This is a genomic window from Sporosarcina sp. NPDC096371 (genome assembly GCF_044762865.1).
Taxonomy (GTDB): Bacteria; Bacillota; Bacilli; order Bacillales_A; family Planococcaceae; genus Sporosarcina.
In genome coordinates, this window is the sequence record NZ_JBIWFE010000007.1 from 115,343 (window position 1) to 173,013 (window position 57,671).

Annotated in this window: 51 protein-coding genes and 1 pseudogene (1 of these 52 cut by a window edge); 41 read left to right on the top strand and 11 right to left on the bottom strand. The window is 38.6% G+C overall.

Annotation, left to right across the window (positions count from 1 at the left end; all coding sequences use genetic code 11):
* Positions 1-139, top strand: the final stretch of a protein-coding gene (locus ACIQ0H_RS17225; RefSeq protein ID WP_403417381.1) for a DEAD/DEAH box helicase. The gene continues 3,713 nt to the left of window position 1, outside the view; 139 of the gene's 3,852 nt are visible here — the last part of the coding sequence; its start codon lies beyond the left edge, outside the window; the stop codon is at positions 137-139.
* Between the two features lie 75 nt (positions 140-214).
* On the opposite strand, the gene ACIQ0H_RS17230 is transcribed toward ACIQ0H_RS17225, so the two are convergent.
* From ACIQ0H_RS17230 to ACIQ0H_RS17245, 4 genes are all read right to left on the bottom strand, one after another.
* Positions 215-901 (bottom strand): YjjG family noncanonical pyrimidine nucleotidase, encoded by a 687-nt coding sequence (locus tag ACIQ0H_RS17230; protein WP_403417383.1) that lies wholly within the window; start codon positions 899-901, stop codon positions 215-217.
* A 158-nt stretch (positions 902-1,059) separates the two neighbouring features.
* Positions 1,060-1,734, bottom strand: coding sequence for a YesL family protein (locus tag ACIQ0H_RS17235; protein WP_403417386.1), 675 nt, complete (start codon positions 1,732-1,734; stop codon positions 1,060-1,062).
* Positions 1,735-1,765: 31 nt separating this feature from the next.
* Positions 1,766-2,650, bottom strand: a complete 885-nt coding sequence (locus ACIQ0H_RS17240) for an ROK family protein (RefSeq protein ID WP_403417388.1) — start codon at positions 2,648-2,650, stop codon at positions 1,766-1,768.
* A gap of 226 nt (positions 2,651-2,876) precedes the next feature.
* The gene (locus ACIQ0H_RS17245; protein ID WP_403417390.1) at positions 2,877-4,661 is read right to left on the bottom strand and encodes a glycoside hydrolase family 13 protein; all 1,785 of its coding nucleotides are present in this window, start codon (positions 4,659-4,661) and stop codon (positions 2,877-2,879) included.
* Positions 4,662-5,055: 394 nt separating this feature from the next.
* Between ACIQ0H_RS17245 and ACIQ0H_RS17250 the strand changes: the two genes are divergently transcribed.
* The 10 genes from ACIQ0H_RS17250 (at position 5,056) to ACIQ0H_RS17295 (ending at position 14,612) form a co-directional block, all read left to right on the top strand.
* The gene (locus ACIQ0H_RS17250; RefSeq protein ID WP_403417393.1) at positions 5,056-6,387 is read left to right on the top strand and encodes a sugar ABC transporter substrate-binding protein; all 1,332 of its coding nucleotides are present in this window, start codon (positions 5,056-5,058) and stop codon (positions 6,385-6,387) included.
* 69 nt (positions 6,388-6,456) lie between these two features.
* Entirely contained in the window at positions 6,457-7,842 is a 1,386-nt protein-coding gene (locus tag ACIQ0H_RS17255; protein ID WP_403417396.1) for a sugar ABC transporter permease, read from the top strand.
* Positions 7,839-8,675, top strand: coding sequence for a sugar ABC transporter permease (locus tag ACIQ0H_RS17260; RefSeq protein ID WP_403417398.1), 837 nt, complete (start codon positions 7,839-7,841; stop codon positions 8,673-8,675). Before ACIQ0H_RS17255 ends, ACIQ0H_RS17260 begins: the two co-directional genes overlap by 4 nt.
* Positions 8,676-8,894: 219 nt before the next feature.
* Complete coding sequence (locus ACIQ0H_RS17265; protein ID WP_403417400.1) at positions 8,895-9,920, top strand: LacI family DNA-binding transcriptional regulator; 1,026 nt, start codon at positions 8,895-8,897, stop codon at positions 9,918-9,920.
* A gap of 89 nt (positions 9,921-10,009) precedes the next feature.
* Positions 10,010-10,735 carry a ThuA domain-containing protein gene (locus ACIQ0H_RS17270; protein ID WP_403417402.1) on the top strand — a complete coding sequence of 242 codons (726 nt, stop codon included), beginning with the start codon at positions 10,010-10,012 and terminating at the stop codon, positions 10,733-10,735.
* Positions 10,736-10,757: 22 nt separating this feature from the next.
* Positions 10,758-11,783, top strand: a complete 1,026-nt coding sequence (locus ACIQ0H_RS17275) for a Gfo/Idh/MocA family protein (RefSeq protein WP_403417405.1) — start codon at positions 10,758-10,760, stop codon at positions 11,781-11,783.
* Between the two features lie 18 nt (positions 11,784-11,801).
* A complete protein-coding gene (locus ACIQ0H_RS17280) occupies positions 11,802-12,770 on the top strand; it encodes a sugar phosphate isomerase/epimerase family protein (RefSeq protein WP_403417407.1) in 969 nt (322 codons plus the stop codon).
* Positions 12,771-12,903: 133 nt separating this feature from the next.
* Positions 12,904-13,944: a Gfo/Idh/MocA family protein gene (locus ACIQ0H_RS17285; protein WP_403417409.1), complete on the top strand. Its 1,041-nt coding sequence runs from the start codon at positions 12,904-12,906 to the stop codon at positions 13,942-13,944.
* Positions 13,945-13,957: 13 nt separating this feature from the next.
* Entirely contained in the window at positions 13,958-14,191 is a 234-nt protein-coding gene (locus ACIQ0H_RS17290; protein ID WP_403417411.1) for a hypothetical protein, read from the top strand.
* On the top strand, positions 14,142-14,612 hold the full coding sequence (locus ACIQ0H_RS17295) for a sugar phosphate isomerase/epimerase family protein (protein WP_403417413.1): 471 nt from the start codon (positions 14,142-14,144) through the stop codon (positions 14,610-14,612). Before ACIQ0H_RS17290 ends, ACIQ0H_RS17295 begins: the two co-directional genes overlap by 50 nt.
* 98 nt (positions 14,613-14,710) lie before the next feature.
* Here the strand turns inward: ACIQ0H_RS17295 and ACIQ0H_RS17300 are convergent, their stop codons facing one another.
* Genes ACIQ0H_RS17300 through ACIQ0H_RS17325 form a run of 6 tightly spaced genes read right to left on the bottom strand, consistent with a single transcriptional unit; the run spans position 14,711 to position 21,589 of the window.
* Positions 14,711-15,652, bottom strand: a complete 942-nt coding sequence (locus ACIQ0H_RS17300) for a Gfo/Idh/MocA family protein (protein ID WP_403417416.1) — start codon at positions 15,650-15,652, stop codon at positions 14,711-14,713.
* Between the two features lie 38 nt (positions 15,653-15,690).
* Entirely contained in the window at positions 15,691-16,857 is a 1,167-nt protein-coding gene (locus ACIQ0H_RS17305; RefSeq protein WP_403417418.1) for an ROK family transcriptional regulator, read from the bottom strand.
* A 20-nt stretch (positions 16,858-16,877) separates the two neighbouring features.
* Entirely contained in the window at positions 16,878-17,915 is a 1,038-nt protein-coding gene (locus tag ACIQ0H_RS17310; protein ID WP_403417420.1) for an aldose epimerase family protein, read from the bottom strand.
* The gene (gene galT, locus ACIQ0H_RS17315; protein ID WP_403417421.1) at positions 17,916-19,406 is read right to left on the bottom strand and encodes a UDP-glucose--hexose-1-phosphate uridylyltransferase; all 1,491 of its coding nucleotides are present in this window, start codon (positions 19,404-19,406) and stop codon (positions 17,916-17,918) included.
* Entirely contained in the window at positions 19,403-20,407 is a 1,005-nt protein-coding gene (gene galE / locus ACIQ0H_RS17320; RefSeq protein WP_403417423.1) for a UDP-glucose 4-epimerase GalE, read from the bottom strand. Before galE ends, galT begins: the two co-directional genes overlap by 4 nt.
* Positions 20,408-21,589, bottom strand: coding sequence for a galactokinase (locus tag ACIQ0H_RS17325; RefSeq protein ID WP_403417426.1), 1,182 nt, complete (start codon positions 21,587-21,589; stop codon positions 20,408-20,410).
* A 185-nt stretch (positions 21,590-21,774) separates the two neighbouring features.
* On the opposite strand from ACIQ0H_RS17325, the gene ACIQ0H_RS17330 reads away from it, so the two are divergent.
* The 27 genes and pseudogenes from ACIQ0H_RS17330 to nagA all read left to right on the top strand — a co-directional run bounded on the left by ACIQ0H_RS17330 (position 21,775) and on the right by nagA (position 52,885).
* Positions 21,775-22,710 (top strand): sugar-binding protein, encoded by a 936-nt coding sequence (locus ACIQ0H_RS17330; protein WP_403417429.1) that lies wholly within the window; start codon positions 21,775-21,777, stop codon positions 22,708-22,710.
* Complete coding sequence (locus ACIQ0H_RS17335) at positions 22,707-24,152, top strand: sensor histidine kinase (RefSeq protein WP_403417431.1); 1,446 nt, start codon at positions 22,707-22,709, stop codon at positions 24,150-24,152. The genes ACIQ0H_RS17330 and ACIQ0H_RS17335 overlap by 4 nt, the downstream gene beginning before the upstream one ends.
* On the top strand, positions 24,127-25,557 hold the full coding sequence (locus ACIQ0H_RS17340; RefSeq protein WP_403417433.1) for a response regulator: 1,431 nt from the start codon (positions 24,127-24,129) through the stop codon (positions 25,555-25,557). The genes ACIQ0H_RS17335 and ACIQ0H_RS17340 overlap by 26 nt, the downstream gene beginning before the upstream one ends.
* A gap of 99 nt (positions 25,558-25,656) precedes the next feature.
* Positions 25,657-26,931 carry an ABC transporter substrate-binding protein gene (locus ACIQ0H_RS17345; protein ID WP_403417435.1) on the top strand — a complete coding sequence of 425 codons (1,275 nt, stop codon included), beginning with the start codon at positions 25,657-25,659 and terminating at the stop codon, positions 26,929-26,931.
* 91 nt (positions 26,932-27,022) lie between these two features.
* Positions 27,023-27,961, top strand: coding sequence for a carbohydrate ABC transporter permease (locus ACIQ0H_RS17350; protein WP_403417437.1), 939 nt, complete (start codon positions 27,023-27,025; stop codon positions 27,959-27,961).
* Positions 27,961-28,782, top strand: a complete 822-nt coding sequence (locus tag ACIQ0H_RS17355) for a carbohydrate ABC transporter permease (RefSeq protein WP_403417440.1) — start codon at positions 27,961-27,963, stop codon at positions 28,780-28,782. Before ACIQ0H_RS17350 ends, ACIQ0H_RS17355 begins: the two co-directional genes overlap by 1 nt.
* A gap of 193 nt (positions 28,783-28,975) precedes the next feature.
* Positions 28,976-29,146 (top strand): Gfo/Idh/MocA family oxidoreductase, encoded by a 171-nt coding sequence (locus ACIQ0H_RS17360; protein WP_403417607.1) that lies wholly within the window; start codon positions 28,976-28,978, stop codon positions 29,144-29,146.
* Between the two features lie 159 nt (positions 29,147-29,305).
* Positions 29,306-29,536: pseudogene (locus ACIQ0H_RS17365) on the top strand (Gfo/Idh/MocA family protein); the annotation flags it as partial.
* Positions 29,537-30,164: 628 nt separating this feature from the next.
* A complete protein-coding gene (locus ACIQ0H_RS17370; RefSeq protein ID WP_403417442.1) occupies positions 30,165-31,427 on the top strand; it encodes an ABC transporter substrate-binding protein in 1,263 nt (420 codons plus the stop codon).
* Between the two features lie 99 nt (positions 31,428-31,526).
* Positions 31,527-32,402 carry a carbohydrate ABC transporter permease gene (locus ACIQ0H_RS17375; protein ID WP_403417610.1) on the top strand — a complete coding sequence of 292 codons (876 nt, stop codon included), beginning with the start codon at positions 31,527-31,529 and terminating at the stop codon, positions 32,400-32,402.
* 24 nt (positions 32,403-32,426) lie between these two features.
* Positions 32,427-33,248, top strand: coding sequence for a carbohydrate ABC transporter permease (locus ACIQ0H_RS17380; protein WP_403417445.1), 822 nt, complete (start codon positions 32,427-32,429; stop codon positions 33,246-33,248).
* A gap of 20 nt (positions 33,249-33,268) precedes the next feature.
* On the top strand, positions 33,269-34,525 hold the full coding sequence (locus ACIQ0H_RS17385) for a Gfo/Idh/MocA family protein (protein ID WP_403417447.1): 1,257 nt from the start codon (positions 33,269-33,271) through the stop codon (positions 34,523-34,525).
* A gap of 32 nt (positions 34,526-34,557) precedes the next feature.
* Positions 34,558-36,300 carry a glycoside hydrolase family 35 protein gene (locus ACIQ0H_RS17390; RefSeq protein ID WP_403417450.1) on the top strand — a complete coding sequence of 581 codons (1,743 nt, stop codon included), beginning with the start codon at positions 34,558-34,560 and terminating at the stop codon, positions 36,298-36,300.
* A gap of 335 nt (positions 36,301-36,635) precedes the next feature.
* Positions 36,636-37,994: a carbohydrate ABC transporter substrate-binding protein gene (locus tag ACIQ0H_RS17395; RefSeq protein ID WP_403417452.1), complete on the top strand. Its 1,359-nt coding sequence runs from the start codon at positions 36,636-36,638 to the stop codon at positions 37,992-37,994.
* 122 nt (positions 37,995-38,116) lie between these two features.
* On the top strand, positions 38,117-38,998 hold the full coding sequence (locus ACIQ0H_RS17400) for a carbohydrate ABC transporter permease (protein WP_403417453.1): 882 nt from the start codon (positions 38,117-38,119) through the stop codon (positions 38,996-38,998).
* A gap of 15 nt (positions 38,999-39,013) precedes the next feature.
* The gene (locus ACIQ0H_RS17405; RefSeq protein ID WP_403417456.1) at positions 39,014-39,862 is read left to right on the top strand and encodes a carbohydrate ABC transporter permease; all 849 of its coding nucleotides are present in this window, start codon (positions 39,014-39,016) and stop codon (positions 39,860-39,862) included.
* 37 nt (positions 39,863-39,899) lie between these two features.
* Positions 39,900-41,642 carry a glycoside hydrolase family 35 protein gene (locus ACIQ0H_RS17410; RefSeq protein ID WP_403417458.1) on the top strand — a complete coding sequence of 581 codons (1,743 nt, stop codon included), beginning with the start codon at positions 39,900-39,902 and terminating at the stop codon, positions 41,640-41,642.
* 72 nt (positions 41,643-41,714) lie between these two features.
* A complete protein-coding gene (locus ACIQ0H_RS17415) occupies positions 41,715-42,707 on the top strand; it encodes a LacI family DNA-binding transcriptional regulator (RefSeq protein WP_403417461.1) in 993 nt (330 codons plus the stop codon).
* 827 nt (positions 42,708-43,534) lie between these two features.
* Complete coding sequence (locus ACIQ0H_RS17420) at positions 43,535-44,854, top strand: ABC transporter substrate-binding protein (protein ID WP_403417462.1); 1,320 nt, start codon at positions 43,535-43,537, stop codon at positions 44,852-44,854.
* A gap of 148 nt (positions 44,855-45,002) precedes the next feature.
* Positions 45,003-45,884 carry a carbohydrate ABC transporter permease gene (locus ACIQ0H_RS17425; protein ID WP_403417465.1) on the top strand — a complete coding sequence of 294 codons (882 nt, stop codon included), beginning with the start codon at positions 45,003-45,005 and terminating at the stop codon, positions 45,882-45,884.
* A 24-nt stretch (positions 45,885-45,908) separates the two neighbouring features.
* Positions 45,909-46,745, top strand: a complete 837-nt coding sequence (locus ACIQ0H_RS17430; protein WP_403417468.1) for a carbohydrate ABC transporter permease — start codon at positions 45,909-45,911, stop codon at positions 46,743-46,745.
* Positions 46,746-46,766: 21 nt separating this feature from the next.
* Complete coding sequence (locus ACIQ0H_RS17435) at positions 46,767-47,495, top strand: GntR family transcriptional regulator (protein WP_403417470.1); 729 nt, start codon at positions 46,767-46,769, stop codon at positions 47,493-47,495.
* A gap of 133 nt (positions 47,496-47,628) precedes the next feature.
* A complete protein-coding gene (locus ACIQ0H_RS17440; protein WP_403417473.1) occupies positions 47,629-48,345 on the top strand; it encodes a GntR family transcriptional regulator in 717 nt (238 codons plus the stop codon).
* A 100-nt stretch (positions 48,346-48,445) separates the two neighbouring features.
* Positions 48,446-49,621, top strand: a complete 1,176-nt coding sequence (locus ACIQ0H_RS17445; protein WP_403417476.1) for an SIS domain-containing protein — start codon at positions 48,446-48,448, stop codon at positions 49,619-49,621.
* Positions 49,622-49,778: 157 nt separating this feature from the next.
* On the top strand, positions 49,779-50,636 hold the full coding sequence (locus ACIQ0H_RS17450) for a tagatose-bisphosphate aldolase subunit GatY (RefSeq protein ID WP_403417479.1): 858 nt from the start codon (positions 49,779-49,781) through the stop codon (positions 50,634-50,636).
* Between the two features lie 101 nt (positions 50,637-50,737).
* On the top strand, positions 50,738-51,670 hold the full coding sequence (locus ACIQ0H_RS17455; RefSeq protein WP_403417482.1) for a hexose kinase: 933 nt from the start codon (positions 50,738-50,740) through the stop codon (positions 51,668-51,670).
* A 21-nt stretch (positions 51,671-51,691) separates the two neighbouring features.
* Complete coding sequence (gene nagA, locus ACIQ0H_RS17460; RefSeq protein ID WP_403417485.1) at positions 51,692-52,885, top strand: N-acetylglucosamine-6-phosphate deacetylase; 1,194 nt, start codon at positions 51,692-51,694, stop codon at positions 52,883-52,885.
* Between the two features lie 523 nt (positions 52,886-53,408).
* On the opposite strand, the gene ACIQ0H_RS17465 is transcribed toward nagA, so the two are convergent.
* Entirely contained in the window at positions 53,409-54,332 is a 924-nt protein-coding gene (locus tag ACIQ0H_RS17465; protein ID WP_403417488.1) for an AraC family transcriptional regulator, read from the bottom strand.
* 177 nt (positions 54,333-54,509) lie between these two features.
* Between ACIQ0H_RS17465 and melA the strand changes: the two genes are divergently transcribed.
* From melA to ACIQ0H_RS17480, 3 genes are all read left to right on the top strand, one after another.
* Entirely contained in the window at positions 54,510-55,811 is a 1,302-nt protein-coding gene (gene melA / locus ACIQ0H_RS17470) for an alpha-glucosidase/alpha-galactosidase (protein WP_403417490.1), read from the top strand.
* A 467-nt stretch (positions 55,812-56,278) separates the two neighbouring features.
* On the top strand, positions 56,279-56,584 hold the full coding sequence (locus ACIQ0H_RS17475) for a hypothetical protein (protein WP_403417493.1): 306 nt from the start codon (positions 56,279-56,281) through the stop codon (positions 56,582-56,584).
* A gap of 237 nt (positions 56,585-56,821) precedes the next feature.
* Positions 56,822-57,628 (top strand): helix-turn-helix domain-containing protein, encoded by an 807-nt coding sequence (locus tag ACIQ0H_RS17480; RefSeq protein ID WP_403417495.1) that lies wholly within the window; start codon positions 56,822-56,824, stop codon positions 57,626-57,628.
* Positions 57,629-57,671 lie beyond the last annotated feature (43 nt).

Here is a 57,671-nt window from a genome sequence, read left to right on the forward strand (position 1 = left end):
TCGCGAACTACTCATAATTGTAGGGAGCTCAGAAATGTTTACAGTGAGGACAAAACACGCAAACTCAAGGGCGATGTATGGGCGTCTATTAGAGGATGTTAAACAGAACAAAGGCTTTAGGGTTCAAGAAGTATTTTAAAGAAATGTAGAGGGTTACTTGTGAAAAAACACCTACACAGCACTGTGTAGGTGTTTTTATCATACATAAGGGCAATCATTTTAAGACTTCTGACATGAAGTCGGTCCAAGTATGGATTTCATAGGTGGGGTGAATCGTTGTTGAGTTTTCTTTCATTTGCGGATTAAACCAACACGTATCGATTCCAAAGTTATTCCCGCCTTGGATATCTGAAGTGAGGGAATCACCAATCATTAGGATCCGGGATTTCTCTGAGATTTGAAGTCGTTCGAAAGCATATATATAAATGTCAGCATGTGGCTTTTGGCTAGCTGCTTCCTCAGACGTAATAATTACCTCGAACGAATCGGAGAAAATGGAATTGTTCATGCGCGTGTGCTGTACATCTTTAAACCCATTCGTCAGCAACGCTAACCTATAACCGGAAAGACCTTGCATCATGTCTTTTACCCCATCGATTAGATGGACTTCTTTCCCTAGATTCTCAAGATAGGTTTTACCAAAAAGTTCAGCGTTAACATCAAGCTCATGTTGTAGGAATAATCGCTTGAATCTCTCAGTTTTAAGCTCTGCTAACGTGATGTCCCCTTGTTCCAAATTAGTCCATAATACGTGACTGATAGCTTTATAACTCGTTATGTATTGATTAAATCCATCTGGTAAACCAAACGCTTGAAAAGTAGTAGTAAGGGCGTGCTTTTCTGATACGGCAAAATCAAATAACGTGTCGTCCAAATCAAATAATAATACATCATACTTCATAAGTTGCTCATCCTTTGTAACGATTAATGTAGTTTAGAATACCGTTTGATTGTTAGTATGTCAATATCTATTGGGGGAGGTAGGGGAGGGGGAAAGGCGATTTGAAGGTACCAGCGTCTATAGCTACTTCCAATAGTAGTTATAGACGCTGGTGTGTATTATGATTTTACAAGATTCAAGTAGCTTCGATGAAAAGCAGAAAATGATAAAAAGGCAATCAGTGAACCTGCTAACAAAGGTAGTAAAAATTTAACGACAGTAAAGCTAACAAATAGAATAATTCCACTACTAATGGCTACCGAAATAAATAACATAGGGCTGCCTATGGTTAGCAAGAAAGTGTTTTTGAATGCAGGTAGCCACTTCATATGATAATGGACTGTAACCGAAAAAAGATTAATAGTGAAGACGAATAACAAAATGCCCAAAACGATGAAAACAGCGCCCATTATCTTGTTCTTATCGAAGAAATAATAGAGGTCTACCGCCCAAATAAGCCATATGCTTGTTAAAATTAGCCCATTGACGACACTTCTCTTATAATTTTCTTTGTAGTAATGCCAGTAGGACTTACTATCCTCAGTTTGCATAATCCAACCCCGTACCACTGCAAACATGGCCGTGGTGGCAGGAAAGAATAAGATGGGCATCAAAAAGAGCAAAGGAAGTAACAATGAGATTACGGCTTCTATTTGATCGACTAATAATAAATTTAAAAATAAAAAAGCGATTGGTAAATTAAAAAGTATCCAAAGTAAATTAGTGAAAGAAAATCTCACAATCCATTCACTAATAACATAGATGCGACCCATTAAACCTGAACTGTTACTCATAATTTTCTTCCTCCTTGAAGGCGTAGGGATATTATTTAGACAAATGTAACGAAGCCGCCCCAAGCAATCCTGCTTTATTCCCTAAAGTTGCTTTAATGATTTGGACATCAGAAAAACTACTAATCGTTAATTCTTGTACTTTTGCAGCAACGGAAGCGACTAGTTTTTGTTGCTCCATTACGCCACCACCTATAATAATAGCAGGTGGATTAAAGATATGAACGAGTGAAACGAGACCATACGCCACTTCAAGTACCCAATCATTCAATACTTTTTCTAGCCTCGTATCCCCTTGGTCCAGGCCTTCAAAAATTTTACGTCCATTGTCATACTTACTATCCAGTTCCAATGCTTTTCTTACCAAGGCAGTCGTAGAGCCATACATCTCGTAACAACCGACGCATCCACAATTACATTTTTCACCGCCAGGATGTAGCATGATATGCCCGAATTCACCTGCACAGCTATTCATCCCTTTATAAACGGTTGAATCGATGACAATTGCTCCGCCTATACCCGTTCCGTATGTTAGGCATAAAAAATCCTTAAAGTTTCGACCGGCGCCAAAGTACTTTTCCCCTAGAGCTGCCGCATTGACATCATTTTCAACTTTCACGGGTACCCCGAATTTGTCCTCGAATATAGCTTTGACATTCATCCCAGTATAACCGGGGAAATTTTCATTGGCATAAATGATTGTTCCTTCTTCACCATTTACTTGACTAGCAGTACTAATGCCAATAGCTTCAAATCCCGAATACGTCGCCTCGATGGACTTCAAGAGATTGTCGACTAAATGTTGCCCACCTTGCATCGCTTCAGAATCAATCTCTTTAAATACGGAAGATTGTCCCTTACTATCTACCAAGCACATCTTAATAGATGTTCCGCCAATATCCACTGCTAATATGTTCATATGTTTCACCCTCGTATTTTAATATTTCGACAAGTTCTCCAATTAACTGTAGCATAAGTTTTTGAATCTATCCATTTAAATTACGGATACAGGGTGTACGTATTTTCGACTGATTAACTAAGCCGAATAGAAGGATAAAACCCATTAACTCAAATAGAATTAACGGGTTCTATAGAAAGAATACCTGCCAATACGTTTTGACTACCCACAATTTGTATAGTTTGTGTTAATCCATTTTCATTTCAAAAACTTTATAGCCGTACGGGTCTATCTGGATCATTGAATCCGTCTTGAAAACCGGGGTAGTAGCTTTCAAAACGAGTGCGTTTTCAAAACAATACTCTTGAAGCTCTTCGCCTACGAATTCCCGTACAACTGGTATTGTTATTGATTGATCACTATTGTTTATGACAAAAATCATGCGTTTCTCGTCATTGTACTTTTCGTAAATCACACTGCTACTAACATTGTCAGCATAAATAAACCGAAAGCTACCGCCGTTTCCGAAAACAGGATCAGTTTTGCGAAGGCGAATCAACGCCCGAACATAATTTAATAATGCATGGTTTTGCTCGGTGTCATCCCATATCATACATGCACGGCAACCCGGATCTTGTCCACCGACCATACCTATTTCATCACCGTAATAAAGGCAAGGGGTTCCGATAAATGAGAGTTGAAACAGGTATAATAATTTCACTTTGTCAATGTTGCCATCCGCTAATGTTAGCATTCGAGGAGTATCATGACTATCTAGTAAGTTGAATGCTACTTCGTTCACGTTTGCTGGGTACATATGTAATACCTCAGTTATAGAATGGGCAAACGTTTCAGCATCCATCTCATTTTTTGCAAAGTAATCAATCGCTCCATTTGTAAATGGATAGTTCATGACAGCATCAAATTGATCACCTTGTAACCACGGCATCGAGTCATGCCAGATTTCACCTAAAATATAGGCATCGGGCTTCGCACGCTTAACCACTTGTCGAAATTCACGCCAAAAAGCATGATCGACTTCGTTTGCAACGTCAAGCCGCCATCCATCAATATCAAACTCCTCAATCCAATAGCGTGCAACATCTAAAAAATAGGCTTTTACTTCGGCATTTTCAGTATTTAACTTTGGCATAGTTTCAACAAAAGCGAATGCATCATAATTAGGCTTAGGTTCGGTTACGACAGGGAAGTCCCAAATGTGAAACCAATCCTTGTAAATCGACTTTTCTTGGTTTCGTAATACATCCTGAAAGGGTCCAAAGTAAAAACCGCTATGATTAAATACGGCATCCAGCATGACGCGAATCCCTCTGGCGTGACACTCTTCCACAAGAAGACGAAATGTTTCTTTATCACCAAACTGCGGATCGATTTCCATATAATCCATGGTGTCGTATTTATGGTTAGAATGCGCTTTAAATATCGGCGTAAAGTAAATGCCGTTAATGCCAAGGTCAACTAAATAATCAAGATGATCAATGACTCCTTTAAAATCCCCACCAAAAAAGTTAGTGGTTGTGGGTGCAGTGCTTCCCCAAGGTAAAGTTCGCCGAGGATTTATACGCTTATCGCCATTCGCAAATCGGTCAGGGAAAATTTGATACCAAATTGTATCCTTTACCCATGCAGGTGCATCAAATACATCCGCATTATTTAAATAGGGAAAACAAAAATATTGTGATGTATCGCTTGGTTGTGCATCAAAAAATCCGCGCTCCATATAATAGCATATTTCACTGCCGTCCATACATTTGAAGCCATAGCGCATACGACGAAATTCTGGAGAAACCGCTATAAACCAATAGTCAAACAGGTTTGTTGAACCCGTTTTCTGCATTTTCAGTGTCTTGGTTACCCATTTTCCTTCATTCCAGTGATAAGGATCTCCATAGACTAATGTAACAGCAGTTACATCATCTTTTTTGGTTTGCAAGACAATATGAAGTGTTTCTTTGTCATAGGCATATGCAAAGTTATTTTTTGGCCGATGATAAATTGCTTCTTTTAACAAATCAATAACCTCCTTTTTATACAAACGTTTGCACAGATATTGTTTTACAACATCATAACTCTATTAGACTTTGAATAGGTTTTCAAAGCCATTCCAAGTCTACTAGGTACAATATTTGAATAACTACGCTGTTGGATAAGCGTTAATGCCATGATAATAGTAATTGCCTCTTTCGTAAAGTGAAAAAAATAATAATTGAAATTACTTAGAGTATATGTATAATGAGAATTATGAAATCAATGCAAACGGTTTCATAGAATTCAGCAGTTGAAGAAAGGAATTGATTAAGTAACGAGTATCTTAAACGAGTAGGGTGTATGGATGTCGAAGGAATTTATGTGTGTAAAGTTGTTTATTTAATATGTGCTAATTAAAAACGAAGGGGTGGGTTATTTTGAAAAATTCTTTAAAACTACTATTTACTCTCATGTTATTAGTTGTATTAGCAGCTTGTAGCAAACCAGGTAGTCCAGGAGTGAATGGTGAACAAGGGCAAGGTGGGACTGAGGATAATAAGGAAGCAGGGTCTAGTGAAACGGGGGAACTAGAACCAGAAGACGATGCTAAATTAGTAGTTTGGGCTAACAGTGAAGGTGAAGAAGGAGAATGGATCCGATACGTTGCTGAAAAGTTTACTGAAGAATATGGATTCCCAGTTACGATAGAAGAAGTAGCACATACGGATGCTCCTGGTAAACTTCAAACGGATGGACCAGCCGGTTTAGGTGGGGATGTATTTATGGCGCCACATGATCATGTGGGGAATATGAATACTGCTGGTTTAATTTATGAAAATTATTTTGCTGATGAATATAATGAACGCTTCATGGAAAGCGCCATGCAAGGGGTTTCCATCGTTTCTGATGACGAACTGAAAACATATGGTTTCCCTCTGGCCATTGAAACGGTTGCACTTTACTACAACAAAGATTTGCTGGACAGCATGGGATTTGAGCCGGCAGAAACTATGGATGAATTGATAGAGCAGTCTAAGCAATTTATGGCACAAAATCCAGGTTCATATGGATTTATGCTTGAGCCTGGAAACTTCTACTTTACACATGCATTTCTGGGTGGATACGGTGGTTATATATTTGGCAACGATAATACCAATCCGGATGACCTTGGTCTAAATAATGAAGGTGCGGTTAAAGCTGGTGAATTTATAAAAATGATTCACAATGAACTACTTCCAATTAAGAAGGAAGATATTACAGGAGATGTCATTGGTTCCTATTTTAACGAAGGAAAGCTCTTGTATAACATGACAGGACCTTGGGCGTTGAAAGGGCATCTTGAAGCTGGTGTGAATTTAGGGGTAACAACAATGCCAAAGTTGGAAAATGGCGTCGTTCCTACTACATTTTCTGGTGTGAAAGCGTTGTTTGTGAACTCATATAGTAAGTATCCAAAAGCAGCGACAACGTTTGCAAAGTTTGCAACAAGTGATGAAATGCTCTTAAAGCGTTATGAAATAACGAATCAGCTACCACCTTCTATCGCATTGCTTGAAAGTGAGGAAATTAAAGAAAATGAATATAATATTGCTTTCTTAAGACAAGCACAACACGCGATATCTATGCCAAACATTCCTGCGATGGAATTGGTATGGGGGGGAATGGAAGTAGCATTTACAGCCATTTGGAATGGGTCTGAAGAGCCTAAAGCTGCTCTTGATAAAGGCGCCAAACAAATACGAGAAGCAATTGACTCCCAGATGAAATAATTGTAAGTATGAAAAGCAGAGCCGAGACTAATTGGAGTGTTGGCTCTTGCTTTAAATGGAGGGATCTATATGTATGCTGTCGAGAAAAGTGTGACGGATGAACACTCATCTACTCTTAAAAAAGAACCACCGACACCAAAAAAATCCTTCTTTACAAATGCAAAGAAGGCGGCATTATTTTCATTTCTATTTATGGGATTAGGCCAACTATACAATAAGCAATATGTGAAGGGCATTAGTTTTATATTGCTTGAAATCTATTTGCTGTTATTTTGGACAGTGCCATTTCAATGGGCGATGTGGGGGCTAACAACACTTGGGGAAACGCCACAAATACAAAAAGGCTTTGAAGTCGTTCAAGGTGATCATTCAATCTTCTTATTAATAGAAGGAATCTTGTTTTTAATTTCTTTCATCCTTCTTTTATGGTTTTATTATTTTAATATCCGAGATGCTTATAAAGTTGCCGTAAAGCGACAAGAAGGCATTAAACCTAATAATACAAAGGAAATGGTTAAGAATATCTGGGAAAACGGCTTTCCTTATATACTCCTAACGCCATCTGTATTATTTACATCATTCTTAACTGTTTTGCCGTTACTATTTGGTGTTTTAATTGCTTTTACGAACTATTCGGCACCCAATTACTTGCCACCAAAAAGTTTAGTAGATTGGGTAGGACTTGATACATTCATTCGATTATTTCAGATGAAGACATGGAGTACTACATTTTATGGGGTATTCGGCTGGACAGTCATTTGGGCAATACTTGCCACAGTGACAACATTCTTTTTAGGTTTGATTTTTGCGGTGTTGATAAGCCAGAAAGGGATAAGATTTAAAAAGTTTTGGCGAAGTATTTTTATACTTCCTTGGGCAATCCCGCAATTTATCTCCATCCTAATTATGAGAAATATATTTAATGGACAATTTGGTCCGATAAATCGCTATTTGATGGATTTAGGTATTATTGATACAGCAATCCCTTGGTTGTCGGATCCACTGCTTGCAAAGATGACCCTCGTTGTTGTCAATATGTGGTTTGGTTTCCCATTTTGGATGATTTTAATGAGTGGGGTTATTACAAGTATTGATAAGGAGCTATTTGAAGCTGCCCAAGTGGATGGCGCTACATCTGTCCAACGATTTTGGAAGATTACGATGCCATTGGTTATGTTTTCAACAGCACCCCTAGCTATTATGTCGTTTGCAGGAAACTTTAATAACTTCAATATCATTTACTTAATGACTCAGGGTGGTCCGGTAAATATGGACTATAACTATGCTGGCTCCACAGATATTTTGATAAGTTGGATCTATAAACTTACACTTGATAATGGTCAATTTGCGATTGCGTCAGTTGTGTCAATATTAATTTTCATTATTATTGCAATCTTCTCCATCATTAACTTCAGAAATACAAGAGCGTTTAAAGAGGAGGATATGATGTCGTGAATGGACTATTTTTTAAACAGAAAATAAGTAATGCATTGATTTACATCGTTCTAGTCATTACGGCTATCATTGTATTATATCCCGTTGTGTGGATCATTACTGGTTCTTTAAATCCAGGTAGCTCGTTATTTTCAACAAGGTTAATTCCTGAATCATTTTCATTTGATCATTATATCTACTTATTTAAAGAAACGAATTATCTAACTTGGTATAAAAACACCTTGAAAATCGCTTTTTGGAATATGATAATATCCACTTTATTAATAGTTTCAGCTGCCTATGCTTTTTCAAGATTTCGTTTCCCAGGTAGGACGCAGGGATTAATGGCGATGCTTGTACTACAGATGTTCCCTGGTTTTATGGGGATGATTGCTATTTATATTCTTTTGCTACAGATGGGATTACTAGATAATCATTGGGGATTAATTTTAGTGTACGCTGGTGGTTCAATTCCATTCGGTGCCTGGCTTGTAAAAGGCTATTTCGATGGACTTCCTAGAAGTCTTGATGAAGCTGCAAAAATGGATGGTGCGGGTCATATAACGATTTTTTTCAAAGTGATGTTACCTCTATCAAAGCCGATTATTGTTTTTATCGCGATCAATAACTTTATTGGTCCATGGATGGATTTTATTTTTGCAAGATTAATTCTAAGATCTGGGGAAAAGAAAACACTGGCTGTTGGTCTATTTGAAATGGTTACGGGGCAAGGGAATACAGAGTTTACAACATTTGCAGCAGGGGCTGTATTAGTAGCTATTCCAATTACAATTCTATTCTTTATCTTCCAAGATCACCTTGTAGAGGGTTTAAAGGCTGGCGCTAATAAATAATGTGTTTTCTATTACTTTGAAAAATATATTGAAGTGTATGTGTAGCGAAAATGCATTTCTATATTTATGTTGCACTATTCAAAAAGCAATGGTAGTCTGAAATTATATAATTATTGCGACTGTTACACAAATGGTGATTGGACGTAAATGTCTATCCGTGCAATCGATTTCATTGATAAAAGTAAAATTGAAATAAATAAAAAATAAAGGATGAAGGTTATGTCGGTAACGATAAAGGATGTTGCAGCGCGGGCGAATGTAGCCCCATCCACTGTTTCACGTGTGCTTTCAGATAGCCCGCATATTAGTGATAAAACGAAACGAAAAGTTCATAAAGTTATGGATGAAATGGGCTATCATATGAATTATAATGCTCGAAACCTTGCCCAACAGTCGACGAAAACGATTGGCATTGTTATGAAGAATTCCACTGAGGAATCAATGTATAATACCTTTTTCCCCGAGGTAATTAGGGGAATCAGTGGGTTGTGCAGTAAGTATGATTTCAGTATCAGTCTTACGACTGGGGAATCTGAGGAAGAAATTTTTAATGATACGGTAAAAATGGTGCGTGGAAAAAGGGTCGATGGCATGATCGTCTTGTACTCCAAAAAAGATGATCGGGTCGTTCCGTATTTAATCGAATCTGGCATCCCTTTTGTCGTCATTGGGAAACCTTTAATAGAACCCAGTAAGATCATGTTTGTCGACAACGATAATGTGCAAGCATCAAAAGAGGCTACCGATTATTTACTGAATCTTGGACATTCCAAGATTGCGTTTATTGGTGAAGACACGGAGTTTGAAGTTGGAGAAGCCCGCTTAAATGGTTTTAGTCAAGCGATGAAAGAGAGGCAACTTGACATTCCAGAGCAATATCTAAAAAACTTGCAACCGGATGCTAATCATGGGGGAAGAGTAATTACTGAACTCATGGAGTTAGCTAATCCACCTACGGCATTAGTTGTGACAAATGACTTAAATGCGTTAATTATTTTATCTGCTTTAAGCGAGAGAGGCAAGAAGGTGCCAGATGATATAAGTTTAATAAGCTTTAATAATTCAATCATTTCAAGAGTATCCAATCCGCCTTTAACCACTGTTGATACACAGATATTTCAATTAGGCTATGAGTCAGCAAGCTGTTTGATAGAACTGGTAAAAGATCCTTCCATGTTTAAAAAGAGTGTGGTCATACCGACTTCAATTGTGGAAAGAAAATCATGTGTAGCTCCAAAGGGTTAAAAAATTACGTAGGGATTCGTAATTTTGCTTAATAGTGCAACCGATTGCGCGAAGTAGTGCAACATACAACTTTAGGGGAGAGATTATCAATGAATATTGTCGTGTGGAATGAAAATCGTCATGAACAAAAAAATCCAGTTGTCGCAGAGATTTATCCCAAAGGAATCCACGGAGCCATTGCGGACTTTTTACAACAAACTTCTAACCAGGTAACAACAGCAACACTCGATGAACCTGACCACGGTTTAACGGAAGAGGTATTAAACGCGACAGATGTACTCGTTTGGTGGGGCCATCTTGCGCATGATGAAGTACAGGACGATGTAGTGGAAAGAGTTAAGAAGCGGGTACTAGAAGGCATGGGCTTGATCGTCTTGCATTCCGCTCACTTTTCTAAAATCTTTAAGACGTTAATGGGCACAACTTGTGACCTGAAATGGCGCGAAGCGGATGAGAAGGAAAGGCTATGGGTCGTGGATCCGAGCCACCCGATTACAGCGGGTATTGGAGAATATATTGAACTTGAGAAAGAAGAAATGTACGGTGAGCATTTTGATATCCCAGCACCTGATGAGTTAGTGTTTGTCAGCTGGTTTGAAGGTGGAGAAATTTTTAGAAGTGGGGCGACGTTTAAGCGCGGTAAAGGTAAGATCTTTTATTTCCGACCGGGTCATGAAACATATCCTACTTATTACAATGAAGATGTGCAAACGGTGATTCGTAATGCAGTGAAATGGGCTGTAAATTCGAATACACCAACACCGATTTATGGCAATGCGAAGCCATTAGAGAAAATTGCTAGTTTAAACGAATAAAACAACAAGGGGAGTGAGTTCAATGTCAAAATTAAGAGTTGCAGTTATTGGTTGCGGAAGCATTGCTAAATATAGGCATTTAGGGGAATATGAAAACCATTCTGGAGTAGAAATTGTCGCGGTCTGTGACATTGTCGAAGAAAGAGCACAAGAAATGGCACAAAAATATAGTGCGAAGCCTTATACGGACTATAAAGAGTTACTTGAAGTTGAAAAAGTAGATGCAGTGAGTGTGTGTTTACCGAACTATTTACACGCACCCGTGTCGATTGCTGCCCTACAGGCTGATTGTCATGTTCTGTGCGAAAAACCGATGGCGACATCTAGAGAAGAAGCGCAAGCTATGATTGAAGCGGCAAAAAGAAATGATAAAAAACTGATGATTGCTCACAACCAACGATTTGTGTCATCGCATCAGAAGGCGAGAGCATTAATTGCTAGTGGAGAAATCGGTAAAATCTATAGCTTCAGAACTGCATTTGGACATGGAGGTCCTGAAGGATGGAGTGTTGATGGTAAGGAAAGCTGGTTCTTTAAAAAGGAGCAGGCTTTTATCGGAGCGATGGGGGATCTTGGTGTACATAAAGCAGATTTACTCCGTTACTTACTGGGTGAAGAGTTTGTCGAGGTCGCTGGCTTTATCGAAACAAGTGCGAAAAAAAATACAGATGTTGATGACAATGCAGTTTGTATTTTAAAATCCGCAAGTGGCGTCATTGGTACGCTGGCGGCTAGTTGGGCATATACAGCAAAAGAAGATAATTCTACGATTATTTATGGCGAGCATGCTACGCTGCGTTTAGAAGATGACCCGAAATATTCACTCATTGTGAACTATAAAAGTGGAGAAGTCGTCAACTATGAATTAGGCGCAATTCAGTCGAATGCGGAAGGTGGTCAAACAACTACGCATGTCATCAACCATTTTGTTGATTCAATTGTTCAAGATATAGAGCCACTTATTAATGGTGAAGAAGGCATGAAATCATTAGAGGTGATTCTAGCAGCTTTGGAGTCTATGGAGACAAAACAATACAGTAAAATTTAACGATTGAGGGTGCGATTCATGAAACTAGGCGTATTCGCTGTTCTATTTGCGGAAAAATCATTTGAAGACATGCTGGATCATGTGAAAAATGCAGGTGTCGAAGCGGTTGAAATTGGTACGGGAGGCTATCCTGGCGATGCCCATTGTAACGTCGATGAGCTATTGGCCAGTGAAGACAAACGTAAGGATTATTTGGAAAAAGTGCAGTCTCGTGGGCTAACGATTAGTGCGTTCAGCTGTCATGGCAACCCTGTGTCACCTAACAAACTAGTTGCACAACAAGCGCATGATATATTCGTTAAAACCGTGAAACTAGCACAGTTACTAGGGGTTCCTGTCGTTAATACGTTTTCTGGAACGCCAGGAGCGCATGAGGATTCCAAGCAACCAAGTTGGCCAGTTTCGCCATGGCCAACCGAGTATTCGGATATTTATAACTGGCAATGGGAACAAAAACTCATTCCGTATTGGAAAGAACAAGGGAAGTTTGCGGAGGATCATGGTGTCAAAATTGGCATTGAGTTACACGGTGGTTTTTCAGTGCATACACCATATACGCTGTTGAAATTAAGGGAGGCAACTTCACCTGCTATCGGGGCTAACTTGGACCCGAGCCATCTATGGTGGCAGGGAATTGATCCTGTTGGCGCGATTAAGATTTTAGGAAAAGAAAATGCGATTCATCATTTCCATGCCAAAGATACATTCATAGACCAAGATAATGTGAACATGCATGGGTTAACAGATATGCAACCTTATGGAGATGTGCAAACACGCGCTTGGACATTTAGATCTGTTGGTTGCGGTCATAGTATCCAGGAATGGTCGGATATGATGAGTGCTTTGCGGACATTTGGTTATGATTATGTCGTTAGTATTGAGCATGAGGATCCGTTGATGTCGATTGATGAAGGATTTTCACGTGCTGTAACGAATTTGAAAACGGTTTTGATTAAGGATCAGCCTGCTGATATGTGGTGGGTGTAACTTGATTCATTGGACACAATTTCGCTTTGGCGTAATAGATTAATAAGTAGTAAAATTGTGCTGTATGGGGTAGGTATTCATACAGCACAATTTTTTAGGTCGTTTCAATCTAATAAAGAAAAGAGTGTTCTATATGACTGTATTAAGAGTTGGAATTATTGGTGCTGGTGGCATTGCAAGTGGTGTACATATTCCTAGTTATTTGAACAGCGGTAACAAGGTTGAAATCGTCGCGATTGCGGATATTGCAGTCGAACGGGCGCAGGAAGTTGCGGACAAATTTGCGATTCCGCATGTATTTGATTCATATCAAGAAATGTTAGCAACAGTAAAATTAGATGCGGTTAGTGTTTGTGTGCCGAATAAGTTTCATGCAGAAGCGACGATTGCGGCACTGGAGGCGGGCTGTCATGTACTGTGTGAAAAACCGCCGGCGATGACTGTGGAAGAAGCTGAACAAATGGTCAAGGCGGCAAATGAAGCAGGAAAGATTTTAACGTACGGCTTTCATTATCGCTATCGACCAGAAGTGGAAATCGCAAAAGCGTTTATTGATGCGGGGGAAATGGGTGATATTTACTCGGCCCGTGTCCATGCGATTCGCAGAAGAGGGATTCCAGGCTGGGGTGTATTCACAAATAAGGAGTTACAAGGCGGGGGCCCGTTAATTGATATTGGCGTTCATATGCTCGATACTGCGCTTTATTTGATGGGCTATCCAGAGCCAGAGGTTGTACTAGGCAAAATCCATCAACAGATTGGCCATAAAAAAGGGGTTGGCCTGCTTGGTGAGTGGGACCATGAAAATTATACCGTTGAGGACATGGCTATCGGGATGGTGACCTTTAAAAATGGTGCCACTTTAACGTTGGAGGCGGCATTTGCGGCAAATGTTGAAAAGGATGAGACGATGCAAGTTTCTTTGATGGGGAATAAAGGCGGTGCTGATATTTTTCCTTTGAAAATATATCAGGAGAAATATAATACGTTAATCGACAGTACACCTGCTTATCTATCAGAAACAAATGGACATCAACTTGAAATCAATCAATTTGTATCTTGTTGCTTGGAAGGGAAGACACCATTAAGTACTCCAGAACAAGGGCTCATCATTCAAAAAATCGTCAATGCGATTTATGAATCTGCGGAAACGGGGAAGGCGATACAATTTTAAGGGAGGGGAAGTAATGGGACAAATAGGTTTGCAATTGTGGTCCATTCGGGAAGAAGTAGAGAAGGATTTATTAGGAATGTTGGAAAAGGTAGCAGCTATGGGATATTCAGCTGTCCAGTTCGCAGGGTTTTTCAATCATCCAGCTGAAGAGGTCAAAAGGAAATTATTATATCATCGTTCTTTATTTGCCGGAAAATATGCGAACTACTGCCGAGGACTATCAAAGAACTGCGGCCTGGTTAAATGACATTGGGAAACAGCTACATGCCAAAGGGTTTTCATTAGGCTATCATAACCATGATTTTGAGTTTACGAAATTTGACGGTAAAACTGGGTTTGATATCCTCTTTGAAAATACGGATGCAAATCATTTAAAAATAGAGCTAGATTGCTTCTGGGCTGCTTATACGGGCAATAATCCAGTAGATATTATTGAAAACTATGCAGACCGTTGTGTATCATTGCATGTTAAAGATATGAAGGTGGGAGGGGACCAGCATATTTCTACAGAGCTAGGCACCGGGACACTGCCACTAGCAGATTATATTCAACAAGGGAAAAAACATAGCGTCAGGTGGTTTGTTGTTGAACAAGAGCATTTTACAAAAGATCCAGTAGAAAGTGCAGCACAAAATGCCACTGCAATTCGTGCTATTTTTGAAAAGTAAAAAAGTCGTCTTGTCTGAGTTTAACATTCATACAAGACGACTTTTTGAATTGAGTAAACAAAGTAAAGACATTACACCGGGTTCAATAGAATTCTTACCTATTCAGCCAGCAACTTCGCCACACTACGAGAAATCTCATGTGTATTAATCGTGGATTCAATCTGCTTATTGTTCACGCAGGCTATAAACTCCGCTACTTCATAATACATAGAATCATAGTCATGCTGTACGGAAATATCCTCCGTTTGACCATCTCGATATCTGATGACAATCTGACTAGGCTCACTGATTTTATCAATCTCAATAACACCATTTTCTCCTTGAATTTCACTTGGATAATAGGAATCCGAAATTTTGGAGTACATCAAAACCGCTTCAAAATGATCATACTGTAAAATCATACTACCTTGACCAATCGCACCTGTCGATAATAAATAGTCATTTTTCAGTACAGACTTAGGCTCGCCGACTAAATGAATAAGAGGGGCGATTGTATAGACGCCTAAATCCATCATCGCGCCATTGCCAAGCTCAGGTTTGAAGGCATTTTCGATAATGCCATTCTTGTATTTGTCGTAGCGCGAAGAGTATTGATTATAATGAAAAACAAATCGACGCAATGGACCAATTTTATGCAAATGCTTTTTTAAATTAAGAAAAGTAGGTGTAACAGTTGGTTTCATCGCTTCCATATACGTAGTTTGGTAGTCTTTGGATGCTCGAATCACTCGATCCATTTCGTCTACAGAAGTAACAGCAGGTTTTTCACAAAGCACATGAATGCCATTTTGCATTGCTAAAATACTTTGTTCCGCGTGGAAGGCGTTAGGGGAAGCAATATAAACCGCATCAATATCCCCGCTTTGAAACATCTCTTCCATATCTGTATAGACATTTTTGACTTGATAGTTATCCGCGAAATTCCTGCCGGTTTCCTCAGTTCTCGAATAGACTGCCCCAATGCTGAATTCAGGATGTGCTTTGGCGTCTTTAATCAACCGATCTGTAATCCAATTCGTTCCAATAATACCGAACCTCATAACAAACAACTCCTATAAGATAATTATTATTCATCCTATCAGACGGGCGCAAATAAATCGACCAGAAGTAAAGATACCGCACCCATCAACGTGGCATCATCGCCGTGTTTGGTGATGGTGACAGCTGTTTGTTTGGCCCGTGGTGTTAATGCCCGTGCCTCAATTGTTTTACGGATTTCAGGTAAAATAAACTTTGCAGATTTCATAACACCACCGCCAAGTACAATTTTCTCGGGGTTAATAATATGTATGAGATTTGTTAAGCCTATTCCAATTACCTTCCCTGTGTCTTTTAAAAGTGTGATATAGTTTTCATCGCCATCCGTCGCGGATTGATAGATTTCTGCCGCAGTAAGCGGTTGGTTGTTGGTAGCAATTTGTGCTTCTGCCCGTCTGACAATCGCTGGACCTGATATAAAGGTTTGTAAACAGCCTTGATTGCCGCATTCGCAAACTTGGCCATGCATGTCTATGGTCATATGGCCAACTTCACCCGCGATATCTTGTGCACCATGATACAATTTCCCATCTACAACAAGCCCCGCACCCACACCATGACCGATATTCACTGTCAGCATGCTATCGACTAGGTCATGATTTCCAAACCAGGATTCACCCAACGCCATTGCACGTGCATCATTCTCCACTTTCACTTCTAAGTCAAATTCTTTTTCAAGCTGATCTTTTATAGGGATATTTGTCATTTGTAAATTCGGAGCGAAAAGTGATGTTCCTGTTTCCACTTCGACCACACCATGCATCGCAACGCCTATCCCGATCACTTTATCGGAGATTGAAGGGGAGGCGGGCATTACAGCATGAATACAATCTTTTAAAATGGTTAGAAATTGAGCATTTGTTATCGGTGTTGTTAACTTACGGGAAGACCGCTGGATCACTTTTCCAGATAAATCGACAAGTATACATTTTATCATAGCCGTTCCTGCATCTACACCAATGACGTAAAAGGCTTGGTGGTTAATAAGTAGCATAGTCGGCTTTCGTCCACCCTGGGACTCGCCAAGCATGCTTTCTTTGACAATGCCTTGCTCAATCAATTCTTTCACGTTACCGCTCACAGTCGGGGGCGTCAACTTGGTCTCTTTGGCAATTTGCGCCCGCGAAATGGGCGCATCTGTCCGGATTTTATTTAAGATGATGGATTTATTAACGGATTTCATCCACTGGAACGTACCTTGTCGCATAGTTGAACTCTCCTAACGTATTATTCCGCTAGACCAAAAGAAAACACAGTCTGTTTGTCATAGGGGACATGGGCATCTAGGATGACAGTCGGAAAGCCTTCATGATGTAAGGATGCAGGGGAGGCTTGGGTTTCAAAACAAATACCTAGATACTGTCTTGATATTCCTTCTGCTAACTCAAGGCCTTCCTCAAGGCCATTTGCTGTGTACATGACAACGCCAGGCTGGTTGGTCTTGATTTTCATCATGCGTCCACTGATTTCATCTATTACAACTATATTATATTGCTTATCATGATTAAAGAGAAAATAATGATCATAGCCATGACCAACGACTCTATTTTGTTCAAATGTGGCGTGAATGCCGTCAGCAATTTTTCTTCCACTTCGAAAATCAAACGGGGTATTCGTTACAGCAAGTTTTTTTCCAGTCGGTATAAGCCCGGAATCCAGTTCAATGAAGTCATCACTATCCATTGTCACATGATGATCATGGATCGTTGCAGACAAATTACCAGTTAAATTAAAATACGAATGATTGGTTAATGTCAGTGCAGTTGTTTTATCAGATAGGGCTGCATAATCAATGATAAGTTCATTGTTATTCGTTAATGTATAGGTGACGGTTACTTTAATCGTACCGGGATAGCCGCCTTCACCGTCTTCACTTGTATGTGTTAAGGTTACCCCAACAGTATCTGCTGTTTGAAAGGGATTCACTGTCCAAATGACTTGGTGGAATCCACCACTCCCGCCATGTAATTGATGAATTCCTTCATTTTTTTCTACTGCATAGGTTTGATCTTCGATTGTAAAGGAAGCATCTTGGATTCTTCCTGCAACGCGACCAATAATGGCTCCTAGAAAATTAGGGTTATTTTCATAGTCGGCATAATTTTTATAGCCAAGTACGACATTTTCGAATTGGTTATGCCGGTTTGGAACGTTAATTTCAGTAATGATGCCGCCATAGTTTAACAAGCTGATGCTCATATTGTGCTGGTTCGTGAGTGTATATAACATCCAGTTATTCTTTATATCTTGCGTCCCTATTTTCATTTACTGAGCCGCCTTTTTGTTTAACGTATTGATAAATCTTTCGCTAGCAAGGTTGTCTTTAAAAACACCCGCATCGCCAAGTACTTTAGCAAATTTAGCTCCAAGTTCTTTTTCCAAAATGGTTTCAGCTTGTTCGTGGCTTGATAATGGTCCATAGTTTTCTTGCAGCTGGTCAGCCCATTGTTGGTGATAAGAGGGGACATCACTTGGTTGTCCTAGTAAAAATCTCTTAATTTCAGCTAATTCATCTTTCAATCGGGCTGGTAATACAGCGAGCCCCATGACTTCAATCAGCCCAATATTTTCTTTTTTGATGTGATGAACATCTGCGTGAGGATGAAAAATACCAAGTGGATGCTCATCGGTTGTTCGATTATTTCGTAACACAAGATCGAGTTCAAATTGGTGTTCGCGCATTCGAGCAATCGGTGTAATGGTATTATGTGGTGTATCACCGCTAAACGCGCAGATATTGGCTTCCTCATCATCATAACTTTGCCATGTTGTGAGAATATGGTCAGCTGCCTCAACCAATGTTTCTAACTGATGGCACTGCAGGCGAATGGTTGTCAAAGGCCATTCCAAGACTGCCGCAGTAACGTCAGCAAAATTGTTTAGTTCAAATGATAATGCAGTCGCAGCATTTGTCATTGGGAAATCGTATCTTCCTGTCTGATAATGATCATGGCTTAAAATGGACCCACCGACAATCGGCAAATCCGCATTTGAACCGATAAAGTAATGCGGAAATTTGACGACGAAATGGAGGAGTCGTTCAAATGTTGCTTTACTGATTTTCATATCACGATGTTGTTCTGCTAGTAAGATACTGTGCTCATTGTAATAGACATAGGGTGAATATTGCAGATACCAGTTTTCATGGACAAGCGGTACTTTTATAATCCGATGATTCGCTCTGGCTGGATAGCCTACCCGACCTGCATAGCCTTCATTTTCGATGCATAATAGGCACTTAGGATAATTCACTGAATGCTTTATTTCACTTTCCCGCCTGATTTGTTCAGGGTCTTTTTCAGGTTTTGATAGATTGATCGTGATATCCATTTCACCATAAATGGTATCGGCTTTAAAGTGGACATTTTTTTGGATACGGTTCATCTGAATATAGTTGCTATTTTTACTCAGTTCATAAAAATAATCGGTTGCTTGTTGTGGAGATTCTAGATATTTTTGTTGGAAGATGTCGCTGACCACAGAAGGTCTTGCCACAAAACAATTCATAATCGTGGCTGAAAGTATTTCTTTGTCATCAAAAACATTGTCAATGATATTCTGTTCGACAGCATAGGCAACGATTTGTTCAAGTATATTCGGAATGGAGTCAACTGTTGGATTGTCAATGACGGCTGGTATCGATTCTAATTTGAGTAGTGCTAGCACCTGATTCGTCGCATAAATTTGATCGGCATCGTCGATTAGTTTGGCGGCGAGCGCTTGGTTTACTAGCCCTTTAATATGTTGGTAAATCATTTGCTAGTCACGTCCTTTTGATAGCCGTTTGGATGATTGACATGCCAGTTCCAAGCATCTTGTATGATTGTTTCAATGGACGTTCGTGTTGGCTGCCAGCCTAGTCGTGATGTAGCTTTAGCTGAGCTAGCGATTAGGGTACTTGGATCGCCTGCACGACGTTCACCGGTTTTTTCAGGTATTTCTTTCCCAGTTACGTTGCGGGCCGTATCAATCATTTCTTTCACGGAAAATCCTTGACTACTTCCCAAATTGAAAACATCACTTGTCCCATCATTATTTAAATAGTGAAGGGCTAACAGATGCGCTTGGGCCAAATCTTCTACATGTACATAGTCACGGATGCAGGTGCCATCAGGAGTATCATAGTCTTCGCCGAAAACAGTGATATGTGATCGATGACCAAGCGCGACTTGTAGAATGATAGGGACTAGATGAGTTTCTGGAGAATGATCTTCACCGATTTCTCCAGATTGGCGTGCGCCAGCCACATTAAAATAACGTAATGCCACATGGCGAGTGCCATAGGATTGTTCGCACCATTTCATCAATTTCTCCATCGTAAGCTTGGTTTCCCCGTAAGCGTTTGTCGGATTAGTGGGCATGTCTTCCGTAATCGGAACAAATTCCGGCTCCCCATATGTCGCTGCTGTCGATGAAAATACAATTTTTTTGACAGCAAATTCTGTCATGACTTGTAGTAAAACTTGCGTGCCATAGACATTATTATCAAAGTATTCAAGTGGTTTCTCCATGGATTCACCAACAAGTGAATTGGCCGCAAAATGGACAACTGCGTCGATGGATTCTTTATTAAATACATTACGCATAAACTCGATGTCCCGAATATCGCCCTCATAAAACGTTGCACGGGGATGGACCGCTTCTCTGTGTCCCGTTTGAAGATTATCAATTACAACCACATCTGTTTGCTGATCGATTAACTGATAGACCGCATGTGACCCAATATAGCCTGCTCCGCCTAATACCAATACACTCATTTAATACACTCCCTCAGTAAGTTCTCTCGCACCGTCACCTATGGCCGCTGTATAAAATGTTGCCGCGTAACCAATTGTTTCGCTATAGATTTGATTGACATTGGACTTAAAGTTGTCGACAAGATCTTTTTCAACTATGGCAATTGCACAGCCACCAAAGCCAGCGCCAGTCATGCGCGCGCCGATAACACCTGGTTGTTCCCATGCGGCCTTGACGATTGTATCCAATTCAATGCCTGTCACTTCATAGTCTTGTTGAAGAGAAGTATGGGATTCATTCATCAATTGACCAAACGCCTCTAAATTACCTTTGTGCAATTGCTGAAGAGCCGTTAAAGTTCGTTCGTTCTCATAGACAGCGTGCTTTGCTCGTTGTCGGTTGGTTGCATCTTGAATTAGATGCTTATACTGTTCAAACTGATCGTTAGATACATCGCCGAGACTCTGGATAGAAAGTTCTACTTGTAAATCTGTCAAAGCCTGTTCACATTGTGCGCGCCGTTCATTATATTTTGAGCCCGCCAATGTTCGCTGTTTATTGGTGTTAGCAATGATAATTACATGGTTATCTAGTTCGATAGGTGCATAGTTGTAGGCGAGCGTTTGACAATTTAATAGCATCGCTTGACCCTTTTTGCCTTTACCAATTGCAAATTGGTCCATGATGCCGCTGCTGACACCGATATAGTCGTTTTCTACCTTTTGTCCAAGCTGAATCATCTGGAGGCGGTCGATATCTAACTCAAACAATGCTTCTAATAGGACACCCGTGACCATTTCAATTGAAGCTGACGAGGATAGACCTGCGCCATTTGGAATGTTTCCATAGAATAAGATATCCATTCCAGTTGATAGAGGGAATCCACTGTCACGCATGTAGGAAATCATACCCTTGGGGAAGTTCGCCCAGTCATGCGCTTTATTATAGGCTAAATCCATAAGGTCACATTCAATGATGCCGGTATCAGGGAAGTTTAGCGAGAAAAAACGTAACTTTTGATCATCCCGTTTTTGGGCAAGGGCATATGTTCCGAATGTGATAGCGGCAGGGAATACATGACCGCCATTATAATCGGTATGTTCACCAATTAGATTAATTCTTCCCGGTGCAAAAAATGACCGCGGTAGGTTGGGTGTATTAAAGACGGATTGAAACTCTACTAGTAAATCTGGTTTTGTCAAAAGATGTGCCTCCTTCAGTTAATAAATTAAATTAATTAAGTTGAGTGTACTACATCTTGAGGGAATGTTCAAACTTGTTTGTCGTGTGATACAATTGCGGATAATGATTCTATGATAAATGGGGGTTTCGCATGAAGAAGTCTTCGAGAGTTATATTCTATCTACTAGGAGGTACTTTTTTTGTAATGAGTTTTATGGGCATGATTGTTTATGGTTATAAAACATTTTACATTCAAAAGGAAACGGTAGCACCAAATGAATATAGCTATCATTTTGCACTAGTATCTGAAGAAATTGACAACGAATATTGGCGTTTAGTAGAGAAGGGGGCAAGTAGGGCAGCTGCTGAACATGATATTTACTTAGAATATGTTGGCCCGCCAAAGGCAGATAATGATCAGCTCCTAAAGCTATTAGACAGAATGGTTGCGGTTAAGGTCGATGGGATTATTACGCAAGGAGTCGAGGGACAACGTTTTGCGGATATCGTGCTAAAAGGTGTAGAACGTGGGATACCCATTCTAACTGTTGATACGGATGTGAAAAGTAGTGTACGAAAAGCCTATGTTGGGACAGACAACTTTTATGCAGGTCAGCTCGCGGGGAAAACCATGATTAAACATACAACGGGAGAACAATTTGTAGGCATCGTAACAGGGCGTTTTGATGCCATCAATCAGCAAGAAAGACTTGCGGGTTTTAAAGACGCCATTCAAGCTACGGAACGTATTCATATTGTTGGGATTCATGAATCGAATATAACCCAGGTAGGTGCAGCACAGGCTACTTACAACTTATTGAAACAGTATCCATCTATCACTGCATTAGTTGGGTTAAGTGCACTTGATGGCATTGGCATGGTCGAAGGATTACAGGAAATTGCACCCAATAAGGATATGTTTATGACTGCTTTTGATATTTTGCCGGAAACATTGCAATTGATTCAAAACGGCAAGATTGATTCGACGATTGCTCAATATCCGGAAGAAATGGGCTACAAGGCAATTGAAGTGATGATTGACTTGCAGCAGCATGATTTATTGGAGAGCGAGATTTTCACGGGTGCAAAAGTCGTAAATAAGGAAAATCTTGATGCGTTCTTAAAGGGGGAACGTAGATGAAGACAATTCGAGGAAAGTTATTAGTCTATTTTTTTGTTTTTGTTCTACTTTTTCAAGTGACTGCGATTTCAATCTTCATTAGTTCCGCGCAGCTGATCAATAAATATGACGACAGCTTTCAACAATTTTTGTTGTTCAATTCTATTTCGCAAAAGTCCAATGAACTGTACGCATTAACAAAAATATATGTTATTGAACCGGATGAAGATCATGCTACCGCATACTTTACCAAAAAAGCACAACTGTCGGCAGATAAGCACAAGTTAGCAGATACGCTTGAAACGATCAAAGTGAAAAATTACATAAATTTAATTGACACATTTATACATGAAACCGAGCTTACGATCGGCTTTGTCCTAAAAGGTGATATTGAAAAATATACCGATCATTTAGAAGAAGTACGAATTGGGGCGGGGTATATTCAAGAAGCTGCCCTAGAACTGATTGATACTGAATTGACAGCCTATCAATCATTTTATTTGGATTTGCAGGAAAGAAATAGTTATTTCTTTATCTTCATCATTTTTTTGTTTTTAGCAACCATTACGCTAGCTATCTTTTTTGCACTTTGGTCCTCCCATGGTATTACAAGTCCATTGGATAAGTTATCCCGGGCGGCGAAGGAAGTTGCTAGGGGTGACCTTGTGGGAGAACCGATCGAAATTCAATCGAATGACGAGTTAAAGTTACTTGGGAATGCATTCAATCATATGCGTTCAAATATTCATGGCTTGGTGCAGGAAATTAAAGAACAGTCCGAATTAGACCAGCTACTGAAGGAGATGGAATTAAAGCATTTACAAAACCAAATTAATCCACATTTCTTATTTAATACGCTAAATACTATCTCAAAAATGGCGTATCTAGAGGATGCACACTCCACCTCTGGCCTTATTGATTCGGTTGCAGCAATATTACGGCATAGTTTAGGGGAAATCGATCAACATGTAACACTAAAAGATGAAGTGCATATTGTAAAAGATTATTTTCGGATTCAAAAAACACGTTTTTCTGAAAGAATTCAATTTGTGACGGAAATTGATGAATCCTGCCTAGGCATAGAGCTACCCCGCCTAACCTTACAACCGTTAGTTGAAAATGCGTTTATTCATGGTATAGAGGCACGTGAAGATGGAGGGATTATTGCCATACGCATCAAGCAGACCGCACAACATGTCATCATCGAAGTCGGTGACGATGGCGAGGGGATTGAAAAAGAGAAGATTGCAGCATTATTGTCACTAACAGCAAGTGGGGATGATCATGTCGGACATTCAACTGGGATCGGATTAATGAATGTTATTAGACGGTTACAATTATTTTACCAAACATCGAATGTGGTAGAAATTGAATCTGAAAAAGGGCAGTGGACTACTGTACGTCTACTTTTACCCAAAAAAATATGGGGGAGAAATGATGAGGATATTAATCGCGGAGGATGAACAACTAGAACGGCAAGCGATGAAGAAGTTTATCAATGAAAATTTCAAGGAGATGGATGTTGTTGGGGAGGCAGTTAACGGTCGGATGGCGATTGAGCTAGCAAGACAGATGCGACCAGAATTGATCATTATGGATATAAAAATGCCTGGAATCAACGGCTTGGAGGCAATTGAACAGATATATGCTGTTCAACCAACTATTAAATTTATAGTTGTATCCGCTTATAACACTTTTGAATACGCCAAGCAGGCAATGCAGTTTGGCATTAAGGATTACATTCTAAAGCCCGGAAAAAAAGAGGAAATCAGTCTTGCGTTGCTTCGGATACAAGGAGAAATCGCGAATGATGTAAGGGCTGAACAAGAAAAAAGACAATCAGGTCAATTAATGAAGGAGAACTTCATCAGAAAATTGATGAAGCAACATATACAACAAGAGACATTTGACTTGCAAAAGCAGTTATTTCCCCACATGGCTTCAGGTTATTTTTTTGTGTTGAACACAGATATTTCCCATGATCTACAGCATATTAAGCAAGTTCTTGAACTACATGTACCACATTTTTTAATCGTCCACGAAGCAAATGATAGTATTGCTGTTCTTGTCCTATCAACTGAGCCTATCAAAAAGTCCGACCAATTGACTATCGTGAGAAATGTACAGATGGTGATTGGAGAGCATGTATTTATTGGAATTGGACATACCTCCCATACGCTGGAGAATTTGCCTACGTCTTATCGCGAAGCCTACACCGCTAGTTTTCAGCTTAAAATAGGCAATAAAAGCAATTATGGTTTTTTACAAGAGGACAAGCAAGATGATCAGCACAAAGATATCATCGCTCAGATAGCACAGGGGGTTGAGAAAGGAAATAACGATGTGGCCCTTCTTGCATTTAAAGAGAACCAACATGTATTCAAAGTAGATGATAAAGAAAAGTTATATATCCTGATACAAAATATATTCGCAAAAAGAAATATTTCGCTAGCTGGAAGCTCCATATCAACTTTACAATCCAACAAGGATTGGCATACGTATTTGAATGTCTGCTGCATGAAAATGAATGAATATTGTCACTCAAAGCAATCTATGACAAAAGCAAAAGCGTATATTGAAGCGCATTACTCAAAAGGGATTACGCTCGAAGATACTGCAGCATTTGTCAATCTAAGCCCTAATTACTTTTCAAATCTATTTAAAGAAGACTTTGGTGAGAATTTTATCGAGTTTTTAACGAAGACACGAATGGAAAATGCCAAAATATTAATTGAAGAAAATAATCATTCGTTAAAAGAGATTAGTTTTATGGTTGGCTATAAAGATCCAAACTACTTTAGCAAAGTCTTTAAAAAGTATTTTCGTAGTTCTCCAAGGCAATTTCAAGGCGCTATCTTTGAAAAATGAATGAAAACGTAAGAAATTACAGGTTTTTATCCACTTTTGTTTATTGAATTATTTTAAAATTGGGGATGTAAGCGTTATCAAGTAAAAGGGGGAAACAGGATGAAGAAGTTTTATAGCTTATTCTTATTATTATCACTGGCACTCGTTGTGTCTGCGTGTAGTGCAGATTCTAAAACGGACTCGTCAGATGGATCGAAGGATAAGAACTCAGTTGAGATTTTTAGCTGGTGGACAGGTGCCGGCGAAGAGGAAGGGTTACTCGCACTCATTGATCAATTTAAAGAAAATTACCCAGATATTAAAGTAGAAAATGCGGCTGTCGCTGGGGGGGCAGGTACAAATGCCAAAGCGGTTCTGGCAACAAGAATGCAAGGGAATGATCCACCGTCAACATTCCAAGTACACGGTGGGGAAGAACTGAACAAAAGTTGGGTAGCAGCAGACAAAATGACGCCGCTCAATGATCTATATGAAGCAAATGGCTGGATGGATAAATTTCCAGAAGCGTTAATTGAACTAGTTAGTAACGGCGATGATATTTATTCGGTTCCGGTTAATGTTCACCGAGGTAATGTCATGTTCTATAACATGGATGTTTTCAACGAACATGGAATTGATGTACCGACAACGCTAGATGAGTTTTTTGTTGTAGCTGAAAAATTGCAAGCTGCTGGCGTTGTTCCGTTAGCATTAGGGGATAAAGAATCATGGGAAGCAACCATGATATTTGAAAATGTATTGGCAGCTGAACTAGGAAGAGATGGATATCTTCAACTCTTCGCTGGTGAAATTGATTTTACTGATGCAAGAGTTGTTGCAGCAGCTGAGAAATTCGGGAAAATCCTTGATTATGTCAATGAAGATCATGCTTCACGTAACTGGCAGGATTCCGCACAGTTAGTTGCTGAAGGGAAGGCAGCAATGATTAACATGGGGGACTGGGCGAAAGGATATTTCGTGAATGACTTAAATCTTGTCACCAATCAAGACTTTGGTTATTTTGCATTCCCTGGCACAGTAGGTGACTTTGCGGTAATTACAGATACATTTGGTTTGCCGAAAGGTATCGACAATGTAGAATCTACGAAAGAATTCCTAACTTTCCTTGGTTCTGTTGAAGGGCAAGATGTATTTAATCCACTAAAGGGTTCTATCCCAGCGCGGATTGATGCAGATCCATCAAAATATGATGACTATGGGAAAGATACGATGGAAGACTTCAAGACAGCTCAATTGTTCCCAAGCCTTGCACATGGGTCAGCAGCATCTGAAGGATTTGTAACAAAAGCAAATCAAGCTGTCAATATTTTTGTCACACAAAGAGACGTTAAAAACTTTATTGACTCATTACAAAACGCAGCACCCGATATGTAAGAACAGAATGAGGGTGTCTGCCTGATTGGCGGCACCCTCTATTTTTATCACTTTATAAACTAGAGAAGCCTCAAGCTGAGGAGGATAAAATATGGAGAAAAATATGCAGATAAACAGAAAGAAGAAACTATCAAAAGATAAATTAACCGCAATGGCTTTTTTAATGCCATCTATCATTCTAATTATTATTTTTGTCTACGGATTTATCAGTTGGACCGGGTATATTTCATTGAGTAATTATAATACGATTGTTCCAGACTTTTCATTTGCAGGTTTGAAAAACTATCTTTATTTATTTAATGATTTCCGCTTTCGAGCTGATTTACGGAACACGATATTTTTCACCATCTTCTTTATTGGTGCTGTCATTGTGCTTGGATTAGTATTGTCTATCCTGCTTGATCAGAAGCTAAAAGGAGAATCTATATTTAGAAACATCTTTTTATTCCCGATGGCCTTGTCCTTTATTGTCACTGGAGTTGTATGGCAATGGTTACTACATCCGTCAACGGGCTTTAATAAGTTTTTAAATCTTTTCGGCATTCAACCGAAATGGTACACAGATACGACGATTTTGGCGGGCTTTAAATGGGGGAGCATAGAATTTGGGCTGCCTGTTGCTATTATCGCAGTTGTCATCGCCGCTGTTTGGCAAATGACGGGCTTTTCGTTGGCAATGTATTTAGCAGGACTACGAGGGATTGGCGATGAATTGCGGGAAGCAGCTCGAATGGATGGGGCAACTGAATTTCAAGTGTATATGAAAATCATTTTACCAATACTCTGGCCTATTACGATGAGTGTTGTCATTATCATGGCACATATCTCGTTGAAAATTTTCGATTTAATATACGCTATGACAGGATCAGGCGCTAACTTCGTTACAGATGTACCTGGATTGTATATGTTTGAAACAACATTTAGAGGAAATTATTATGCAAATGGCGCTGCTATAGCAATTATTATGTTACTTTTAGTAGCCGTATTTATTGTTCCTTATTTGTGGAGTAGTAGAAAGGGTGAAAATTAATGGCGTCTATCCGAATTGGGAGTATCGTTAAGTATACTTTGTTAATCATTGTTTCACTTCTTTTTTTAACACCGATTTATGTCATCATCGTGACAAGTCTCAAGCCTATGGCAGAGGTATCGATTGATAAAATGTGGGCTCTGCCAACGGCACTTGATTTTAGTTCCTACAAATTAGCTTTTTCGAGCTTAGCACCAAACCTATTAAATAGTTTTTATTTAGTCATTCCGGCAACTTTGTTATCGGCCTTATTGGGTGCTATGAATGGTTACATTCTATCCAAATGGAAATTCAAAGGTTCTGATGCATTGTTTACGTTTATTTTGTTTGGAATGTTTATTCCTTACCAAAGTATTTTGATCCCTTTAATTCAATTTTTACGGACGATTGAATTATACAATACCATCCCAGGTTTAATACTCGTGCATGTCGTATACGGTTTGCCGATTACTACATTAATGTTCCGAAACTTCTATGCGAGTATTCCAGATGAATTGATTGAATCAGCGCAAATAGATGGAGCGAACTTTTTAGGCGTTTTTAAGCATATTATTATCCCGTTATCCATCACCGGCTTTGTAGTCGTTGCGATTTGGCAGTTTACAAATATATGGAATGAGTTTTTGTTTGCGGTTACAATTACAACAGGGACGAAGCAGCCTGTTATGGTGGCCCTACAAAACTTATCGGGAAGCCAAATTGTGCAATGGAACGTACAAATGGCGGGCGCATTATTAGCGGCGTTACCTACTTTGCTCGTCTACATTTTTCTTGGGAAATATTTTGTCAGAGGGTTGCTAGCAGGGTCTGTTAAAGGATAATGTGATGACTACTGTTAAATTAGTAGGGTAAGCCCGTATATAGAATGGCGATAATGGAGGACTCATATTGAGCATAAAGCTAGGTATGATTGGAACCGGTTATTTTAGTATGTTCCATGCCAAGATATTGTCGTAGATAGCGGGAGTCAAGATAACGGCCATCTTGGGAACGAGTATAGAAAAAGCAGAGTAACTGGCATCAAAGTTTACATATGCAAAAGGCTATGCCAATTTGATAGAGGTGCTGGAAACCAATCGCTTGGATGCCATCAATATTTGTGTTCCACCAATGGCACATGGCGAGATAGAACTAGAGTTAATAAGGCGAGGTATTCCATTCTTTGTTGAAAAACCATTGAGCTAGGACAATGAAATTCCTAAAAAAGTATTATAGGAACTCAAGCAAAAGCCCTTACTTACATCCGTAGGCTATCATTATCGCTATTGTCCTCGGACAATATATGGGGAGTATGCCCAAAGTACTGTGGTGGAGAAACCAATCTAGCTCTAGGGCCAATTTGTCGAGCAGACGACACATATTGCTGATTTACTTCTTTATATTTGTGGAGAAGTAGAAGCAGTTTCGGCGGTATTTGGCAATCAGCTTCTTTCCGCGCATGAAGAATTTATCACTATTGCGGATGTAGGAACAGTCATTATGAAACTACGAAATGGCATTGTAGCTAATATATTTAACACTTGTATACTTCCAGAGAGGATCGGTAAATCGGGGTTTCCTTTATTTACAAATTAGGGGATCGTTGATTGGTCAACTAAGCGTTTAAAGCTGACACTCAAAGGTTCCACATCTGAATATGTTGATCGAGTTAGCCCTTATCAAACTGAAAACGAAATATTTATTCCAGTATTACGCACAGGGGATCCAACTGGTATTCTATCTGGTTACCAAGATGCCTATCAGACGTTTGTAGTAACTACGGCTGCGCTAGAATCGGCTTTGACAAGTATGGCGGTTAAAATTGAATAATCTATTTTTGTGACAATGAAATAAAGAAACATATCAAGCCCTTAAGCCCAAATTCGCTTAAGGGTTTTTTGTGGTGCTAGATTAATTTATAGCCGCTTTTTTTTTATTCTGTATAGACAGATTAATCTGCTTGTGTTAGTATCTAGAAAAATGTTAGTAAAAGTTTTACTCAATTTTTAACTATAGTTTTATCTATAATTTACCTGTATTACCACTTATTTTTGAAGGCGTTTTCAAAAGTGAAGTTTGTGCATCTGAAATTAAAAGCTAGTTATCACAGTAAAGGAGGCGAGTATTTTATGAAATGATTACTCCCGATAATAGGGGTGTAATGAAGTTTTTTATATGGGTTGCGTCAATATGTAGAAAAAAGGGGAAAAGGAGATTACATAAAATGAAAAAAATTACCGGATTACTTTTGGGTCTATTTCTACTAGTGATTCTTGCTGCTTGCGGGAATGACAAGGCGGACTCTAAAGAAGATAACAAAATTACGTTATGGTATTGGAACAGAGGACTTGATGAAAGTGTATTAGACAAAGTGAAAGAAGAGTTTCCTGATATTGACTTTGTAGTGCAAAAGTTACCGCCTGGATCGGATTACAAAACGAAATTAAGTTCACTATTGGCATCGAAGAGTAGTAAAGATGCGCCAGATTTGGTTCTAATGAATATTTGGGTTTCAGAGTTTTTACCACATGCTGATCGATTTGCCAATCTATATGATTATGGTGGAGCAGAACTAGAAGAAATCTACCCTACATGGAAAACAAGTCAAGCTATCTCTGGTGATGGGAAAACGATGATTGCTGTGCCAGTGGATACAGCTCCAACAGGCTTCTTCTACAGAGAAGATATTTTCTCAAAACTAGGCATTGCTAATACACCGGAAGAACTAACAGAGAAGATGAGCACATGGGATGGTTATCTTGATGTGTTAACAACACTTAAAAATGATGCGGATGCGTATGTAGTCTCTTCAATTAAGGATGCTTTTTCAGGTAATGTCAATAAGCTAGACCAACGCTTCTTTGACGAAGAAGATAATTTTATTGGCGGTCAGCAACACATTAAAGAAGTTTGGGATCAATCAATCGAGTTAAATGAAAAGGGACTTGTTTTGGGGAATATTGATGAACAGTCACAAGAATGGAACGCGGCAATTAATAACGATAAGCTTGTTGGTTATGATGGTCCTGTTTGGGCGAAGGATATTTTAATGGATGCAACACCGAGTACAACGGGTAAATGGAAGGTTTCTCGATCACCAATTAGTGATGGTAACGATGGTGGGTCATTCCTTGCGGTACTAAAATCATCGAAAAATCCTGAAGTAAGTGCAGAAATTGCTAAATTTATTAACTCAGCTGAAAATCAAGTGACTGCTTATAAAAACTTGAGTTTGTTCCCGTCGGAACTAACAGCGTTAGAGAATGAAGAAATTTACCACAACGAAGAATTCTTTGGTGGTCAAAATACAACTGAAGTGTTCGCAGAATCAGCGAAAAATGTAAAAGAAGCATATAGAGGATCAAAAGAATCTATCGTGTTTACAGCGTTTAGAGAAGAATTGGATTTAGTTAAGGTGAAAAATAAAGATTCTGAAAAAGCATGGGAAGATGCACTAGCTAAGATTGAGCGAGATCTAGGGCTGTAATAATAGGCGATAGGGGGATAATTATCCCCCTAATTTAAATTTAGGTGGTGAGTTGAAATCGAGACTACAAAAAAACAAGTAGCTAGCAAGAAAAAAAATATATGGACAGAGATTAAGAAGAATAAAGGAGCGTATTTATTCATATCTCCCTTCTTCTTGACGTTCTTAGTTTTTGGTGTATTTCCAGTTGTGTTCTCTATCTATCTAGCTCTATCGAGTTGGGATGGAATCGGCGAGATGGAATTTGTAGGTTTACGTAACTTCGAGTACCTAATAGCTGACCCGCTATTTTGGAAGTCGATTTTAAATACACTTGTCATCTGGTTGCTATCGACGATACCGATGATTGTTTTAGCTTTAGTTGTCGCGTTTCTATTAAACTCTGCATTTGTCAAATTCAGTGGTGTATATAAGACGTTATACTTCCTCCCGAACGTAACAGCCATTGTAGCAGTTGCGATCATATTTGGTGTCATATTTGCGCCAAGCTATGGGCTGATAAACTATTTTTTAACCTTATTTGGGTTCGACGCGATTGATTGGCATAATGATTCAGTTGGTGTTAAATTAGCGATTTCAGCGATGATTATTTGGAGATGGACGGGCTATAACGCCATTATCTTTCTTGCAGGCTTGCAGAAAATATCCGGCGATTTGTATGAAGCTGCAAAAATTGATGGAGCCAACTCATTTCAAATTTTCACGAAAATTACAATACCATTATTGAAACCAGTTTTATTATTTGTTGTGATTACATCAACGATTGGTGGAATGCAGACTTTTGTTGAACCACAATTACTTGTGGGGAACTCTGGTGGAGCTGGAGGCGGAGGATTAACAATTGTTCTATACCTTTACCAACAGGCCTTTGTAAAGAATCTTTATGGATATGGGTCAGCAATCGCCATTGGGTTATTTATAATCATCATTCTATTTTCACTCATTAACTGGAAGATTGTACAACGTAAAGATTGATACAGATAAAAGAGGTGAAAGCATTTGACTAGATTAAAAACGTTTGTGTTACATGCAAGCTTAATCATGGGTGTTATCATATCGATATTCCCGTTTTATTGGCTGATTGTTATGGCGACGAATGATTCAAGCGCAAGTTTTAAATTCCCACCTGTATGGACTTTTGGCGATCAATTACTTGTAAACGTACAAAAAGTATTTGCGGAAGTCGATTTTTTGAAATCTCTTTTAAATACTATTTTTGTGTCAGTCACATCGACCATATTGGTGTTGTTCTTTAGTTCACTAGCGGGGTTTGTATTTGCGAAGTTTGATTTTCCGGGCAAGAAGAAATTGTTTGTTTTTACACTAACTACGATGATGATTCCGGCGCAACTATCATTAATCCCTATGTTTATTATGATGCAAAATTTTGGTTGGATCGATAGTTATAAAGCTTTAATCATCCCAGGCTTAGTGAGTGCGTTCGGTATTTTTTGGATTAAGCAATATGCAGAGGGTGCAATACACGATGATTTATTGAATGCAGCGAGAATTGATGGCTGCGGAATGTTCAGAATGTATTGGAGTGTAGCATTGCCAGTTTTAAAACCGGCATTGGCATTCTTAGGTATTTTTAATTTCATGGGTGTATGGAACGACTATCTGTGGCCGTTAATTGTATTGAATGATCCATCTAAATATACATTAATGGTAGCATTGGCGAATTTAAAAGGCTTACATCAAACAGATGTAGCAGCAGTAATGACAGGAACGTTATTGGGTACACTTCCTTTAGTTGTACTATTCCTAATTGTTAGTAGACAATTTATTTCAGATATTGCAGCAGGAGCAATTAAAGATTAATGAAAAAGGCGGAGAATACCTTGAAGAAAGTAAAAGCAGTGTTAATTGGTGCTGGGGATAGAGGGGCTAGGGCGTATGCGCCTTATGCAAATAATTACCCACATGAGCTAGAATTTGTAGCCGTTGCGGAATCGATTCCTGAGAGAAGAGCGGCTTTTGCACAGGAATATGGACTTTCAGAAAGTCAGTGTTTTGGATCTTGGGAAGAAATGTTTGAAAATGATATTGAAGCTGAAGTTGCTTTTATTTGCACGTTAGACAGAGAACATTACGAACCAACATTAAAGGCGATGGAAAAAGGTTACCATGTTCTTTTAGAGAAACCAATGTCTCCAGATCCAAAGGAATGTATTTCAATGGTAGAGACTGCGAAGAAACATAATAAACTATTAACCATTTGCCATGTTCTTAGATATACACCATTTTGGCAAAATATTAAAAGTATCATTGATAAAGGTGAAATCGGGGATATTGTTTCAATTCAATTAAATGAAAATGTTGAAGTGATGCATATGTCACACAGTTTTGTAAGAGGGAACTGGAGTAACAGTGACGACTCAAGTCCAATGATTTTACAAAAGTCATGCCATGATATGGACATTTTAATGTATTTAATGGATCAGAAATGTAAGCATGTTAGCTCTTTCGGATCGTTAATGCATTTTAAAAAATCGAATGCACCAGAAAATGGACCATTGCGTTGTTTAGATGGATGTCCTATCGCGAATGATTGTGCTTTTCATGCTGGAAGATATTATCTAGGTGAAGGAAAAGGCTGGGCGAAAAAGTTCACACCCGACCATACACGAGAAGGTATTATTCATGCATTAAATACAACAGATTACGGAAAATGTGTCTATCGTTCCGATAATAATGTTGTCGATCACCAAGTTGTCAATCTAGAGTTTGAAAATGGGGCGACGGCTACATTTAGTATGTGTGGATTTACGAGAGAGCAAACGCGTATCGTACAAATCATGGGTACAAAAGGTGAAATTAGAGGAAAAATGGACGAAAATACAATTTCCGTATTTAATTTCCTGACGAAGAATGAAACAATTACTAAGCTAGAAGAACCAAAGAGTGGTCACGGCGGCGGTGATGAAGCAATTGTTAGAGATTTTTTACATGAAGCAAGAAACTATAATGGGAACGAAAGCCGATCTTCTGCAGCGGTTTCTCTTGAAAGTCACTTATTAGCATTCAGTGCTGAAGCTTCTAGGCTTCAAAATGGTAAAGTTATTCGAATTGATAACTTTGCAAATGAAGTTTTGTAACTTGATTGTAAAAGATAAGGGAGTTGTATATTGTGTCTAACCTAATTGTGCAAGGAAAAGATTTATATATAAATAACGAACCTATTCAACTCATTTCGGGAGCCATTCATTATTTTAGAGTAGTTCCTGAATATTGGGAAGACCGGTTGTTAAAATTAAAAGCTTGTGGTTTTAACTGTGTGGAAACATATGTACCGTGGAATCTGCACGAACCAAAAGAAGGCGAATTCAATTTTGAAGGCATTGCGAATATTGAGGAATTCATCCGCACTGCAGAGCGTGTAGGATTGCATGTGATCGTTCGACCAAGTCCATACATATGTGCCGAGTGGGAATTCGGTGGCCTGCCATCGTGGTTACTCGCTGATAGTAATATGAGATTCCGGTCATTCTATGAGCCATACTTAGAAAAAGTGGACAACTATTACGATGTATTATTGAAAAAATTGGTGCCGTTATTACAAACAAATGGTGGGCCGATTATTGCTATGCAAATTGAAAATGAGTATGGTAGTTTTGGTAATGATAAACAATATCTCAATTATATAAAAGACTCCATGATTAAAAGAGGCATCGATGTATTACTCTTTACCTCTGACGGACCAACAGATTCAATGTTACAAGGTGGTTCGGTTGAAGGTGTGTTAGCGACAGTGAATTTTGGTTCTCGACCGAAAGAGGCGTTTGACAAACTACAAGAATATTTCCCGAACACGCCTAATATCGTAATGGAATATTGGAATGGCTGGTTCGATCATTGGGGCGAAGCGCATCACGAGCGTGACCCTGGTGAAACGGCTGCCACTTTTGAGGAAATGCTACAACGTGGAGATTCGGTGAATTTCTACATGTTCCATGGTGGTACCAACTTTGGCTTCTACAATGGTGCGAACTTTGATAAAGTACACCAGCCAACGGTAACGAGTTATGACTATGATTGCCCGATCAGTGAAACAGGTGATATTACTCCGAAATTCCATGCAGTGCGTGAAGCAATTGCTAAGCATAAAGACATTGGTGAGCTTGTTTTACCAGAACCTATTCCGAAGATGAATTATGGGCAAGTGACGATGTCGCAATCTGTTGCATTATTGGAGGCATTGGATATGATCAGTAATCCTATCAAGCGTGCAAATCCAGATACGATGGAGAAGCTTGGTCAAGATTACGGATTTACGCTGTATCGTACATTTTTACAAGGGCCAAAGGAAGAATCGGAACTAACGATTCAAGAAGTGCGTGATCGTGCATTAGTATTTGTTAATCATCAATACAAAGGTGTCATAGATCGCTGGGATAATCATACACTTTCATTTGCTGTACCTAAAGAAGGTGTCCAATTAGATATCGTTGTTGAAAATACGGGTCGCATTAATTATGGACCGATGATGAATGATCCAAAAGGAATTACAGAAGGTGTGCGTTTCGAACGTCAATTCTTATTTGATTGGACGATGTATCCATTGCCAATGGATAATCTTCAACAATTAACGTTTAAAGAAGGACGTACGGATGTAACGGGGCCTGCATTTTACAAAGGGACCTTCCATGTGGATGAAATTGGAGATACATTTGTTGAATTACCAGGCTGGGTCAAAGGTTTTGTCGTTATTAATGGCTTTAATATCGGTCGATATTGGGAAGTGGGCCCACAGGAAACATTGTACTTACCAGGTCCACTGCTCACAAAAGGTGACAATGAAATTATTGTTTTTGAATTGCATGAAACAACCCAAACTGAGATTACTTTAATTGACACACATAAATTAGGCTAATTCTTATTTTGAATGCATCAATTGGTCGATTGAATCTATTTGCTTCCTACTATATATGAACTCTTGCATGATGCCCATCAATTCAGATGGGCATCATTTTATTTTTTTTATTCTTTTTATTTTTGGAATAGACAGAATGATTAGTGTGTGTTATTATTTAACAAGCATCAAGTAAATGTTTTACCAAATGAGTTTACTAATGTTTTACTCGGTGTGTAAGCGCATTCAAAAAACAGTGTTATTGATGTGTATATCGAAGTAGTCACTTAAAGGGGGAGAGTGTACATACTAGCGGTAACAATGAAGCTGTAATCAAGATAAAGGGGAGTGTCAGTATGAAATCTATTTTTTGTAAAATGCTATTGTTAATGGCAGTGTTTTCAGTAATTTTGGCGGGCTGTAGTACCGACAAAGAAGACGGAAAAGAAGGTGCAGCAGGTAAGGACGGAGATTCTAAAGTATTGGAAGTTGCGGTTTTCCAAGGCGGTTATGGTGATGCGTTTTGGAAACAACTCGCTGAAAACTTTGAAAAAGCTAATCCGGGAACAAAAGTTAACGTAACGGCTAACCCGGATATTGGTGAAATGATTAGACCGAAAATTATTGCAGGAAATCCACCTGATGTTGTATACCTTAACCAAACAGATCCATCTGGTGTGACACAAGGGTTAATTAAAGAACACGGATTTACTGATTTGACTGATCTATTCGAAGGAAATGCAATTGATGAAGAAGTAGCATTGAAAGATAAGATTTTACCTGGTGTCTTGGAATCTGTTTATATGTCGCCATACGGTGATGGTAAGATCTACATGGCTCCATATAACTACAATGTAATGGGTCTTTGGTACAATAAAACACTTTTTGACGAAAAGGGCATCGCATTACCAAAAACATGGGATGAGCTACTAGCATTAAATTCGGTAGCAAAAGACAATGACCGTGCTTTATTCACATATCAAGGAACTGTACCAGGCTATTTAGAAGAAATTCTTATTCCAGCTGTCTATTCACTTGGTGGACAAGAAGCATTGGATCAGATGTTGAACTACGATCCTGAATTCTGGAAAACAGAAACTGCGCTTGAAGCTCTAGGAATCTTTGAAAAGATTGCAAAAGAAGACAATGCATTGATGAACGGTACGGTTGCACTTGATCATACGCAATCACAAACATCTTTCATGCAAGGAAAAGCAATGTTTATTCCAAATGGTAACTGGTTTGAAGGGGAGATGGCAGAAGCCCCAAGAGAAGATGGTTTTGAATTTGGATTCCTTGGTGTACCTACATTCAATGCCAACGATCCACTTCTTGCGTTGAATTCAATGGAACAGATGTATATTCCTAAAGATGCTGCTAATCCAGAGCTTGCGAAAGAATTTTTACGCTTCATGTACGCGGAAGAGAACATTAAGCTAAATGGTGAATTAACGAAAGCGTCGATGGCGGTTGTCGGTGCGGCAGATTTAGTATCTGAATACTTGTCAGAATCATCTTACAATGTGTTTAAAGCGGTTGAATCAGGAATGTACTCGATGTCTGGTAACTTTGCTCCGGTTCCAGCGGGCGTGAATGTTGACCCACGTGAAGTTCTATTCGATCAAGTTGCAAGTATTATGAACAATGAATTGACGGTTCAAGAATGGGCAGACAAGATGTACGAAGTTTACTCAAAAGTCGAAGAGAAAAAGTAACTAAATATGTAAAAAAATTTTGCATCATTCCCCTAATCTTCGTGGTTGGGGGAATGATTCTGAATGTAAATACATAAAAAGTTAAAAATACCAATAAATAGTTTCAAAGGTAGGTGTATCTAGTGAAAAGTAAAGAACGAACAGCCTTTATATTGTTCTGTATCTTGCCGACGTTGGCCATATTTTCGATATTCATCGTTTATCCGGTAACGCAGGTTTTCATCAAATCTATGTATAGTAGCTCTGGCTTCGGGAATAATGAGGAATTTATCGGATTGGCTAACTTTGTCGAATTGTTTAAAGATGACATTTTTCTTCAATCACTAAAGAATACCGGTTTTCTAATGCTTGTAGTTCCTACAATTACGCTGTTCCTATCACTTGTGTTTGCCTCAATTTTATCATTTGGAGAGCTAAGAGAAAAACACTTATATCGGACCATTTTCTTTTTCCCTAGTATTCTATCTTTTGTTGTGATCGGAATCCTTTGGGCTTTCATTTATCACCCGAATATGGGGATTATCAATGAGATGTTGAATTGGATGGGGTTAGATCAGTTTGCTTTAACATGGTTAGGGAGTAAAGATACAGTTTTATGGGCAATTGCGCTTGTAATGGTTTGGCAGGCTGTCGGATATTATATGGTCATGTACCTTGCTGGAATGGACGGTGTCCCAAGAGAGCTTTATGAAGCCGCTTCATTAGATGGGGCAAATGCTGTTCAGCAGTTCTTTAAAATTACTGTCCCAATGCTATGGGAAATCATCCGTATAACCATTATTTTCAGCATAAACGGTGTACTGAACATCAGTTTTGTTATCGTCATCGTCATGACAGCTGGTGGACCGAATAATGCTTCGCAAGTTGCACTGACGTATATGTATAAGCAAGCCTTCGTTAATGCTAACTTTGGATATGCAATGGCAATCGCGGTTATCGTCTTCTCGGTTTCGTTGATTCTGTCATTTATTAGTAATAAACTAACTGAACGAGAGGCTCACTAGAATGGAGGTGTCAAGATGAGTGGCAATAAAAATATAAAGAAAAAAGGTTCAAAAGTATTGTTGAGAATTGTTTTATTAACCGCAACGTTTATATTCGTCTATCCACTTGTATGGAACTTATTGGCGTCACTAAAAACCAATAAGGAAATTATGAGTAGTCCATGGGGTTTGCCTGAGGTTCTGAACTTTGATAACTTTACTCGGGCATTCACTGAATCAAATATGGGTGAATTCATTATAAACTCCTTCCTTGTGACGGGACTTTCTATGATGTTATTGCTAATATTGGTTATTCCAACATCTTACGCATTATCCCGTTTTGATTTTAAAGGGAGAAAAGTATTACATAACTTTTATATGGCAGGATTATTTATTCAACCGGTTTATATCATGATACCATTGTTTTTGATGATGAATAACCTTGATATGTTAGATAATCGTTTTTGGTTAAGTCTTGTCTATGCAGCTGGGGCATTACCATTCTCTGTTTACCTGCTAACAGGATTTATGCGATCGATACCTAAAGAGTATGAGGAGTCTGCGTTTATCGACGGAAGTGGCTATTTCCGTACGTTAATCAGCATCATTGTGCCACTTGCAAGGCCAGGGATATTAACAGTGATCATATTCAACTTCTTCACGTTTTGGAATGAATACGCACTAGCATTAGTATTAATTTCAAGTGACGCCAAGAAAACCATCCCTGTAGGGCTAGCAAATCTAATGGAAGTACAACGATTTGCTACCGATTGGGCGGCATTATTTGCAGGATTGGTGCTTGTCTTGCTGCCGACCATTACGCTTTATGCGCTCACACAGAAAAAATTGACAGAAGGTATGTCTATGGGTGGTTTGAAAGGATAATAAAATATTGACATTTGACTATAAAGGAGTTTTAGAAATGCCTTTATTAAAGGTTGAAGGAAATCAACTTATTTTAAATAAAGAACCCATCCAACTTATATCGGGTGCCGTTCATTACTTTAGGATTGTACCCGAATACTGGGAAGACCGGTTAATGAAATTAAAAGCATGTGGCTTTAACTGTGTAGAAACGTATGTACCATGGAATTTACATGAACCAAAAGAAGGTCAATATAATTTTGAAGGTATTGCTAATATTGAAGAGTTTATTCGCATAGCTGAGCGTCTAGGGTTGCACGTCATCGTTCGTCCGAGTCCATATATTTGCGCAGAGTGGGAGTTTGGCGGCTTGCCATCATGGTTGCTTGCCGATAGCAATATGAGATTCCGGTCATTCTATGAGCCCTACTTAGAAAAAGTGGACAATTATTACAATGTATTATTAAAAAAATTGGTGCCGTTATTACAAACAAATGGTGGCCCGATCATTGCTATGCAGATTGAAAATGAGTATGGTAGTTTTGGCAATGATAAACAGTATCTCAATTATATAAAAGACTCTATGGTTAAAAGAGGAATCGATGTACTACTATTTACATCAGATGGGCCTACAGATTTAATGCTACAAGGCGGTACAGTTGATGGGGTTTTGGCTACAGTCAACTTTGGTTCTAGACCAGAAGAATCATTTGACAAGCTACAAGAATATTTCCCGAACACACCTAATATTGTGATGGAATATTGGAATGGCTGGTTCGATCATTGGGGCGAGGCGCATCACGAGCGTGACCCTGGTGAAACGGCTGCCACATTTGCCGAAATGCTACAACGTGGAGATTCGGTGAATTTCTATATGTTCCATGGTGGCACAAACTTTGGCTTTTACAATGGCGCAAACCTTGATAAGGTGCATCAGCCAACAGTAACAAGCTATGATTATGATTGTCCAATCAGTGAAACAGGTGATATCACTCCTAAATTCCATGCGGTGCGGGAGGCGATTGCTAAGCATAAAGACATAGGCGAGTTAGTCTTGCCAGAGCCAATTGCTAAAGTGAATTATGGGCAAGTGACAATGACGGAATCCGTTGCGCTATTCGACGCATTGGACATGATCAGTCATCCTATCAAACGTGCCAATCCAGATACGATGGAGAAGCTCGGTCAAGATTACGGTTTCACGTTATATCGCACATTTTTACAAGGACCAAAAGAAGAAGCCGAACTAACAATTCAAGAAGTCCGTGATCGTGCACTTGTATTTGTGGATAATGAATACAAGGGTGTCATTGATCGCTGGGATAATCATACATTATCATTTGCCGTACCTAAGGAAGGCGTCCAATTAGATATCGTTGTTGAAAATATGGGTCGCATTAATTATGGTCCGATGATGAATGATCCAAAAGGGATTACTGAAGGTGTTCGTTTCGAACGTCAATTCTTATTTGATTGGACGATGTATCCATTGCCAATGGATAATCTTCAACAATTAACCTTCAAAGAGGGCCATACGGATGCAACGGGACCTGCATTTTACAAAGGAACCTTCCATGTGGATGAAATTGGAGATACATTTGTTGAATTACCAGGCTGGGTAAAAGGCTTTGTCGTTGTAAATGGCTTTAACATAGGTCGTTATTGGGAAGTGGGTCCACAGGAAACATTATACGTACCGGGACCACTATTAAAGCAAGGCGATAATAAGATTATTGTTTTTGAGTTACACGGAGCTAAAAGTTTAGCAATTAATTTATTGGATACACATAAATTAGGCTAAAGGGGAGGGCAGTTGTTAAACTGCCCTTTCTCCTTTTGAATAAAAGAATGAGTCATAGAAAAGGTGATGGGAATGGCCACAATTAAAGATATTGCAGAAAAAGCGGGGGTATCATCTGCAACTGTTTCGCGAGTACTGAATTATGATGCAAGCCTATCAGTGGCAGATGAAACAAAGAAAAGGATATTTGAAGCAGCAGAAGAGCTATCTTATCGAAAACGCTCGTCCAAAAGATATGCGGATCAAAAAATTGCTATTATCCATTGGTATACAGAACAGGAAGAACTAAATGACTTATATTATTTATCCATACGCCTTGGAATTGAGCAGCGATGCAAAGAAATAGGGATGTATCCAGAAGTGTACTTTTTCGATAATATTAAAGATATTAAGGCTGTAGAAATAGAGGGTATTATTGCTATAGGCAAATTTAGTGGCCATCAAGTGAAGGAATTAACGGCTATAAATTCTACGGTTATTTTTGTCGACTACAGTCCAAATGAAGAAAAATATGACGCCATCGTCATAGACTTTGAGAAAGCAACAAAAAAAGTAATTGATTTTTTTCTTTCTACAAAGCATGAAAAAATTGGATTTATCGGTGGGAAAGAGTTATTAAAAGGACAAACAGAACCGATCCAAGATTTACGAGAAAAGACGTTCCAATCTTATATGAAAGAACACGGTTTATATGAGGAACGATTTGTTTATGTGGGTTCTTTTTCAGTAGAAGATGGCTATAATTTAATGCGGCAAGCAATTGAAGAATTAGGTGAAGATTTGCCGACCGCTTTCTTTGCTAGTAGTGATGCTATCGCAATTGGATGTTTAAGAGCGCTTCATGAAGCAGCTATAGCGATTCCAGAAAGAGTCAGCATCATAGGCATTAATGATGTGTCTGTTTCAAAGTATATGTATCCATCACTGAGTACGATTAAAGTTTATACAGAAATAATGGGTGAAACAGCTGTAGACACATTAGTTGAGCGATTAGAAGGCAGAAAAATCGCGAAAAAAATATCAATCTCTACAAAGCTTATGATCCGTCAAAGTGTGCGAAAGTAAAGAAGTTAACTTCGAGAATAGCACAACCTCTATGAAAGTGTATGAATAGACCTTTCATAGAGGTTGTAGGCGCAACTGGTTATGACAACATAACCATAGGTGTTAAGTCAATGAAGTTCTCACGAACAAGAAAAACATGCCATTACTTCGAATCACCCACTCCAAAAATTTAACTTCCAAATACCTCGAAGAAATTCCTGTCAAACACTACCCTTATTATATTTCTATCATAACTACGTATGCCTGTTGATTAAACAAAATAATCATCAGTTAGCATGGTCAGACAACTGGGCGCTACATGTATAGATGCTTTTAGGTAGCTTGGATTTTCGGGAATCGCATGTGGGTCCTTCATCCTTCGCTCTCAAAAAGATAAGATACACGAAGTGCTGAGATTTTCTCTTGGTTTAATTATATTCATGAAGCGCTACTTTACCGGTAAATCTACCGTAATTATTTTAGTAAATCGGACAGAAAATGGTCCAATGAAATGTAGATTTCCAATCCCTTTTCATCAGGTTTTTTGCAACTAAATCTTTAATCAATAAGTCTGATAAAAAAAGAATAATGTTGGTGAAATAACTGTAATATACATATATTTCAAATTATTGGATGAGGGGGTTGACCCAACAACCTATTAAATGTATACTATTTTCTATAGTCAGAAACTTCGGAAAACCAGGAGTTTTGAATCGCAAAAGGGGGTGAAATCTATCAATTCAAGATAAATGACAATGAGAGGCGCAAGGTGGTTCGATTGTTTGACTATGAGGTTCAGGTAATAAAATGCGTAGGTCTATAAATATATTTCATAAGGGGTGAATGGTATGAGAAAAAAGATTAATATCTTAGGGATATTCATGTTAATTGGGGTTTTACTATTGGCTGCATGTAGTACCGATGGAGCTTCGTCAGATGGTAAGGATAGCAAAGACGGTAAAGTCACACTTAAATATTGGTCAATGTGGAATACAGGTGAGCCACAACAAGTCGTTTTACAAGGAATTATTGATGCTTATGAAAAAGAAAATAAAAATGTGAAAATTGACGTTCAGTGGATGGGTAGACAAGTTATGTCTGACGTCAGAAACGCATCACTTGGGGGCGATGCGCCGGACCTTACCGAACAGTCAGGTGCTGAGGTTACAGGGACACTACTGAAAAATGATCTGGCAGAACCATTGGATGACTTGCTTTCGATGGAAATTCCAAATGAGGGGACTGTCTTTGAAGATGTATTTATTGACGATGTTATCTCATTTTATCAACAACAAGGTAAAACATATTTTATCCCCTATGAAATAATAAGTTCTGGTTTCCATTACAACAAGAATCTGTTCAGTGATAATGGACTTGAAGCACCAAAAACATGGGATGAATTTGTTGCTGTAAGTAAAACAATGAAAGATAAAGGAATTGCACCTTTTGCACAGGATGGCAATATCGACTTTTATAACGCTTACTATTATTACTGGTTAGTAGAACGAATTTTAGGACCAGGTGCATTATTGGAAGCTGCTGGCGATAAAACTGGTGAAACTTGGTTAAAACCTGGCTATTTAGAAGCAGCACAGAAAGTACAGGAATTGGTTGATAATGACTTTTTTGCTGCAGGATATGAGGGAAGCCAGTACCCGGCCGCACAAACATCGTGGGCAAAAGGCGATGCTGCTATGATTTTAAATGGGAGCTGGTTATCTAGTGAAACAAAAAACTACACTTCAGATGACTTTGAATATAGTGCTTTCCCATTCCCTGAAATCGACGGTGCACAGGGTAACTATGACCAAGCAGAACTTTATTTGATTGGTTGGGTAGCTCCGAAAGGTGCAAATGTTGAAGCCGTTCAAGATTTCTTGGCATTTGCCATGCAAAAAGGCTACCAAGAAGGAATTGTAACTGATACGGGCAATATTAGCACAAGGGAAGATTTAGAAGCACCAGAAGCTTTAACTAGTTTCAGAGAAACAATTGTAAACGCTTCCTCGTATCATCCGGAATACGATGGTTTACAAGCGGAATACCCAGAGTGGTGGAAAACTGTATTCCTACCATTGGACGATAAGTTAATGTTTGGTCAAATGAAAGCTGAAGACTTTGTTCAAGAACTCCAAAAACAAACGGAGAAGTATTGGTCGAAGCAATAATTAGAGGAAAAACAGGGGGTCACCCCTGTTTTCTCTTATTTATAAGTTGAATTTTGGCACTTTATTTAGGGGGAAGTCAAACGCGAAACTCCAAAGTTTTTTATATCAATATATCGAATTTACTCGGGAAATCTAGGAGGAGAAAGTAGTGAAAGATGAGAAGAAAAAGCTAATTATTCCTTATTTACTTCCAGCTTTAAGCTTATATCTTGTTTTCTTTATAGGTCCGGCACTCTATGGCCTTTGGATAAGTTTCCATGATTGGAGTGGGTTTACAAAAGCTATGGATTTTGTGGGTCTAAAAAATTATTCGAATATTTTTCAAGATCCGATCTACTGGCAATCATTTAAAAATATGATGCTAATCCTATTTGTAGGTGGAATCTTTGTCTTTTTAATCGCCCTACTATTTACTTCTCTAATGAGTCAAGGGGTGTCTGCAAAAAAAGCTGTTCGAGCAATTATATTCTTTCCAAATATTATTGCACCAATCGCTTTAGCCATTGTATGGAATTATTTATACCGTTACGATATTGGATTTTTTAATTCTGTTTTGAAATTAGTCGGGATAGATCCAGTCAACTGGACGAGTCCAGATAATATTATGATGTCTGCCGTTATTTCAATCATTTGGTATAGTACTGGATTTTACGCCATTATTTTATTAGGCGGGGTCGATAAGATTCCAAATACGTATTTTGAGGCAGCACGAATCGAAGGTGCATCAACCTTTAAAATATTTACAAAAGTGACGTTACCTTTAATTTGGGATGTCTTCTCGATTGCCGTTATTTTATGGGGGATAAATGCAATTCGATTATTTGATTTCTTGTTCGCTTTTGGTGGGCCAGAACCACCTTCACGTATGTGGAATACAGCAATGTATCAATACATATTAGGGTTTGGGCAACGTACACCGATTTATCAGCTAGGGTATTCTAGTGCTGTTGCAGTGTCAATGGTTGTCGTTGTATTGATATTTGTTATTACGGGGAGAAAGTTGTTTAAACGTGAAGTATTTGAACTATGATCTGCAAAAAAGGGGTTGAAAAAAGTGAAAGCAAATGAACGAAGTATATTACTAGTCATCGGTAAAGCCCTTTTATATATTTGGGTAATCTTCATCTTATTTGTTCTAGGTTGGATAGTTCTTGCCTCACTAAAAACAAACCAGGAGCTATTTGATGGGTTTTGGAAATTACCAGAAACTCTGCAATGGGGTAATTACTATACGGCTTGGGTGCAATCTGATTTAGCATCTTACTTCTTTAACAGCGTCATTGTTGTGACACTTAGTGTATTTGGGATTGTATTAGTAAGTGCGCCGGCAGCTTACGTATTATCTAGGTTTAAATTCTTTTGGAAAGAACCTATAACACTATTTTTTGTGATTGGGATTGGAATTCCATTTCAAGCTGTACTTATTCCAATTTATTTACTTCTGTTAAAAACAGGGCTAATCAATTCCCATTTGGGGCTTATTATAGTATATGTTGCACTTTCACTGCCATTCACAATTTTTATTTTGACAGGATTCTTCCAAACACTTCCTGCCGATGTTGAGGAAGCGGCTGCTATCGATGGGGCAAATTCAAATACGATATTTTGGAAAGTCATGCTACCAATGGCGCGTCCAGGATTAATAACAGTAACCATTTTGAATGCTGTATCCTTGTGGAACGAATTTTTACTGGCCAAAGCCTATATAAATGTAAATGATAAATATACTTTATCAGTAGGCTTATACCAGTTCTATCAATCCATGCAGTACAATTCGGATTGGGTTAGCTTATTCGCTGGTGTTGTTATTATTATATTCCCTATTTTGATTTTCTTTTTGTGGCTTTCTGATAGAATAATAGAAGGAATGACTGCAGGAAGTGGAAAATAACAATTAAAGGTGGAGAAGGGTATGGTGAAGTTAGATCCCACTAGCTTTGTGCCTTTGTATCAACAGCTTAAGGATATTATTCTAGAGGGCATTGATAAAAGCGTATGGAATCCAGGGGATAAGGTTTATTCTGAGCAACAATTATCTGAACAGTTTAAAGTGAGTCGTAATACCGCGAAGAAGGCGATTGAAGATTTGGTACAGGATGGCATCCTTTATCGAATCCAAGGGAAAGGTACTTTTTTGAGTTATCCGAAAATTGAGCAATCATTATCGGCATTTTATAGCTTTAGTCAGGTATTAAAGGATAAAGGATTGAAGCCAAAAGATATCATTTTGCAAATAAAGGTTGAAAAGTCAACACACAAGATTGCTAAAGCTCTTCAAATCAAAAAAGGGGAAGAAGTGATTATGCTTCAAAGGTTACGGTGTGTAAATGGGGAGCCGATTATTTTAGAGTCTTCGTATTTCCCGGAACATATTATTGAAGATATTGATAAATTATCTTCAGTTGGTGATATCCCTTTATATGATATTTTGAGAAGTGAATTTGGCATTATTGTGAATTCTGCAAAGGAATCCTTTGAACCTATTTTAATTAGTGAGGAAGCAGAGTATTTAGAAGTAAAGTTAGGCTCACCGGCACTTTTACTTGAACGAGTTGCATATGATCCGAGCAAAAAACCAGTAGAATTTTGTAAGTCCGTTGTGCGTGGTGATCGCTGTAAATTCTATACAGAACTGATTTAAATAAAAGTAGCATTATTTAAGCCCATGAAAGGCTTTACATGTAAAAGGATATGTTTTATACTTAATTCGACTGGTTATAACCAGTCGAATTACAAGTTAGAAGGTAGTAAACTTCAGGGGGGTATTTCACGTTTTGGATAAAAGAAGTAAAATCCCGTTGTATTTACAATTGATGGATAAATTAATCGTAAAGATTGAGCAACAGGATTATGAAGAACATGAAAAATTACCTTCTGAACGTGAGTTTTGTGAGATATATGGTTTGAGCCGAATTACTGTTAGACAAGCCTTGCAGGAATTGACATTGGAGGGCTATATTTATAAACTTCATGGCAAAGGAACGTTTGTAGCACCTAAAACCTTCAATCAAAACTTAGTGAAGCTGTATAGCTTTACGGAGGAAATGAAGAAAATAGGGAAAGTCCCTACAACGAAAGTACTGGAGTTTAATGAAATAGCTGCGGATGAACGATTAGCTACAAAAATGAATCTTTCACCCTTCGATGGAGTATTTCAAGTCATTCGTTTACGTTTAGCAAATGACGAACCCTTAATGTATGAAACGTCTTATCTGCCAAAAAAGTTCTTTCCACAATTGACCGAACAGGATTTTGTCGAAAGGCCAATGTACGATATCTTTTACACTGATTATCAAATTGGCGTTACAAAAGCTGTAGAAAAATTTTCAGCAATTAGTGTACGAGATGCAGAATCAAGACATTTAAAAATGGTTACCGACCAACCGGGTATGCTAATTAAACGCGATGCGTATCATAATGACGCATTAATCGAATATACGATTAGCGTTGTGCGTGGGGACAAGTTTGATTACACGGTTGAATTAAGCTAGGTGTAACTAAGAAATATCCTTAAGGATTTTCTTATTAAAATAACTGGTTATGACAACATGACCAGATGCTGTGCAACATCATAAAAATGGAGGCGTAAAATTGTTTAATCTTACAACTGAACAAATTACTGACAATAATGCAGTACATACGACGAGGGAAATACACCAACAGCCGGCTGTATGGCAGGAGTTAGTATCAGACTTCTTCGAACAACAAGAAACGTACAGAAAATTTCTTTCATCCATTTACGACAAACATGAGCATGTGCGTGTAATCTTAACAGGCGCGGGTACATCGGCGTTTGTTGGAGACACGCTAGTTCCGGAATTAGCACGCCACAATAAACGTAACGTTCGGTTTGAATCCATCCCGACAACGGATATTGTTTCAAATCCAACGGCCTATTTGTTCGAAGATACACCGACCATCCTTGTATCTTTTGCTCGATCTGGTAACAGTCCGGAAAGTGTTGCAACTGTATCACTTGGCCAGCAGATTGTGAAAGATTTCTATCAAGTGGTCATCACTTGTAATAAAGATGGACAATTAGCGAAAAACATTCAAGGTGATGCGAACTGCATGACATTGCTGATGCCTGAAAAATCGAATGACCAATCACTAGCGATGACAAGTAGTTTCACAAGTATGATCATGGCTGCTTATGCTTTGTTCACAGAAGACGTTTTTACACCAGCGGTTGCAGAACAAGTAATTGCTAGCGCAGTAAAATTAACTGAAGTTCTTGGTGATTCAGTAGACGCGGTACTCGGATTTGATTTTGAACGAATTGTCTATTTAGGCTCAGGTCCACTTGCTCAGCTTTCACATGAAGCTGCATTGAAAATGTTGGAGTTATCAGGTGGACAAGTTGTGGCCATTCATGAATCGTCACTTGGTTTCCGTCATGGTCCGAAGTCGATTTTGAATGAAAAATCTGTTGTAGCGCTATTCATGTCACAAGATCCATATACAAGAAAATACGATTTGGATATTTTACGTGAGTTAGCTGCAGCGAAATCAGGGATGAAGATTGTCGTTCTAACGGAAACTAATGATGAAGAAGTAGAAAAGTTGGCTGATTGGGTTGTAACGGTAAACGCTGGAACAGAACCACTAGAAAGTGATTTTAACCTTGCTGTATTGTATGTGATTTTTGCGCAAGCATTAGCAATGAAAAAATCCATCCAATTAGGAATTACACCAGATAACCCAAGCCCAGATGGCGCGATTAGTCGCGTTGTTAAAGGCGTAACGATTCACGAATATCAAAAGTAAGTCCTATAAACATGGAAGCATAGAATTCTACCTAATCTCTAGCGAAGGTGTCTACTGGCTTATCGCGGGAGGCACCCCCTAGAGTTAGTGGTACGATTCTTTAATTCAACATATATAATAGATAATTATTCTGCAGTGATAACTAGGAGGAAAAATGATGGGATACGTTCATAATACGAAAGAAATGCTTATAAAAGCTAGAAAAGAAGGCTATGCTGTTCCTGCATTTAATATTCATAACCTCGAAACAATTCAAGTCGTTGTTGAAGCAGCAGCTGAATTAAGATCGCCTATTATTTTAGCGGCAACACCAGGTACAATGGTTTATGGCGGACGTGAATATATTCAAGCCATCGCAGAAATAGCTGCAAAAACTAATGATATCCCAGTTGCTTTGCATTTAGATCATCATGAAACAGTTGAATCCATTGTAGAATCACTAGAATTGGGCGTTAAGTCTGTTATGGTGGATGGCTCACATGGTTCGTTTGAAGATAATATCGCCATCTCCAAAGAAGTTGTAGAGCATGCTCATCGCCATGGTGCAACAGTTGAAGCAGAACTTGGGAAGTTAGTTGGACAAGAAGATGATTTAGTTGTTGAAGCAGCTGATGGTGCTTATACTGATCCAGATACGGTCGAAGAATTTGTTGAACGTACAGGAATTGATTCATTAGCAGTGGCAATTGGTACAGGTCATGGACTATATGAGACTACGCCAAAACTTGATTTTGAACGATTAGAGAAAATTAAAAATTTAGTTGATATTCCGCTTGTGTTACATGGTGCTTCTGGTATCTCTAAAGAGGATGTTCAAAAATGTATTTCCCTTGGATGTGCAAAGGTCAACATTTCAACTGAGCTTAAAATTCCTTTCTCAGATGCATTGCGCACTTTCTTAATCGAAAATCCAAAAGAGACGGATACTAGAAAATATATGAATCCGGCTAAGGAAGCAATGAAGAAAGTTGTCAAAGAGAAAATCATGATGTGTATGAGTAACGGTAAAGCATAACAGTATGGAGTGGGAGTATATTCCCACTCCATTTGATTATCTATTGCGTCATTAAACTATGCAAAGGTATAATTGATTATCAATGAAAAGGTGGGCTGATCATGATTTTAACAATTACATTAAATCCGGCTGTAGATATTAGTTATAAATTGGAGACGTTTTCGCTAGATACGGTAAATCGTGTGGCTGATGTGTCTAAAACGGCGGGTGGAAAAGGACTTAACGTGGCTCGTGTGTTGGATCAGCTTGGAGAAGATGTTGCTACGTCTGGCTTTTTAGGGGGGAGTTTAGGTGGTTTTATCCGTTCACAAATAGGCTTACTGGGTATAGAAGATTTTTTTGTAGAAATAGAAGGTGAAACTCGAAATTGTATTGCGGTGATTCATGAAGGAAATCAAACGGAGATACTAGAGAGTGGTCCAGTCATTTCGGAAAAGGAAGCCTCATTATTTTTGAAGAAGTTCACTGAATATGTGCAACAAGTCGATATTGTCACGATATCTGGAAGTTTGCCAAAGGGACTGGCGGCGGATTTTTATCTAGAAATGGTGGGAATTGCTTCACAATACAATACAAGAGTACTCTTAGACTCAAATGGGGCATTGTTAACATCAATTGTCAGAGGCGAACATAAGCCTTATTTAATCAAACCTAATGAAGATGAATTAGCAGATTTACTAGGTTATAAATTGTTGGATGAAATACAGATCACAGAAGCGTTGGATTCATCATTGTTTGCAGATGTGCCTTGGGTTGTTGTGACACTTGGAGCAGATGGCGCGATTGTGAAACATGGGGATAACATTTATAGGGCTAAAGCTCCTAAAATTGAAGCTGTTAATCCAGTAGGTTCGGGCGACTCAGTTGTTGCTGGATTTGCTGCCGGATTTGCACGCGGTTTAGCGGACGAGGATTTGATTAAGTTTGGTCTATCTATGGGTGTATTAAATGCGATGGAAGAAAAAACAGGTCATATCAATGTTGACCAAGTCGATTGGGCGGTCAGTCAAATGTCCGTTGAGAAAATCAATTAAGCTAAGGGGAGGTAAATGGTTTTGGGAAATTTATATTTAGTAAATGCGACGATTGTTTTGGAAAACAGTATTTTGGAACAAGGTTTTATACATATAAAAGATGACAAAATTGAGACTGTTGGCGAGATGGCGGTATGTCCATCTTGGTCTGACGATGAGCAAGTGTTCGATTGTGCAGGGATGCAATATGTGATTCCAGGTATGATTGATATTCACGTTCACGGCGCAGCGGGATTTGACTTTATGGATGGTAGTCACGAAGCATTTGAAGGAATTGCGAAGGCTTTAGCAAAAGAGGGGACAACTTCTTTCTTGGCAACTACGATAACAAATCCAATTGAACATACTGTAGATGCACTAAAAAGCCTTGAGAAGTATAGCGCACAAGGGACTGGCTTAGACGTAGCGGAAATGCTAGGCATTCATTTGGAAGGTCCATTTATTAATAAACAACAAAAAGGGGCTCAACCCGAAAGTGCTATTATTACTCCCGATGCTAAAGTTTTTAGAGAGTGGCAGGAGCTATCAGGGAATGCGATTAAGGTCATCACCTTTGCACCGGAACTCGACGCTCAATTTGAATTGCTTCAGGAGCTTACCAAGACGGGGGTCATTCCGTCAATGGGGCATACGGATGGATCGTATGATGAAACGATGGATGCTATCAGTCAAGGGGTCAGCCATGCAACGCATTTGTTTAACGGCATGAAAGGTATGCACCATCGTGATCCAGGTGTTGTTGGAGCAGCTCTGTTACATGATGATGTTCATGTAGAAATTATCCCGGATGGTATTCATTTTCACCCCGATTTGCTCAAGTTAATTGTGAAGATGAAGGGGCTTGAAAATGTCCTAGCCATTACGGACGGAATGCGTGCAAAAGGCATGCCTGATGGAGAATATGATTTGGGTGGCCAGCAGGTGACAGTGCGTGATGGGACATGCGTATTATCTACGAGTGGGTCTTTGGCGGGAAGCATCGTAACGATGAATCAGGCTCGATTGAATCTTGCTAAGTGGCTTGACTTGTCTATCCATGAACAAATTCAAATAACTTCGGTCAATCAAGCGAAACGTCTAGGCCTAATAGGACGAAAAGGATCTATTGAGGTTGGTAAAGATGCAGATATTGTTGTAATTGGTCAGGATGGCGAAGTGGAATTGACGATTTGTAGAGGTGCTATTTCGTATGAGCGGAATGGTGGAGGCAATTAATAGTTTGGTAGTCAAAAAAGTAACCTGTCGTTCGTAATTTGAATGACAGGCTACTTTTTGTTGTAATTAAATGTAATGGTCTTTTACTGTAAAACTGAGGTTGATTGCCCCATAAATTCAATCTTCTTAAAGGATTTATCACACAACCGATAGATATTGTAGATTGCTATACTCCAAAGGAAAATGGGGGAATAGGAAAATTATATGTTATTAATCTAGTTAACAATAGTATTATTCCACAGAGAAATGTTGTTCGAAACTGAGTCACAGAAAATAATAAAGAGTTTTTAATAAGCATGAACCATTTCATTTTATAGTGAGCCATCATTGGAAATAAATAACTCAACTTTCGTACCCAATAAAACAGTGCGATTAGCTGGTTGTACTAGCTTTGTAGCCCTTATTATTCATATGCTACTCCATTCACCTCATTTAACATTCTGACTACAGGTAATCGAAATTATTTTAAAAATATTTCAAGCGATAACGACATGATACAATTATTATTTTAAGATGCACATAATCAAAATACAAAAGTGTGTTTTGGAAGTGACTGATCGCCAATAAAATGGTCGACTGCGATAAATGATTTACTGTTTCTATATTCTCCAGGTGATAGTCCAAGAGAGGAACGAAAAACTTTTCCGAAATAATTTCCGTTTGAAAAACCTACTATTAATGCAATCTCATTAATAGTGAGTTTATTATCTTTTAATAAATCAATGGACTTATTGATTCTAGTATTTGTTAAGTATTGTATAGGTGTTGAATGAATGGTTTTATGAAATAGTCGAGTGAAATGATATTTAGAAAGTCCAGATGCATCTACAATATCGTCGAGAGTAATAGGATTAGCATAATTATTTTTTATGAAACTAATTGCATTTGAGATAGAATCGGGCCATTCCTCATCCGTTTTGATGTTCAATACATGACGTTGTATCTCCATTAAAAACAAATAGGCGAAAGAGGATGCTTCATATGCATCATTCAATTTATTAGTAGAAACTTTTTTTAATATTTCAAGGATAGTTGAAATTGTATTGGAATACAAATCCAATTTCAGGATATGACCAGCATCCTTTATTATCTCTTCATAGCATTTGATGGCTTCCTCTCCAAATAAAGTTATATGTATAAATTCCCATTCATTACTATCTGAAGGCAAATAATAGCGATGATCACTAGGAACTTTGACAAAGAAAGCATCCCCGGATTCAAGACGATATGTACTATCCTTAATTCTAATCTTACCTACACCTTTTAAGGTATATTGGAAAATGATGATATCCTTTTCACTTCTAGTTAAACCGTCCCAGTCATAGGGGGCGGCACTTATCGGCTTCTCCCAACCTATAGAATAGATCCCCACAATGCGTTGCTGATGAGCTCCTTTAAAACGAAATCCAAATGTCCCATACTGTAATGAGTGGAAGTTAGATAGCAATATTTTACCCTTCTTTCTTGTTTTATTACCATTGTATAACCTTAATGTTCGGACTATGATGAATATAACGTCATTTGTTGCGAATAAAAGATTATAGTTTTATGCTGGTTATTAATGATAATTCATCTAAAATTACTTTTTTTATCGGAATGACTTGAAAAACAGGAGGGGTATAGAATGTCCAAAATTACTTTTTTAGGTGCAGGTAGTACTATTTTTGCTAAAAATGTACTTGGTGATTGCATGAGAGTTGCTGCTCTGCAAAATTTTGAGTTTGCTTTATTTGACATTGATCATGAGCGACTAAAAGATTCAGAACAAATGTTGAACAATATTAAAAGAAATCTTGGGTCGACTGTAAATATCGTATCATATACGAATCGGAAAGAGGCATTAAGAAATGCAAAGTATGTGATTAATGCAATTCAAGTGGGTGGATATGAACCAAGTACAATTATTGACTTTGAAATTCCAAAAAAATATGGACTGCGTCAAACGATTGCAGATACAGTGGGAATCGGTGGTATATTCCGTAACTTGAGAACAATACCTGTCATGATGGACTTTGCTAAGGATATGGAAGAAGTATGTCCAGACGCATGGTTCTTAAATTATACGAATCCAATGGCCGCACTTACAGGTACAATGCTTAGATACACAAACATTAAAACAGTCGGTTTATGTCATAGTGTACAGGGATGTGCAAAGGGCTTACTAAGATCTTTGGACATGCCAACAGATAATATTCAGTGGAAAATAGCTGGGATTAATCATGTGGCATGGTTGCTCGAAATTACTCGGGACGGGGAAGATTTATATCCAGAGATTAAAAGAAGAGCGATCGAGAAACAAAAAGAAAAACATCATGATATGGTTCGCTTTGAGTTAATGTTAAAGTTTGGTTATTATGTAACAGAGTCTTCCGAGCATAATGCTGAGTATCATCCATACTTCATAAAGAGTCGATATCCAGAATTAATTGAACGTTTTAATATACCACTAGATGAATATCCAAGGCGTTGTATCAATCAGATTGAAGGATGGAAGAAAATGCGTGCCGATTTAGTCAATGATGAAAATCTAACGCATGAACGAACAAGTGAGTATGGTTCATATATCATTGAGGCTATGGAAACAGATCAACCAATTAAAATTGGTGGAAATGTCCTGAACACAGGTGGTTTAATTAGTAATTTACCGGAAAATGCATGTGTTGAAATTCCGTGTATTGTCGATGCAAGTGGCGTGACGCCTACGTATGTAGGTGATTTACCAGAGCAACTAGCTGCATTGAATCGAACAAACATCAATACACAGTTACTCACGATTCAGGCTGCAATGACCGGGAAGAAAGAGCATATTTATCAAGCAGCTATGCTAGATCCGCATACTTCAGCAGAACTTTCTATCGATGATATTATTTCATTGTGTGATGATCTAATTGAGGCGCACGGTGATATGTTACCAGCGTTTGAATAATACGGAAAATCAGGAAGTGGAATAACCTTTTAGATAATTGAAAGCATACCTTCATCTTTTTGAAATATTCTTAGAGATAAATTATATTATTGAGTCGCTTCAACATCTTGGAACGATATTTTAGGCCCAAATGAAACAAACCCTGAAGGTGATTTGCTGGTTACCACGATGCGAGTAATCCAGGTCGTCCATGCAATCCTGAAAAAGCAAAAGTGCTACTTGACGAAGCTGAATATGTCAACGCTGATGGCGATGGCTTCCGAGAAGATGATAAACGTGAAGAATATGTGATTACCTTTGCTTCTATGTCCGGTGGGTAAACAGCTGAACCAATTAGCAAGTGCTATAGGCAAAACTGGTCTGATGTAAGTCTCAAAGTTGAACTTTTAGATGGATGTCTACATGATACAATGCGTTCTAGGATATGTTGAAAGCAAACATTCCAAAATTGATAGTTACCAAGGCGCGTGGAACGTTGGTATGACCCGGATCCAGCTGGTATTCATAGCAGAGCTGCACCTTTCAACTACTCACATTTCGTGAGCGACAAGAATGATGAGCTGCTAGCGGCAGGTGTTTCGACAGTAGCGTTTGACTCTGAACACCGTAAAAAAATCTTCCATGAATGGCAAGGAAATATGGTTGAAGAAGTCCCAATTGCCCCAACTGTTTACCGTTACAATTTAATGGGTGTTAACAAACGTGTAGTTAACTACCCATTGGACTCGAGTTCTGAAAACTATCTTCCTTGGGTTTTGGGTGTATCTGAATAAGGAACCACTTAAATAACCGTAACCTGGCTACTCTAGGTTACGGTTATTAAAGCTGTTCATGAATCTAAATGTGAGTATTTAATATACTAATACCTAGTCTAAATCCACAGTCTTTAGTATTGTTTTCATCTGCCCAAACTTGATGGAGGAGGGGAGGTATGTGAGTGAAGTCAATTAGATTGTTGAAATGTTTAAAGAATGAAAGGTTAGTATTTGGCAACTGAGGGAGGAAGGAATATGCCACGTGTAAATTTGCCGTCAGATAATGTTGAATATCCAGGGCTAGGTGTATTGATCGCTGGGCACTTTCTTGAAAAGGATACATATCAAACGAGAAGGGTTAATGGGATGAGTGATTGGTTAATAACGTTCACACTAAGTGGGGAGGGTTACTTCATTGTAGATGATGAAAAGATAACAAGCAGTCAAGGTGACGTAATCTTATTAATGCCAAAAGTGCCTCACCAATACGGGACTCGGGAAGGATCGGAATGGAATTTTATGTGGGTTCATTTTTCACCAGAGCTATTTGAAACAAATTATCTTTCGGGTGAGAATCTAGTAAAGCTTACAATGGAAAATAAGCATATACAAAATAGATTGAGCCAGGCCTTTGACAAACTTATTCTAGATTATCGAGAAAGAAATAATTATTGGTTTGAGTTATGCCAAAACTCGTTAAAAGAAATTCTTTTACTCATTGCTCAAAAACAAAAATATTCCATAGAACCACGGGTCGAAGAAGTCCTTCATTTACTGTCGAAGCAAATGAGTGAGTCTTTTAAAATTGAAGAGTTAGCAAGAAAAGTTGGGCTTTCTCCGTCTAGGCTTTCCCATTTATTCAAAGAAAACGTTGGGAGCTCTATTTTGGAAACATTAAAACAAATGAGATTAAATCAAGCTGCACTTTTACTAGAGCATACTGACCGAAATGCATCTGAAGTTGCAGTGGAAGTAGGATTCCAAAATTATAATCATTTTGCTATTCAATTTCGTAAACGCTTTGGTATTTCGCCAAGAAATTATAAAAAATCAGCGCAATAATATCCCTTTAAGGGCTGCTAGATTTTCTATATTATCCTTCATT

Coding starts and splice junctions, on each gene's coding strand:
- ACIQ0H_RS17230 (WP_403417383.1), bottom strand. CDS start 901: ATGAAGTATGATGTATTATTATTTGATTTGGACGACACGTTATTTGAT.
- ACIQ0H_RS17235 (WP_403417386.1), bottom strand. CDS start 1,734: ATGAGTAACAGTTCAGGTTTAATGGGTCGCATCTATGTTATTAGTGAA.
- ACIQ0H_RS17240 (WP_403417388.1), bottom strand. CDS start 2,650: ATGAACATATTAGCAGTGGATATTGGCGGAACATCTATTAAGATGTGC.
- ACIQ0H_RS17255 (WP_403417396.1), top strand. CDS start 6,457: ATGTATGCTGTCGAGAAAAGTGTGACGGATGAACACTCATCTACTCTT.
- ACIQ0H_RS17265 (WP_403417400.1), top strand. CDS start 8,895: ATGTCGGTAACGATAAAGGATGTTGCAGCGCGGGCGAATGTAGCCCCA.
- ACIQ0H_RS17270 (WP_403417402.1), top strand. CDS start 10,010: ATGAATATTGTCGTGTGGAATGAAAATCGTCATGAACAAAAAAATCCA.
- ACIQ0H_RS17275 (WP_403417405.1), top strand. CDS start 10,758: ATGTCAAAATTAAGAGTTGCAGTTATTGGTTGCGGAAGCATTGCTAAA.
- ACIQ0H_RS17280 (WP_403417407.1), top strand. CDS start 11,802: ATGAAACTAGGCGTATTCGCTGTTCTATTTGCGGAAAAATCATTTGAA.
- ACIQ0H_RS17285 (WP_403417409.1), top strand. CDS start 12,904: ATGACTGTATTAAGAGTTGGAATTATTGGTGCTGGTGGCATTGCAAGT.
- ACIQ0H_RS17290 (WP_403417411.1), top strand. CDS start 13,958: ATGGGACAAATAGGTTTGCAATTGTGGTCCATTCGGGAAGAAGTAGAG.
- ACIQ0H_RS17295 (WP_403417413.1), top strand. CDS start 14,142: ATGCGAACTACTGCCGAGGACTATCAAAGAACTGCGGCCTGGTTAAAT.
- ACIQ0H_RS17300 (WP_403417416.1), bottom strand. CDS start 15,652: ATGAGGTTCGGTATTATTGGAACGAATTGGATTACAGATCGGTTGATT.
- ACIQ0H_RS17305 (WP_403417418.1), bottom strand. CDS start 16,857: ATGCGACAAGGTACGTTCCAGTGGATGAAATCCGTTAATAAATCCATC.
- ACIQ0H_RS17310 (WP_403417420.1), bottom strand. CDS start 17,915: ATGAAAATAGGGACGCAAGATATAAAGAATAACTGGATGTTATATACA.
- galT (WP_403417421.1), bottom strand. CDS start 19,406: ATGATTTACCAACATATTAAAGGGCTAGTAAACCAAGCGCTCGCCGCC.
- galE (WP_403417423.1), bottom strand. CDS start 20,407: ATGAGTGTATTGGTATTAGGCGGAGCAGGCTATATTGGGTCACATGCG.
- ACIQ0H_RS17330 (WP_403417429.1), top strand. CDS start 21,775: ATGAGTTTTATGGGCATGATTGTTTATGGTTATAAAACATTTTACATT.
- ACIQ0H_RS17335 (WP_403417431.1), top strand. CDS start 22,707: ATGAAGACAATTCGAGGAAAGTTATTAGTCTATTTTTTTGTTTTTGTT.
- ACIQ0H_RS17340 (WP_403417433.1), top strand. CDS start 24,127: ATGAGGATATTAATCGCGGAGGATGAACAACTAGAACGGCAAGCGATG.
- ACIQ0H_RS17345 (WP_403417435.1), top strand. CDS start 25,657: ATGAAGAAGTTTTATAGCTTATTCTTATTATTATCACTGGCACTCGTT.
- ACIQ0H_RS17350 (WP_403417437.1), top strand. CDS start 27,023: ATGGAGAAAAATATGCAGATAAACAGAAAGAAGAAACTATCAAAAGAT.
- ACIQ0H_RS17355 (WP_403417440.1), top strand. CDS start 27,961: ATGGCGTCTATCCGAATTGGGAGTATCGTTAAGTATACTTTGTTAATC.
- ACIQ0H_RS17370 (WP_403417442.1), top strand. CDS start 30,165: ATGAAAAAAATTACCGGATTACTTTTGGGTCTATTTCTACTAGTGATT.
- ACIQ0H_RS17395 (WP_403417452.1), top strand. CDS start 36,636: ATGAAATCTATTTTTTGTAAAATGCTATTGTTAATGGCAGTGTTTTCA.
- ACIQ0H_RS17405 (WP_403417456.1), top strand. CDS start 39,014: ATGAGTGGCAATAAAAATATAAAGAAAAAAGGTTCAAAAGTATTGTTG.
- ACIQ0H_RS17410 (WP_403417458.1), top strand. CDS start 39,900: ATGCCTTTATTAAAGGTTGAAGGAAATCAACTTATTTTAAATAAAGAA.
- ACIQ0H_RS17415 (WP_403417461.1), top strand. CDS start 41,715: ATGGCCACAATTAAAGATATTGCAGAAAAAGCGGGGGTATCATCTGCA.
- ACIQ0H_RS17420 (WP_403417462.1), top strand. CDS start 43,535: ATGAGAAAAAAGATTAATATCTTAGGGATATTCATGTTAATTGGGGTT.
- ACIQ0H_RS17435 (WP_403417470.1), top strand. CDS start 46,767: ATGGTGAAGTTAGATCCCACTAGCTTTGTGCCTTTGTATCAACAGCTT.
- ACIQ0H_RS17450 (WP_403417479.1), top strand. CDS start 49,779: ATGGGATACGTTCATAATACGAAAGAAATGCTTATAAAAGCTAGAAAA.
- ACIQ0H_RS17455 (WP_403417482.1), top strand. CDS start 50,738: ATGATTTTAACAATTACATTAAATCCGGCTGTAGATATTAGTTATAAA.
- melA (WP_403417490.1), top strand. CDS start 54,510: ATGTCCAAAATTACTTTTTTAGGTGCAGGTAGTACTATTTTTGCTAAA.
- ACIQ0H_RS17480 (WP_403417495.1), top strand. CDS start 56,822: ATGCCACGTGTAAATTTGCCGTCAGATAATGTTGAATATCCAGGGCTA.